The sequence below is a fragment of the Lachnospiraceae bacterium GAM79 genome, from assembly GCA_020735665.1.
GTDB lineage: Bacteria > Bacillota > Clostridia > Lachnospirales > Lachnospiraceae > Coprococcus.
Window position 1 is genome coordinate 2,898,951 of record CP085928.1, and the last position, 57,671, is coordinate 2,956,621.

At 40.3% G+C, this 57,671-nt stretch carries 54 protein-coding genes and 6 pseudogenes (2 of these 60 cut by a window edge); 53 read left to right on the forward strand and 7 right to left on the reverse strand.

Annotation, left to right across the window (positions count from 1 at the left end; genetic code table 11):
* The 7 genes and pseudogenes from LK416_12950 to LK416_12980 all read left to right on the forward strand — a co-directional run.
* A protein-coding gene (locus LK416_12950) for a TetR/AcrR family transcriptional regulator (GenBank protein UEA74547.1) crosses the window boundary here: on the forward strand, nt 1-590 show its 3' portion. Its footprint begins 16 nt before the window's first position; the window shows 590 of its 606 coding nt (coding positions 17-606); its start codon lies off the left edge, out of view; it ends in the stop codon at nt 588-590.
* 94 nt (nt 591-684) lie between these two features.
* Nucleotides 685-831 carry a hypothetical protein gene (locus LK416_12955; protein UEA74548.1) on the forward strand — a complete coding sequence of 49 codons (147 nt, stop codon included), beginning with the start codon at nt 685-687 and terminating at the stop codon, nt 829-831.
* A pseudogene (locus LK416_12960) lies at nt 812-898 on the forward strand (ABC transporter). The gene LK416_12955 and the pseudogene LK416_12960 overlap by 20 nt, the downstream one beginning before the upstream one ends.
* 208 nt (nt 899-1,106) lie before the next feature.
* On the forward strand, nt 1,107-2,165 hold the full coding sequence (locus LK416_12965; GenBank protein ID UEA75923.1) for an iron-containing alcohol dehydrogenase family protein: 1,059 nt from the start codon (nt 1,107-1,109) through the stop codon (nt 2,163-2,165).
* Nucleotides 2,166-2,202: 37 nt separating this feature from the next.
* Nucleotides 2,203-3,546: a butyryl-CoA:acetate CoA-transferase gene (locus LK416_12970; protein UEA74549.1), complete on the forward strand. Its 1,344-nt coding sequence runs from the start codon at nt 2,203-2,205 to the stop codon at nt 3,544-3,546.
* 148 nt (nt 3,547-3,694) lie between these two features.
* Nucleotides 3,695-5,809, forward strand: a complete 2,115-nt coding sequence (locus LK416_12975; GenBank protein ID UEA74550.1) for an STAS domain-containing protein — start codon at nt 3,695-3,697, stop codon at nt 5,807-5,809.
* Between the two features lie 72 nt (nt 5,810-5,881).
* The gene (locus LK416_12980; GenBank protein UEA74551.1) at nt 5,882-6,733 is read left to right on the forward strand and encodes a hypothetical protein; all 852 of its coding nucleotides are present in this window, start codon (nt 5,882-5,884) and stop codon (nt 6,731-6,733) included.
* Between the two features lie 223 nt (nt 6,734-6,956).
* On the opposite strand, the gene LK416_12985 is transcribed toward LK416_12980, so the two are convergent.
* Nucleotides 6,957-8,432, reverse strand: a complete 1,476-nt coding sequence (locus LK416_12985; GenBank protein ID UEA74552.1) for a hypothetical protein — start codon at nt 8,430-8,432, stop codon at nt 6,957-6,959.
* A gap of 667 nt (nt 8,433-9,099) precedes the next feature.
* Between LK416_12985 and LK416_12990 the strand changes: the two genes are divergently transcribed.
* The 12 genes from LK416_12990 (at nt 9,100) to LK416_13045 (ending at nt 21,510) form a co-directional block, all read left to right on the forward strand.
* Nucleotides 9,100-10,164 (forward strand): ATP-binding cassette domain-containing protein, encoded by a 1,065-nt coding sequence (locus LK416_12990; GenBank protein ID UEA74553.1) that lies wholly within the window; start codon nt 9,100-9,102, stop codon nt 10,162-10,164.
* On the forward strand, nt 10,145-10,807 hold the full coding sequence (locus LK416_12995; GenBank protein ID UEA74554.1) for an ABC transporter permease: 663 nt from the start codon (nt 10,145-10,147) through the stop codon (nt 10,805-10,807). The genes LK416_12990 and LK416_12995 overlap by 20 nt, the downstream gene beginning before the upstream one ends.
* A 139-nt stretch (nt 10,808-10,946) precedes the next feature.
* Nucleotides 10,947-11,789: a MetQ/NlpA family ABC transporter substrate-binding protein gene (locus LK416_13000; GenBank protein UEA74555.1), complete on the forward strand. Its 843-nt coding sequence runs from the start codon at nt 10,947-10,949 to the stop codon at nt 11,787-11,789.
* Between the two features lie 804 nt (nt 11,790-12,593).
* Nucleotides 12,594-13,256 carry a response regulator transcription factor gene (locus tag LK416_13005; GenBank protein UEA74556.1) on the forward strand — a complete coding sequence of 221 codons (663 nt, stop codon included), beginning with the start codon at nt 12,594-12,596 and terminating at the stop codon, nt 13,254-13,256.
* The gene (locus LK416_13010) at nt 13,253-14,272 is read left to right on the forward strand and encodes a sensor histidine kinase (protein ID UEA74557.1); all 1,020 of its coding nucleotides are present in this window, start codon (nt 13,253-13,255) and stop codon (nt 14,270-14,272) included. The genes LK416_13005 and LK416_13010 overlap by 4 nt, the downstream gene beginning before the upstream one ends.
* Before the next feature lie 490 nt (nt 14,273-14,762).
* Nucleotides 14,763-15,530, forward strand: coding sequence for an ABC transporter ATP-binding protein (locus tag LK416_13015; GenBank protein ID UEA74558.1), 768 nt, complete (start codon nt 14,763-14,765; stop codon nt 15,528-15,530).
* Entirely contained in the window at nt 15,517-17,583 is a 2,067-nt protein-coding gene (locus LK416_13020) for an ABC transporter permease (GenBank protein ID UEA74559.1), read from the forward strand. The genes LK416_13015 and LK416_13020 overlap by 14 nt, the downstream gene beginning before the upstream one ends.
* Nucleotides 17,584-17,664: 81 nt before the next feature.
* Nucleotides 17,665-18,735, forward strand: coding sequence for a tryptophan--tRNA ligase (gene trpS / locus LK416_13025; GenBank protein ID UEA74560.1), 1,071 nt, complete (start codon nt 17,665-17,667; stop codon nt 18,733-18,735).
* A gap of 240 nt (nt 18,736-18,975) precedes the next feature.
* Nucleotides 18,976-19,716 (forward strand): hypothetical protein, encoded by a 741-nt coding sequence (locus tag LK416_13030; protein UEA74561.1) that lies wholly within the window; start codon nt 18,976-18,978, stop codon nt 19,714-19,716.
* Nucleotides 19,717-19,875: 159 nt separating this feature from the next.
* Complete coding sequence (locus LK416_13035) at nt 19,876-20,490, forward strand: hypothetical protein (GenBank protein UEA74562.1); 615 nt, start codon at nt 19,876-19,878, stop codon at nt 20,488-20,490.
* A 29-nt stretch (nt 20,491-20,519) separates the two neighbouring features.
* Entirely contained in the window at nt 20,520-20,783 is a 264-nt protein-coding gene (locus LK416_13040) for a PAS domain-containing protein (protein UEA74563.1), read from the forward strand.
* Nucleotides 20,784-20,919: 136 nt separating this feature from the next.
* Nucleotides 20,920-21,510 (forward strand): zinc dependent phospholipase C family protein, encoded by a 591-nt coding sequence (locus LK416_13045; GenBank protein ID UEA74564.1) that lies wholly within the window; start codon nt 20,920-20,922, stop codon nt 21,508-21,510.
* A 91-nt stretch (nt 21,511-21,601) separates the two neighbouring features.
* Here LK416_13045 and LK416_13050 read toward each other — a convergent pair whose 3' ends face one another.
* Complete coding sequence (locus LK416_13050) at nt 21,602-22,183, reverse strand: chromate transporter (protein UEA74565.1); 582 nt, start codon at nt 22,181-22,183, stop codon at nt 21,602-21,604.
* Entirely contained in the window at nt 22,180-22,746 is a 567-nt protein-coding gene (locus tag LK416_13055; GenBank protein ID UEA74566.1) for a chromate transporter, read from the reverse strand. The genes LK416_13050 and LK416_13055 overlap by 4 nt, the downstream gene beginning before the upstream one ends.
* 179 nt (nt 22,747-22,925) lie before the next feature.
* Here LK416_13055 and trkA point away from each other — a divergent pair, with 179 nt between their 5' ends.
* Together trkA and LK416_13065 are read left to right on the forward strand one after the other, a co-directional pair.
* The gene (gene trkA / locus LK416_13060; protein UEA74567.1) at nt 22,926-24,335 is read left to right on the forward strand and encodes a Trk system potassium transporter TrkA; all 1,410 of its coding nucleotides are present in this window, start codon (nt 22,926-22,928) and stop codon (nt 24,333-24,335) included.
* 37 nt (nt 24,336-24,372) lie between these two features.
* Nucleotides 24,373-25,833, forward strand: coding sequence for a TrkH family potassium uptake protein (locus LK416_13065; GenBank protein UEA74568.1), 1,461 nt, complete (start codon nt 24,373-24,375; stop codon nt 25,831-25,833).
* Nucleotides 25,834-25,892: 59 nt separating this feature from the next.
* Here LK416_13065 and LK416_13070 read toward each other — a convergent pair whose 3' ends face one another.
* Nucleotides 25,893-27,149 carry a PucR family transcriptional regulator gene (locus LK416_13070; GenBank protein ID UEA74569.1) on the reverse strand — a complete coding sequence of 419 codons (1,257 nt, stop codon included), beginning with the start codon at nt 27,147-27,149 and terminating at the stop codon, nt 25,893-25,895.
* A gap of 418 nt (nt 27,150-27,567) precedes the next feature.
* On the opposite strand from LK416_13070, the gene gabT reads away from it, so the two are divergent.
* From gabT to LK416_13140, 14 genes and pseudogenes are all read left to right on the forward strand, one after another.
* A complete protein-coding gene (gabT, locus tag LK416_13075) occupies nt 27,568-28,926 on the forward strand; it encodes a 4-aminobutyrate--2-oxoglutarate transaminase (protein ID UEA74570.1) in 1,359 nt (452 codons plus the stop codon).
* 517 nt (nt 28,927-29,443) lie between these two features.
* Nucleotides 29,444-30,211 carry a YdcF family protein gene (locus LK416_13080; GenBank protein ID UEA74571.1) on the forward strand — a complete coding sequence of 256 codons (768 nt, stop codon included), beginning with the start codon at nt 29,444-29,446 and terminating at the stop codon, nt 30,209-30,211.
* Nucleotides 30,212-30,403: 192 nt separating this feature from the next.
* Entirely contained in the window at nt 30,404-31,159 is a 756-nt protein-coding gene (locus LK416_13085) for a response regulator transcription factor (GenBank protein ID UEA74572.1), read from the forward strand.
* Nucleotides 31,160-31,181: 22 nt separating this feature from the next.
* Nucleotides 31,182-32,759, forward strand: coding sequence for a HAMP domain-containing histidine kinase (locus tag LK416_13090; protein ID UEA74573.1), 1,578 nt, complete (start codon nt 31,182-31,184; stop codon nt 32,757-32,759).
* Between the two features lie 33 nt (nt 32,760-32,792).
* Entirely contained in the window at nt 32,793-34,352 is a 1,560-nt protein-coding gene (locus LK416_13095; GenBank protein UEA74574.1) for an AMP-binding protein, read from the forward strand.
* An 18-nt stretch (nt 34,353-34,370) separates the two neighbouring features.
* A complete protein-coding gene (locus LK416_13100; protein ID UEA74575.1) occupies nt 34,371-34,598 on the forward strand; it encodes an acyl carrier protein in 228 nt (75 codons plus the stop codon).
* 107 nt (nt 34,599-34,705) lie between these two features.
* On the forward strand, nt 34,706-36,199 hold the full coding sequence (locus LK416_13105) for an MBOAT family protein (protein ID UEA74576.1): 1,494 nt from the start codon (nt 34,706-34,708) through the stop codon (nt 36,197-36,199).
* 17 nt (nt 36,200-36,216) lie between these two features.
* On the forward strand, nt 36,217-37,377 hold the full coding sequence (locus LK416_13110; GenBank protein ID UEA74577.1) for an SGNH/GDSL hydrolase family protein: 1,161 nt from the start codon (nt 36,217-36,219) through the stop codon (nt 37,375-37,377).
* 320 nt (nt 37,378-37,697) lie between these two features.
* Nucleotides 37,698-38,684 (forward strand): 2-hydroxyacid dehydrogenase, encoded by a 987-nt coding sequence (locus LK416_13115; GenBank protein UEA74578.1) that lies wholly within the window; start codon nt 37,698-37,700, stop codon nt 38,682-38,684.
* 78 nt (nt 38,685-38,762) lie between these two features.
* Nucleotides 38,763-39,512, forward strand: coding sequence for a tRNA pseudouridine(38-40) synthase TruA (gene truA / locus LK416_13120; GenBank protein ID UEA74579.1), 750 nt, complete (start codon nt 38,763-38,765; stop codon nt 39,510-39,512).
* A gap of 19 nt (nt 39,513-39,531) precedes the next feature.
* Nucleotides 39,532-40,233, forward strand: coding sequence for an AzlC family ABC transporter permease (locus LK416_13125; protein UEA74580.1), 702 nt, complete (start codon nt 39,532-39,534; stop codon nt 40,231-40,233).
* Nucleotides 40,234-40,235: 2 nt separating this feature from the next.
* Nucleotides 40,236-40,544, forward strand: a complete 309-nt coding sequence (locus tag LK416_13130) for an AzlD domain-containing protein (protein UEA74581.1) — start codon at nt 40,236-40,238, stop codon at nt 40,542-40,544.
* Between the two features lie 156 nt (nt 40,545-40,700).
* On the forward strand, nt 40,701-41,288 hold the full coding sequence (locus LK416_13135; GenBank protein UEA74582.1) for a helix-turn-helix domain-containing protein: 588 nt from the start codon (nt 40,701-40,703) through the stop codon (nt 41,286-41,288).
* 234 nt (nt 41,289-41,522) lie between these two features.
* Nucleotides 41,523-41,705: pseudogene (locus LK416_13140) on the forward strand (DNA-binding protein).
* A 180-nt stretch (nt 41,706-41,885) separates the two neighbouring features.
* Here the strand turns inward: LK416_13140 and LK416_13145 are convergent.
* Nucleotides 41,886-43,118 carry an ATP-binding protein gene (locus LK416_13145; GenBank protein ID UEA74583.1) on the reverse strand — a complete coding sequence of 411 codons (1,233 nt, stop codon included), beginning with the start codon at nt 43,116-43,118 and terminating at the stop codon, nt 41,886-41,888.
* A 629-nt stretch (nt 43,119-43,747) separates the two neighbouring features.
* Between LK416_13145 and LK416_13150 the strand changes: the two genes are divergently transcribed.
* A complete protein-coding gene (locus tag LK416_13150) occupies nt 43,748-44,437 on the forward strand; it encodes a response regulator transcription factor (GenBank protein UEA74584.1) in 690 nt (229 codons plus the stop codon).
* A 590-nt stretch (nt 44,438-45,027) separates the two neighbouring features.
* Here the strand turns inward: LK416_13150 and LK416_13155 are convergent.
* Entirely contained in the window at nt 45,028-45,078 is a 51-nt protein-coding gene (locus tag LK416_13155) for a four-helix bundle copper-binding protein (protein ID UEA75924.1), read from the reverse strand.
* Here LK416_13155 and LK416_13160 point away from each other — a divergent pair.
* The 17 genes and pseudogenes from LK416_13160 (at nt 45,061) to LK416_13240 (ending at nt 56,730) form a co-directional block, all read left to right on the forward strand.
* Nucleotides 45,061-45,192: pseudogene (locus LK416_13160) on the forward strand (sensor histidine kinase). The gene LK416_13155 and the pseudogene LK416_13160 sit on opposite strands and share 18 nt — an antisense overlap.
* A 138-nt stretch (nt 45,193-45,330) precedes the next feature.
* Nucleotides 45,331-45,678 carry an ATP-binding protein gene (locus LK416_13165; GenBank protein UEA75925.1) on the forward strand — a complete coding sequence of 116 codons (348 nt, stop codon included), beginning with the start codon at nt 45,331-45,333 and terminating at the stop codon, nt 45,676-45,678.
* Nucleotides 45,679-45,814: 136 nt separating this feature from the next.
* Complete coding sequence (locus tag LK416_13170; protein UEA74585.1) at nt 45,815-46,489, forward strand: ABC transporter ATP-binding protein; 675 nt, start codon at nt 45,815-45,817, stop codon at nt 46,487-46,489.
* A pseudogene (locus tag LK416_13175) lies at nt 46,486-48,930 on the forward strand (ABC transporter permease). The gene LK416_13170 and the pseudogene LK416_13175 overlap by 4 nt, the downstream one beginning before the upstream one ends.
* A 73-nt stretch (nt 48,931-49,003) precedes the next feature.
* Nucleotides 49,004-49,180 (forward strand): annotated as a pseudogene (locus LK416_13180) (DNA-binding protein).
* Nucleotides 49,181-49,242: 62 nt separating this feature from the next.
* Nucleotides 49,243-49,623, forward strand: a complete 381-nt coding sequence (locus LK416_13185) for a VOC family protein (protein UEA74586.1) — start codon at nt 49,243-49,245, stop codon at nt 49,621-49,623.
* Nucleotides 49,624-49,843: 220 nt separating this feature from the next.
* Nucleotides 49,844-50,476, forward strand: coding sequence for a ThuA domain-containing protein (locus tag LK416_13190; protein UEA74587.1), 633 nt, complete (start codon nt 49,844-49,846; stop codon nt 50,474-50,476).
* A gap of 77 nt (nt 50,477-50,553) precedes the next feature.
* On the forward strand, nt 50,554-50,883 hold the full coding sequence (locus LK416_13195) for a hypothetical protein (GenBank protein ID UEA74588.1): 330 nt from the start codon (nt 50,554-50,556) through the stop codon (nt 50,881-50,883).
* Nucleotides 50,884-50,909: 26 nt separating this feature from the next.
* Nucleotides 50,910-51,353 (forward strand): GNAT family N-acetyltransferase, encoded by a 444-nt coding sequence (locus LK416_13200; GenBank protein ID UEA74589.1) that lies wholly within the window; start codon nt 50,910-50,912, stop codon nt 51,351-51,353.
* Between the two features lie 174 nt (nt 51,354-51,527).
* Nucleotides 51,528-51,851 (forward strand): hypothetical protein, encoded by a 324-nt coding sequence (locus LK416_13205; GenBank protein ID UEA74590.1) that lies wholly within the window; start codon nt 51,528-51,530, stop codon nt 51,849-51,851.
* Nucleotides 51,844-52,236 carry a hypothetical protein gene (locus tag LK416_13210; protein ID UEA74591.1) on the forward strand — a complete coding sequence of 131 codons (393 nt, stop codon included), beginning with the start codon at nt 51,844-51,846 and terminating at the stop codon, nt 52,234-52,236. Before LK416_13205 ends, LK416_13210 begins: the two co-directional genes overlap by 8 nt.
* Before the next feature lie 264 nt (nt 52,237-52,500).
* Nucleotides 52,501-52,842 carry a TipAS antibiotic-recognition domain-containing protein gene (locus LK416_13215; GenBank protein UEA75926.1) on the forward strand — a complete coding sequence of 114 codons (342 nt, stop codon included), beginning with the start codon at nt 52,501-52,503 and terminating at the stop codon, nt 52,840-52,842.
* 28 nt (nt 52,843-52,870) lie between these two features.
* Nucleotides 52,871-53,151: pseudogene (locus LK416_13220) on the forward strand (helix-turn-helix transcriptional regulator).
* A gap of 321 nt (nt 53,152-53,472) precedes the next feature.
* Nucleotides 53,473-53,709, forward strand: a complete 237-nt coding sequence (locus LK416_13225) for a DUF6061 family protein (GenBank protein ID UEA74592.1) — start codon at nt 53,473-53,475, stop codon at nt 53,707-53,709.
* A gap of 464 nt (nt 53,710-54,173) precedes the next feature.
* Nucleotides 54,174-54,848: a response regulator transcription factor gene (locus LK416_13230; GenBank protein ID UEA74593.1), complete on the forward strand. Its 675-nt coding sequence runs from the start codon at nt 54,174-54,176 to the stop codon at nt 54,846-54,848.
* Complete coding sequence (locus LK416_13235) at nt 54,836-56,158, forward strand: HAMP domain-containing histidine kinase (protein ID UEA74594.1); 1,323 nt, start codon at nt 54,836-54,838, stop codon at nt 56,156-56,158. Before LK416_13230 ends, LK416_13235 begins: the two co-directional genes overlap by 13 nt.
* A gap of 56 nt (nt 56,159-56,214) precedes the next feature.
* Entirely contained in the window at nt 56,215-56,730 is a 516-nt protein-coding gene (locus tag LK416_13240) for a hypothetical protein (GenBank protein ID UEA74595.1), read from the forward strand.
* A 377-nt stretch (nt 56,731-57,107) separates the two neighbouring features.
* Here LK416_13240 and LK416_13245 read toward each other — a convergent pair whose 3' ends face one another.
* Nucleotides 57,108-57,671: the 3' portion of a DUF6040 family protein gene (locus LK416_13245; GenBank protein ID UEA74596.1), read on the reverse strand. It continues 183 nt past the right edge of the window; only the last 564 of its 747 coding nucleotides appear in the window; its start codon lies off the right edge, out of view — the gene reads right to left on this strand; it ends in the stop codon at nt 57,108-57,110.

Consider the following 57,671-nt stretch of genomic DNA (forward strand, 5'->3'; position numbering starts at 1 on the left):
AAGGTGTAACGGAAAATTTACTTGTCAGTGCCAGAAAGGAATTCTTACAATATGGATTCCATGATGCCAGCCTGCGGAGAATATCGGCAGATAGTGGAGTCAGCACGAATTCAATCTATACAAGATTTGGCGACAAGAGTGGCTTATTTACAGCGATCGTAAAAGAAGCCGCAGATGAGTTAATGGCGATTTATTCTGACAGCATAAAAAAAGCAGGAGAAGCGACAGATATCAGCCAGGCGGAGGGTGCCGGAGATGAAGGAACGGATCTTGTACTGGAATATATTTACAGACATCAGGAAGAATTCAAACTGATCTTCTGCTGTTCGGCGGGAACAGAATATGAGACATATTTTGACAGGCTTGCGGCAAAGGAAGAATACTATTATAAACAGTTTGTGAAGCAGTTTTCGGATGGAGGACATCCGATAGATGATTTTTTTATCCATGTATATTGCAGGAACGGATGGCAGTATGTGTATGAACTCATCACACATGATAAGAGCTATGAAGAGGCAAAAGAATTTATGGCAAATGTCAGAGCATTTAACTATGCGGGCTGGCAGGCGGTGATCGGAATGAAGTTCTGATAATAGGGACTGCTGCATGAAATACAACATGCATCAGTCCTATAAAAATAAACATGGGTTAGTAAATGCTAACTTTAGTAACAGGAGGTTAACTATGAAAGAAAAGAAACAAAGTGCATTGTCCAGACTCATGGGCATAGCAGGAGGACATAAGTATTTTACCTGTGCGTCCTGTGTTCTTGCGATCCTTGCTGCTTGGATCGCATTGATACCATTTTATGATATTTATCATTGCACATAGAATGCGTACGGTAGATGGTGTTGATAAGATCGTTGTGTTGAAGGATGGCGTAGTTGCGGAGCAGGGGGATATATATATTTATTACGCAGAGCACTTTCATTTGTATTTCCACTGCTCTATGTTAGTGTTGGCCTGAATGGAATAAGTTGCAGTTTGGGTTAAAATAGGGTATGTTGAATATAGAATCGTGCAAAATATAGAGTAATGCAGAAATTTTGAATAAGAGAATGTATAATAAATTACAGGACTATAGGAGGTTGGCGATTATGGCGAAGATTGATACCAGGGAGATACAGATACCATCGATATTAAAGGTGGAGAAAGATCTGCTCAGACGGATCGGGGGTTATCTTGCAGATGAGGGAATCTACAAGGTTGTGATCCTGTTTGGCAATGGGTTGATCGATATGTTTGGACATACGGTGATGGAGGGTATGTCAGACAGCGGTGTTGAGGTACTCCAATATATGGAGATGGATACCGTTCGGATCGACGATCTGGTGCAGCTTGCATTTTCATTCCCGAATACAGCACAGGCAGTGCTTGGTATCGGAGGCGGTAAGGTGGTTGATGCGGCCAAATATTGTGGCTTCTTAAGAAAACTGCCATTCATCAGTGTGCCGACATCGGCATCCAGTGATGGATTTTCCAGTGCCAGCGCATCTCTGATCGTGGAGGGACGACGCAAATCCGTACCGGCAGGGATCGCATATGGAATCTTTGCAGATATCGATGTGATAAAGGGGGCACCGGAGGCATTTCTGTTTTCCGGTATCGGTGATATGGTATCGAAGATCACGGCACTTTATGACTGGAATTTTGAAGAAGCACATGGACATGGTTCGGTAAATGACTTTGCGATGATGATATCGAAGAAGGCGGTCAACAGCTTTGTGCGGACACCGTTTAAAGACATTCACGATGAACGGTTTATCAAAGAACTATTAGATTCTCTTGCCATGAGCGGTGTGGCAAATGAGATTGCAGGAGACAGTGCGCCGACCAGTGGAAGTGAGCATCTGATATCACATGCATTGGATCAGATGTTGGAACGTCCGCAGCTTCATGGTATTCAGGTCGGAGTTGCAACATATCTGATGAGTGTTGTTCAGGATCACAGATATGAGCGGATCAATACGGTATTTACAGATACCGGATTCTGGGATTATGTGAAGACAGTCGGCATGAAGCGGGAAGATTTCATCCGTGCGATCGAAAAAGCACCGGCTATAAAACCATTCCGGTATACTTATCTTCACGAAGAACAGTACCAAAAGAAAGCGATAGAAGTATTGCAGTCAGACACGAAGCTGTCGGAGGTTTTACAGGCATAATTTGTGTCAGGGACGGATAAGCGAAGGAGGGAACAGTATGACATACGAACATTTTTTAGAGGAATACAGACGAAAACTCCGCACACCGGAGGAAGCGGTTTCCGTTGTAAAAGATGGTGACTGGGTGGATTATACCTGTTCACTTGGAAAGCCGGAGATCCTGGATCGTGCATTGGCGAAACGTAGAGACGAGCTGTTTGATGTTAAGATCCGTGGTAATCTGATCTCAGGGCCGATCGCAGTTGCAGAATGTGATGAGAGTCAGGAGCATTTTACTTATCACAGCTGGCATTGTTCAGCATATGAGCGATCGTTATGTGATCGTGGACTCTGCTATTATATTCCGATGGTATTTCATAATAATGCAGCATATTATGAGTATTTTCTTAAGGTAAATGTAGTTATGCTCAGTGTGTCACCGATGGATCGGCATGGATATTTTAATTATTCGGTCAATACCGGAGTGGCAGCACCAATCGTGCGTGCGGCAGATATCGTGATCGTAGAGATCAATGAGAATCTTCCGAAGGTTCGCGGCGGTTATGATGAGTGTATCCATATTTCGGATATTGATTATATCGTGGAAGGAGAGCATGAACCGTATCCGGATATGCTGATGCCGGAGCCGACTGCAGTTGATCGTAAGATTGCGGAACTGATCATTCCTTATATCGTGGATGGAGCAACCCTGCAGATCGGTATTGGAAGTATGCCGAATGCACTGGGTGATATTATTGCGGAGTCTGATCTGAAGGATCTTGGTATGCATACGGAGCTTTGCAGTGATGCATATCTGAAAATGTATCTGGCGGGAAAGCTCACGAACAAATACAAGCAGATCGATCGCGGAAAAGGAGTATTTGGTTGTGCGGTCGGAAGCAAGAACCTATATGATTGGATTGATGATAATCCGGGAGTTGCGGCATATCCGTTAGAGTACGTGAATCGTCCTGGGGTGATCGGTGAGATTGATAACATGGTTTCCATCAATAGCTGTGTTGCTGTTGATCTGTATGGTCAGGTGGCAGCGGAGAGTGCAGGTGTCAGACAGATATCCGGAACCGGTGGACAGCTGGATTTCCTCGTTGGTGCATCTGCATCTAAGGGAGGTAAAGCATTTATCTGCATGAGTTCTGTGTACAAGGACAGTAAAGGGGTGGTTCATTCAAGAATTCATCCACAGTTTAATGGAGATATCGTTACTTCTCCAAGAAGTCAGGTTTATTTTCTGGCAACAGAATATGGGGTTGTGAATCTGGAAGGCCGTTCAACATGGGAGCGGGCAGAGGCTCTGGTATCGATCGCACACCCTGATTTCAGAGATGAATTGATCAGGGAAGCGGAAGCAAGAAAGATTTGGCGGAGATCCGGCCGGAGATAGACGGCGGATGGTGAAATTGATATATGTCATATATCAGATGGTTGATAACAGGGGGCTGAATAAAAGAAAGGCGAAGATAATGGTTGTGCATAGCTCCACTTTTCTTTTATAATGGCAGTATAATAATATACAGATATAAGAGGCAGAGATGAAGATAACATTAGCGGCTACATTACGTCATTATGATAAGAAAAATTTCATAAAGGATCTTCTTGCAGGTATTATTATCATGGCAGTATCCATTCCGATCTCCATGGGATATGCGCAGATTGCCGGACTTCCTGCGGTCTATGGACTGTATGGTTCGGTATTTCCGATCTTGATATTTGCTCTGTTCTCGACATCGCCTCAGTTTATTTTTGGAGTGGATGCAGCTCCGGCAGCCCTTATTGGGTCGGCATTGTTAAGCCTTCATATAGAGAGTGGATCAGAGGAGGCAATGGCGGTTGTTCCGGTACTGACCTTCTTTGTGGCATTGTGGCTTCTGGCGTTTTATATTATGAAAGCAGGGAAACTGGTCAACTATATATCGGCACCGGTTATGGGCGGATTCATTACCGGAATCTGTACGACTATTATACTAATGCAGGTACCGAAGCTGATGGGAGGATCGGCAGGAACCGGAGAGTTTTTTGAGCTGGCAGAACATATTATAAAGACAGCCAAAGATATCAACTGGCAGTCGGTGGTACTGGGACTTGCGGCTCTTGTGCTATTGCTGGTATGTAAGAAGCTGATCCCGAAATTTCCGATGGCGGTTCTTTTGATGATAGCCGGTGCAGGCATGACATACCTGCTTCCTATAGAGGACTGGGGTGTACAGACACTTGCATCTGTTGATACCGGACTCCCACGCTGGGCGGTTCCGGATTTTAGTGTGATATCGATCCGTGAGGCTGTAACGATCAGCCTGTCGGTAGCAGTCGTTATAATGGCAGAGACACTTCTGGCGGAGAATAATTTTGCGCAGAAGAATGGTTACCGGATCAATGATAACCAGGAGATTCTGGCATTTTCAATGGGGAATTTCCTTGCGGCATTTACCGGTTGTTGTCCGATCAATGGCTCGGTATCAAGAACGGCAATGGGAGAACAGTATCAGGCAAAGACACAGCTTACCGCTATCATAGCAGGTCTTTCCATGATCGTTGTTCTGGTCTGTGCAACCGGATTTATCGGTTATCTTCCGGTTCCTGTGCTTACAGCTATTGTAATATCAGCGTTGCTTGGAGCAACGGAATTTGATCTTGCGGCAAGACTCTTTAAAGTCAGCCGTACAGAATGCCTGATCTTTTTCGGGGCATTCTTTGGTGTGCTGTTACTTGGCACGATCAACGGTGTATTGATCGGCATTCTTCTTTCGTTTACAGAGATGATCATACGGACAGCCAAGCCTGCAAGATGTTTCCTTGGAATCCAGCCGGGGCACAAGCATTTCCGGGATCTGAAGGAGAGCAGCCAGATCCATGCAATCTCCGGTGTACTGATCTATCGGTTCAGCAGCAATCTGTTCTTTGCGAATATACAGATCCTCCAGAGAGATATTGAAGATCATATCACGCCTGAGACAAAGGCGGTTATCATAGATGCCAGTGGAATCGGCAGTATCGATATAACAGCGGCTGACAGGATCGCCATGTTATATCAGTCGTTAAAGGATAAGGGAATCCGTTTCTACATGACAGAGCATATCGCAGATGTGAATGAACAGCTGCGTAAGCTGGGACTTGGTTATCTGATTGAGGAAGGCTGTGTCAGACGAACAGTACATATTGCCTTAAAGGATATGGGAATTAAGCGACCATATCCATTAGAGGGTGATGTAGACAATCAGCCGAGAAGTGCGTCCAGAAAGCGTGCAGATAACAGGGTTCAGGAATTTGTCTGGGCGTTTGGAGCGGAGAGTGAAGATGAGATAGAGAAGCAGATCAGACTTCAGATCGAGCATTTGAAACAGACCGGAGATGTTGATGAGCTTTTGCATGGAAGCTGGTCACATATGGAAGCTATGGATGAGGATGAGTGGTTAGAGCATCTGGAAGAGCATCTGAAGGAGATCGTTCATATATCAGGTAAGGATGAGAAAACGATTGCCAGACGCTTCGAGGAGCATCGTAGAGAGATCCATGACCGTATTGCAAAGGAACATCCGGAGCTTGCGGAGAAGTTTAAAGAACGAAGACATTTGCTGGATGAGCATTTGAAAGAAAAACATCCTGAGGTTTATGAGTTGGTCGTAAAACTCCGGGAGAAAGATAATTAATAAAAATAACAAAATAATAATTCTGTCATATATTGTACTATACCTGAATATAAGAAAGGAAGAGAGCAATTTATGGCACAGTTTACCAATCAGGCACAGCTTCGCTATGGTAATTCCATAGCAAATTCCAATATAGCAGTCGGAGAACTGCTGGAGGTATTGTCAGCAAGCAAGACCGCAGTCAGAAAGACATATGGTCAGAATGATACCGTAACGTATATTATAACGATTGTAAATTCCGGTACGACTGCATTTAATGGTCTGACAGTTACAGATAATCTGGGCGCATACACATTTGGAACAGAAACACTGACTCCGCTCACTTATATGGCTGATAGTGTGAAATATTATGTAAATGGAGTGCTTCAGTCAACACCAGTTGTTGTTGCAGAACCATCACTTGCAATTTCAGGGCTGACAGTTCCTGCAGGGGGCAATATCACAGTTGCTTATGAGACAGAGGTGAATGCATTTGCACCGATGGATGCAGCAGGAACGATCACGAATACAGCAGTTGTATCCGGTGGTGGCATTACTCCGATCACGGTAACAGAGACGATCGGTACAGAGAGTACGCCGATCCTTACAATCACGAAGTCTGTAAGTCCGGTTCCTGTAACAGAAAACGGAACATTGACCTATACTTTCCTGATCCAGAATGCAGGAAGTGCACCGGCAGATATCGGAACCGATGCGGTGATAGTGGATACCTTTAATCCGCTTTTGTCAAACCTTGCAGTATCCTTTAATGGAACGGCATGGGCAGAGACAACAAACTATACCTATGATGAGACAACAGGAGTGTTTACAACGATTGCGGGTCAGATCACAGTCCCGGCTGCAACCTATACACAGAATCCGGCTACCGGTGTATGGACGGCGGATCCGGGTGTCAGTACTCTGGTTGTAAAAGGCACGATCTAGGGATTTTGAACATGACAGAATAGCGCAAAACAGAGAAATAAAATCCTGTAATGCTACTATGATAATATAGTAAGATCACAAAGACGGCGGCTTCTTTGACCTGTAAGAAGCCGCCGCCTGTCTATAAATTACCCCTCATATGAATAAAGTGAACATCAAATGATGTAACAATAAAAACAATTAAATATTACCATGCTGATGTACAAAAAACCAGAAGTGGCATTTATAAAGTTGAATCTGCCACTCGATTTTCATTTTCAGAAATCAGCTTTTGTATCTCATTTCTGACAAGGGTATTATCTAAAATATAATCTTCAAAATCTACCGAGTGAAAGGTATAGGTTAAAGCATGAATAATATCCGGATCAGATACACAGATAATAAAATCCAGTTCTTTATTTGGAACAAGCAGGGCATATTGATCTGGATATAAAAGAAATGCCCAGTTATCCGATACCGGAATTTTTTCGGTATCAAGGACAAAGAGGTTCCTGTCAAGCCGTGCCTCTAACTGTTCCAGAGCATTGATAATATCTGACGTGTTTGCTTCCACATAGAATCCGGATTCGGAAATCACATGATTTCTTGCAAATTCCCGGATGCCGTCCAGTGTGATGCCTTCACTGGCATTCATTTGCTGCATGAAATGAAAATGCTGTTTTAGGGTTTCCTTGAATTCTTCAGGAACATATTTCTCAACCAGATCATCGGTCACCATCAGGCAGGCACCGGGATGCTTCTGGATAAAGATCACTTCTTCTGCAGGAATGGATCTTGCCTGAAACTGTGGAAGCTCCTTCTGGCTGAAGCTGGACAGAAATGGTTTCGCATGGTCAAATACGGAAGCGAATTCTTCCCGCATTAATCCGATAAGGCTCGGATCGGTCAACAGACAACCTTTGTTGGCATCGGCATTTAGCAGGAGACTGGCATCATCCGTTATGATATAGAACGGGAAAAGTACACCGGAGTTCTTGCTGACTTTTTGTTCATTGGAATAATAGTAAATGTTATAGGTGATGTTGGGTTCTTTTGTAAGAATCGATTCTAACAGCGTGGCAAATCCGTCCAGTTTTTCAGTGATGTCATTCGGATTTTTTGTTTGAAAATGCAGTATCTGGGAAATTGTTGCATTTTGAAATTTCCCAGAAGTGATAAGTGATTGAATGCTGGAAAACAGTTTGATCCGTGATGACAGATCGAACGGAAGTGATACCTGTAAATGATTGTTTTCTTTTTTGCTGGCGTGTATTAAGAATTTAGTCAGACCACAGATGATCTCATCCGTGGAGTGATAAAGTATAGTTTCTGTGGCAGCCTGTGACTGATCTGTATCAATCGGATTGTCAGGTAGTTTATTTTGTAATTCCTGTGAGCGGGAAGGTGTCTGGTTGTTAGATGCATTGGTATCTATATATGGAGAACCGATCACCCTCAGACATTTCTCTGTGAATTTCAGGTAATGATAATTGGTCTCACCAAGCCGTTCCAGATAAAAGGCATCATATAAAGCCATCTCATCGGCAGCAGATATATCAAGCTGGCGGATAATACTTGTAATCTGATCTTTTGTGGGAATACGTTTGCCGCTCAAGATCTGATAGAAGCTTGAACGGTCGATCCCGGTTTCATTGATCAGAGAATTTTTCGTTACGGATTGTGAATCGATGATTGAATTTAATAATGAATGAAATGACATGCAGTTATACCGGCAATAACTTTAGATTAGTAAAACATGGAAGTAAATATGTAATGTTAAACCAATCTTCCTCCTAACAATAGTATTTACATCTGTATAGTTTAACTGAAAACGTAATATGTGTCAACATCATTGCGTGCAACAAGAGAAGACAAGTGTAGTTTTCTACTGATTCAACAAGAGCTGGGAGTATAAATCATACTGCATATTTGTTGGCTATAAGAAAAACTTATAGCCAGTCAAATATATATCCTATAACTTAAATAGGATATAATGGTTGACAACCGGAAAAACGGACGCTATAATCATGAAACATGAAAGGAACAAAATAGATAAAACATATCAACATAGTATGAAAAGTTCCTGAGAATAAATCACAGAGAATTTACAAGGAGGATAAGCATATGGGCTCAGAAAAAATCATGACAACTGCAAAGAACAATATGTGTTGCTGCCGGATGATGCGTGATTGTATGGCGTTTATTTCATATGCTTTGAACACCTGATTTGTTAGATATATAGTATTGTTTATCATATAACAAAGGGCAGTTGTCATAAGCATATGATGACTGCCTTTTGTTATGCGGCAGGATGGTATCTATTACATGGATAAAGTAGAAGACTGTCTGATTTATAATAGGAAAAGAACTTGAAAGGGGAGAACAATATGGCAATTATTCAGATCGAGCATGTGTCGAAGACGTTTCAGACCAAAGACGGAACGATCGATGCTTTAAAGGATGTATCACTGAATATTGAAGCTGGCGACATTTATGGAATCATCGGAATGTCCGGTGCAGGAAAAAGTACCCTGGTACGATGTATCAATCATATAGAAGTACCGACATCGGGAACGGTCGTGGTACAGGATAAGGAGCTTGGTGGTCTGTCAGATAAAGAGCTTCGTAAACAGAGAGAACATATCGGTATGATCTTCCAGCATTTTAATCTGCTGATGCAGAAATCGGTTCTTGATAATGTATGTTTTCCACTGTTCATTCAGGGAAAATCAAAGGCAGAGGCGAGAAAAAAGGCATATGAGCTGTTAGAGATCGTTGGTTTGCGGGATCGTGCAAAAGCATATCCTTCACAGTTGTCCGGTGGACAGAAGCAGAGAGTTGCGATTGCAAGAGCACTTGCATCCGATCCGCAGATCCTGCTTTGTGATGAGGCAACCAGTGCACTTGATCCACAGACGACATCATCGATTCTGGAATTGTTAAAGGACATTAACCAGAGATTTGGAATCACGATCGTTGTTATCACTCACCAGATGGCGGTTGTCCGAGAAATCTGTAATCAGGTAGCGATCATGAAGGATGGTCAGGTCGTTGAGCATGGTAGAACGATTGATATCTTTAATCATCCAAAGTCCGAAGTAGCCAGAGAGCTGTTACAGAAGGATGAAGGAAATGCTACAGAGCCGAAGACGTTAAAAACGGCTGACCGCATAAAGAATGGAACCAGAATCCGAATTGTATACACGGAGAATTCAGCATTTGAACCGGTAATTGCAAATATGATCCTGACATTTAAGGAGCCGGTCAATATCTTAAAAGCAGCGACAAAGAATGTCGGAGGAGTGGCGAAGGGTGAAATGATACTTGAGCTTCCGAAGGGTTCGACAAATGTTGCAGCGATGGAAAAGTACCTGAAAGAACGGGGATTGGAGCTTGAAGAATTAAGTGACAATGTGAATGGAGGTGAGGAACATGTGGACGGAACAAATTAGAGAAATGATCTTAAATGGTATCTTAGAGACACTTTATATGACAGTTGTTTCTACATTGTTTGGATATGTATTCGGACTTCCGATGGGCGTGCTCCTCTGTATCAGCGATAAAGACGGACTGAAACCGCATCCGGTTTTGTATAAAATTCTTGATTTTATCGCAAATATCGTTCGAAGCGTACCATTCCTGATCCTGTTGATCTTATTGATCCCATTTACCAGATTTCTTCTTGGTAAGAGTTACGGATCGACAGCAACGATCGTACCGCTTACGGTAGCAGCTATTCCGTTTATCGCAAGAATGGTAGAGTCATCCTTGAAGGAAGTTGACAACGGAGTTGTTGAGGCTGCCCGTGCGATGGGTGCGGGAACGATGAGGATCATCCTTCGTGTGCTCCTTGTAGAAGCAAGAACATCGCTGATCACCGGAGCAACGATCGCGATCGGAACCATCCTTGGTTATTCTGCGATGGCAGGTGCAGTTGGAGGTGGTGGACTTGGTGATATCGCAGTCCGCTATGGATATTACAGATACCAGACAGATATCATGATCGTGACAGTTATCTTACTGATCGTGATCGTTCAGATCTTCCAGTCAGTCGGAATGCTGATCGCAAACCGATTAGACCGGAGAAAATCATAATCAGATAAACCCTGACCATGACAGCCGGATCAGTGCCGGAGCGTTATTGGCGGTTTACAAACAGATGTCAGGAAAGTGCACACCGGGCATCCAATATATAAAAATGAAAAGAAAAAATAAAGAAAGAGAGGAATCTTCCATGAAAAAGACATTTAAGAAATTATTAGCACTTACATTAACAGGCGTATTAGTAGCAGGAGCCCTTTCAGGCTGCGGCAAGAAAGAAGATAAAGACAGCAAAACAGATTCAAAGACAATTACGATTGCAGCATCTGCAACACCACATGCTGAGATTCTCGAGTATGCAAAGACAGCATTAAAGGAAAAAGGATATGATCTTCAGGTTACAGTATTTGATGATTATGTAAAGCCAAATGAGGTTGTAGAAAGCGGCGAGTTCGATGCAAACTACTTCCAGCATGTTCCATACCTTGAGAGCTTCAATGAAGAAAAAGGTACACACCTTGTAGTTGCCGGCAAGATCCACTATGAGCCATTCGGTATCTATCCGGGTACAAAGAAAAGTTTAGACGAGATCGCTGACGGTGATTCTATTGCAGTTCCGAATGATACAACAAATGAAGCAAGAGCCCTTCTGTTATTACAGGACAACGGAATCATCAAGTTAAAGGATGGCGCAGGTATCAATGCAACTGTTAATGATATCGAAGAAAACCCACACAATGTAGAAATCGTTGAACTTGAGGCAGCACAGGTTGCCAGAGTTGTAAACGAGACAGCGTATGTCGTTTTAAATGGTAACTATGCACTTGCAGCAGGCTTCTCAGTAGGAAAAGATGCTCTTGCATATGAGCAGAATGATTCAGAAGCAGCTAAGACCTATGTAAACGTTATCGCTGTTAAGGAAGGCAACGAAAACAACGAAGCAATCAAGGCACTCGTTGACGTATTAAAGTCTGACGACGTAAAGAACTACATCAAAGAAACTTACGATGGAGCAGTTCTTCCTTACGAGGAATAATATTTAGCAACAATCCAAACTATAAAAAGCCATTAGAGCAATAAGAGAAAAATTCATGTATTTTTTATTCAGCTTGCGCACTGATTTGTCAGCAGTCGCCCTAACTCACCCTGACGGGTTCAGACAAGGGCTTGGTGCTGACAGTTAGCGCAAGCTTCATTACAAAAATACTATGAACATTTTTCTTCTTATTTGCCTAATGGCTTTTTTTAGCTTGGATTGTTGCGTTGCATTTTTATCTCCTCGTAAGGAAGAGTTGCAGCCCTAACTCACCCTGACGGGTTCAGACAAGGGCTTGGTGCTGACAGTTAGCACAAACTTTATCGCGAATCCTTCATGAATGTTTTTTCACCATATCTGTTTCAGGGCTTTTTATTGCGAGATGATATTCGCTATCTTTCTTTACGATGGGCTTATACTTTGTTATGCAATATAAAATTTCCCGACTACTGTATTGATAAGACATTCACGGAGTTTTCGTAATTCTGCTTGCGCTAACTGTCAGCATCAAGCCCTTGTTTGAACCCGTCAGGGTGAGTTAGGGCGACTGCTGACAAATCAGTGCGCGAGCTGAATAGAAAACGGAGTGAGTCTTTCAATTACAGTAGTCGGGAGAATTTTATATGTTTAATAGAGATTATCCCTCGTAAAGAAAGATAGCGCATAGAAGTGGTGGCAGAAAGCCCTGAAACAAATATGGTGAAAAGTTTTTGGGGTATGCTATAATGATGCCGACAGGCAACTGGGTAGTGTGGCTGCCTGTTGGGTAAATATAGGCGATAAAAGGAGCCGGTAGAGAGCGTTATGAAAAAGATTTTTATTGTGGAAGATGATAAGAGCATATGCATGGAGCTTGTTGAGATTTTGGAGAACGAAGGCTATGCAGCATCCTATCTGACTGATTTTGAACATTCAAAAGAAGAGATTCTGGCAGCAGGTGCAGATCTTATTTTGATGGATATTAATATTCCGGGCATAAATGGCAGAAATCTGTTAAAGGAGATCCGGAAGGAATCGGATATCCCGGTTATCATGGTAACTAGTCGTACATCAGAGATGGACGAGGTTCTGTCGATGAGCTATGGGGCAGATGATTATATCACGAAGCCGTATAATCCGACGATCCTGTTGCTGCGGATCGCAGCAGTGCTGAAACGGATGGAGGGAAGCCAGAATGCAGCATCCTATCGTGGAGCAGAGGTGAATTTCAGCAAAGGGACAATCCGGCTTGGTGAGAAAGAACAGGTTCTGACGAAGAATGAGATGATCATTTTCCAACGGTTGTTAAGCAGTAAGGACAAGATCGTATCCAGAGATGAGATCATGACAGATCTCTGGGATAATGAAGAATATGTAAATGATAATGCACTTACGGTTAATATCAGCAGGCTTCGGACAAAGCTTGCGGAGCTTGGACTGCCGGATGCGATCGAGACAAGAAAGAAACAGGGGTATCGTCTGATATGAGAATTTGGGAATATATAAAAGATAAAGCGGGTATTCTGATCGGTTATCTGTTATTTATAGCGATTATGTTAATTGCTTTTCGTGCGATGCGGACACCAGGGGAGTTGACGGTGATCTTTCTTGTGCTGACAGTTTTGCTTCTGGTAACTGTCATATTAACAGACTATATAAAACGCAGACATTTCTATAATTCCCTTTATGCACATATGGAGCGGTTGGATCAGAAATATCTGGTCATGGATACGTTAGAGGAGCCGGGTTTCTATGAGGGAAAGCTGGTCTATGAGGCGTTATATGAGATCAACAAATCCATGACAGAGCATGTGAAGGAGTACCGGCAGAGTGTGGATGATTTCAAGGATTTTATCGAGATATGGGTGCATGAGATCAAACTGCCGATCGCAAGTCTGGTATTGATGTGCCACAATAATCAGGATAAGATACCGAAGAAATACGAAGATCAGGTGAACCGTCTGGATGCATATGCCGATCAGGTGCTGTATTATGTCCGGGCAGAGCATGCGAGCAAAGATTATCGGTTTGATTCAGTGCGAATCAAGTCGGTTGTGAATAAAGTGGCGTTGAAGAATAAAGATATGTTGCTGGAGAGTGACATTTGTCTGGATGTGCATGACGTTGATGTCAGCGTTACGACAGATGCCAAATGGCTGGAATTCATGATAAACCAGATCATGAGCAACAGCATCAAATATATAAAGCCGGATGAGGATCGGCAGATCCGGATCTGGACGACAAAAGCAGGCGACGATATCACACTCCATATCAGAGATAATGGAATCGGAATTTCCGAAGCAGACCTTCCTCGCGTTTGCGAAAAATCGTTCACCGGTGAGAACGGACGTCGTTTTGCCAAGTCAACAGGTATGGGCTTATATATCGTAAAAGGTCTGTGCGACCAGCTAGGACACCATCTTACCATCACTTCCAAAGAAAATATCGGAACAGACGTCGCTGTAACCTTTGGCGGAAACGACTATTATCTGGTGGATGAATAAAACTATACTTTACCATGTGCCCCTTATCTGACAGACAGATAAAGAATGCCCAATATCTTAACCTTACAAAACTGTAACCTTCTGTAACATAAGAAAAACGACCCTCTCCCTTGAAAACGATATACTCACACTTGTAAACAGGAGATGTGGTGTTGACAGGATCAACAGCTCTTAACTCAGTTATTAATAGAAAATGGTGTGTGGGTAAATCGTTTTAGTATTTCGTGGATGTTTTTATGGGGCTGTTGTTCTGACAGTGAGCAATACCTAAAATCCATAGAGCAGCCGACTGAGTGTTCTGCTATCCTGTGCCATGTCGTCGGAGCAATGGTTTTATTGCGACAGAGACATGTGCAGATAGGATGGCAGAACATGAGGAAAGGCAAACGTGATTTTACGGGATGCTCACTGGTGGAACAATGGTCACAAAAAACATGTAAGTGTTACCTGAACGATTTAGTCACACACCGGATAGCAAGGAGAGATAAAAGTGGAAACAATTTTAAAGATTGAGAATATCGAAAAGTATTACGGCAACAAATCTAACATTACAAAAGCCATTGATAACATTTCATTTAGTGTAGAAAAAGGTGAGTACGTTGCGATCATGGGAGCATCCGGAAGTGGAAAGACGACACTGCTTAACTGCATTTCCACCATAGACCGTGTCAGCAGCGGTCATATCTATGTAGGAAGAGATGATATCACAAAGCTTCGCGGCAACCAGTTGAACCGCTTCCGCCGGGAAGAACTGGGATTTATCTTTCAGGATTTCAATCTGTTAGATACACTGACAGCATATGAGAACATTGCACTGGCGTTATCGATACAGAACACTCCTGCAAAGAAGATTGATGAAAAGATAAAGAAGATCGCAAAGGAGCTTGCGATCGAAGAAGTCCTGAATAAATATCCATATCAGATGTCCGGTGGTCAGAAACAGAGAGTGGCATCTGCGAGAGCGATCATTACGAACCCGAAGCTGATCCTTGCCGATGAACCGACCGGAGCACTGGATTCCAAATCCGCAAAGCTGTTGCTTGAAAGTCTGAAACATCTGAATGAAGAACTGTCAGCTACGATTCTGATGGTAACACATGATTCCTTTACCGCAAGTTATGCCGGTCGCATCCTGTTCATCAAGGACGGTAAAGTATTCCATGAACTTCGCCGTGGAGCAGACAGCCGAAAAGAATTCTTCAACAAGATCATAGATGTCGTAACTTTGCTTGGAGGTGACTTAAATGACGCTATTTAAGTTATCCCTTAGTAATATGAAGAAAAGCCTGAAGGACTATGCAATCTATTTCTTCACTTTAGTTCTTGGCGTAGCAATCTTCTATATTTTTAATGCGATCGAGACACAGACGGCGATGATGAGGATCTCCAAAGATACCAGAGAAATTGTAGAGCTGATGGCAAATATCATTTCCGGTGTCAGCGTATTCATTGCATTTGTGCTTGGTTTCCTGATAATATATGCCAGCCGATTCCTGATGAAACGGCGTAACAAAGAATTTGGATTGTATCTGCTGCTTGGAATGGGCAAATGGAAGGTATCAAAGATGCTGTTTATCGAGACACTGATCATCGGTCTGGTTTCACTTGGTGTTGGGCTTCTTTCCGGTGTCGGAATTTCCCAGCTTACCAGTCTGTTAGTTGCAAATATGTTTGAAGCGGATATGTCTTCTTATAATTTTGTATTTTCAAGTTCCGCATTTGTAAAGACCTGTTTCTATTTTGCTATCATCTATGTGGTTGTGATTCTGTTTAATACGATCGCGATCGGACGCTGCAAATTGATCGACCTGTTCCAGAGTGGCAGAAGATCAGAGACTGTTAAGATGAAAAATCCGTGGATATCGGTATTCGTATTTCTCCTTTCCGTAGCAGGACTTGGATATGCATATTACCAGATCAATTCAAATACAACAGAGCTCTATATGAAAGATATCTATTTCTGTATCGGGCTTGGATGTGTCTGCACATTTTTGTTTTTCTGGTCGATTTCCGGTATGTTGTTCCGGTTAGTTTCTTCCATGAAACGTGTTTATTATAAAGGGCTGAATTCATTTGTCATCCGTCAGATGAGCAGTCGTGTAAATACAAATGTACTGTCAATCTCGATCATTTGTATTATGTTATTTGTTACGATCTGCGTGCTGACTTCGGCGCTTACGATCCGAAATGGTTTGAATGAGGGGTTAAGAAGGTATGCTACCGTTGATGTAAATATTACCAGACAGGTAAGAAGCTCCGATTATGATGTTGAAGCCGGTAAGGGTGCGGATGAGGATGCTTATTATGATCCGACATGGGATAAACGCGATATTTGCGATATATATAAGGAACATGGAATTGATTTGCGGTCTATGTTTTCAGCCTATGAAGATGTGTATATATACTCATTGCCGGATTTCACATACGGGGATACGTTCAGTGAGCAGGCGAAGGGTGAGTTCCTTGGTGACCAGCCGGTGTATGGTATGATGGATGTTATGGAAAATGTCATGACAGTGTCCGATTATAATCGTGTGGCAAAGCTGTGTGGTTTTGAAACTGTGTCGATCAAAGATGATGAATACGGAGTTGTGGCAAATTACAAGCAGATGGTGAAATACAGAGATATGTCATTGCAGGCTGGTACGATGATTCAGGTAAATGGTTATGAACTGAAGCCGGGAATGAGCAAATGTCAGGCTGGTGATGTCCAGATCTCTACGCAGGCGATTAATACTGGTATCATTATTGTGCCGGATGGGGTGCTTACAGGAGTAACTCCAATCTCTGAAAGCTTGCTTGCAATCTATAATACGACCGATACGGATAAGATCATGGCGAGAAATGAACATATCAATCTGGATGATGACCCGGATGTCAGGCTGAGTCTGAATACGAAAGAAAATGTAAAAGCTGCCAGTATCGGACTTGGCGCGATCGCATCCTTTATCGGCTTATATATTGGAATGATCTTCCTGATCTCCGGTGCAGCGATCCTTGCATTAAAGGAATTGTCAGAAAGCACCGATAATGTGGAACGATATAAGATGCTTCGAAAGTTGGGTGTGGATCAGAAGATGATCAATCATGCGTTATTTGCACAGATGGGTCTGTTCTTCCTGTTTCCGCTTGCACTTGCAGTCATTCATTCAATATTTGGATTGAAATTCAGCAGACAGATCCTTTCACTGATGGGAACCGATGACATGGGAGCAGCCATGCTTATGACCGTTGTTGTTCTGGTTGTGATCTATGGCGGATATTTCCTGATCACCTATTTCAGTGGCAGAAAGATCATCAGTGAACAGTAGGGTTTCCTTGACGATGACAGTATCTCGCGGTATAATTGGGGGCAGGATTATCGAACGAAGAAATGAAGGAGACTTTTTAAGATGAGTAGAATTATTTTAACCGGTGACCGCCCTACAGGACGACTTCACGTTGGACATTATGTTGGTTCCCTTTCTGAGCGTGTAAAGCTTCAGAATTCAGGAAACTATGACGAGATATATATAATGATTGCAGATGCACAGGCACTTACAGATAATGCCGAGCATCCGGAGAAGGTAAGACAGAACATTATCCAGGTTGCACTTGATTATCTGGCATGTGGGATCGATCCTGAGAAATCAACGATCTTCATTCAGTCCATGGTTCCGGAACTGACAGAATTATCTTTCTATTATATGAATCTCGTTACAGTATCTCGTGTACAGAGAAATCCTACTGTAAAATCCGAGATCAAGATGCGTAATTTTGAAGCAAGTATTCCGGTTGGATTCTTCTGCTATCCGATCAGTCAGGCAGCAGATATCACGGCTTTCCGTGCAACAGAAGTGCCGGTTGGTGAAGATCAGCTTCCTATGCTGGAACAGTGCAAGGAGATCGTTCACAAATTCAATTCCGTATATGGCGAAACTCTGACAGATCCTGAGATCGTATTACCGTCTAACAAAGCGTGTCTCAGACTTCCGGGTATTGATGGAAAAGCAAAGATGAGCAAATCTCTTGGCAACTGCATCTATCTTTCCGATGAAGCAGATGAAGTAAAGAAGAAGGTTATGTCCATGTATACAGATCCAAATCATATCCGTGTGGAGGATCCGGGACAGATCGAGGGAAATTCCGTATTTACATATCTGGATGCATTCTGTCGTCCGGAGCATTTTGAACAGTTCCTGCCGGATTATAAGAATCTGGATGAACTGAAGGAGCATTACAGCCGTGGTGGTCTTGGTGATGTTAAGGTGAAGAAGTTCCTGAACAATGTATTACAGGCAGAGCTTACACCGATCCGTGAACGTCGTAAGATGTGGGAGAGCCGTATTCCGGATGTTCTTGACATCTTAAAGGCAGGAAGCGAGGCTGCACAGAAGAAAGCAGCAGCAACTCTTCATGATGTACGTTCTGCTATGAAGATCAATTACTTTGATGCAGACGGGCTAGAGAATGATTATAAATAAAATTGACAGACATAAGAGGACGGTCGTGAAAACGGCCGTCCTTTTGTCGTACAGCAAAAAGTTGGAAAAGTTGCAAAAATGGAGCATAATAAGGTTGGAAAAGTTGCAAAAATAAGGCATAATAAGGTTGGAAAAGTTGCAAAAAATGTTCCTGGATCGGATGAAGTTAGAGCGAACGATATATAAATTAGATCTGACAGGTTTACAGGGGTAAAATAAATATATGGGGAGACACCGGATATGAAAAAGACGATTTTATTATTAGGGGCAGTTGGAGTGCTTATGATGACAGGGTGTGCCGATGAAGGTATCACGACAGATTATGGAGAATGGGTAGCTACATCCGAATACAGTATGGATGGAACAACTGAGAATTACCGGACAATAGAAGTAGATGCGACAGCGGAGAAGACAGAAGCAGCATCAGAAAAAGAAGCGGGGGAAAGTTCAGATCATATGAATACACAGAAAAAAGACAGCACAACAGAAAAGACAGATGGGACAGAGGAAACGAGATATTCGTGCGAAAATTATACATTTTATAGAGTAAATGATGATGTGGACCTGGCAGGCAGTTATTTGTTGTTAAATGTGTATGAGGACGAAGCACTTGCAGAATATCATGGCCTGTTCATTGGTCAGATCGTTACATTATTTGGCGATAAGGAGACAACCGAGAATAATGAGGAGTTACTGGACTATACGATCGCGGCAGAAGATAAGGATGGTAAGGTGATCTATCTGACTTTATATTATGGGGCGTCAGGACCGGCGATCGGTGGCTTTGATGGTGACGAATATATGGCGGCTGCAGAAGAGCTGGAGAAGCTTGTCAGAACGACAGAGCCGATTGACTATGAGTGCACCAGTGTCTATGAGGATCTTGGTATGACAATCCGAATGGGAACCAGAAATGGACGAGGTTTTTATGAAACCGAGATGCCGGAAGGTATGGAAGACTTTTATAATGATATGTATTAATGAAAGACAATCGGATAAAAAGAAAACTGTATGAAACACATACAATAAGGTATAATGAATACAGACAGATTAACCCATATGCAAGACAGCGGTTTTATATATGATAAAGATCTGACAATGTGCCAGGATGTTACGCCAAATACATCTGAGGGGCGAAGCATGATGTATGCAATAACCTGGAATAATTCCGGAACAAAGATGATCCAGGTAGGAATAGAACCGAAGCGCCTGATTGATGAGATGAATCAGAATCAGAATCAGATATCGGTAGTTATTTCCAATATGCCGATGTATACAGGCATCAATATATTTGTTGCGGATAGTGGAGATGGCAAAATCCTTGGAAGTACAAAAGCAGCAATGGTTGGTAAAACGCTGAATGATGTCGGTATATCCCGTGATAAGGTTACTGAACAGGCAGATGTCCCTGCAATATGCTACAGGAACATAGATGGTATTGTGAGCCGGTGCGCTTTCGACCGGACAGATGACTATATCGTTGTGGTTACCTGCAATTTACTTTCGAATATAAAGACAGATGTTATCATAATGGTGATTATGATCGTGTATTTCATAATTGCTGCGAAAGGCAGTGGGAGAATTTTGAGGAACTTGCAGAGCAGGCGGATGAGAGAATGTATGTCTGTAAGGCAGAATACTACAGTAAAAAGGGAGAAGACCAGAGAAAATTGCAGGCGGCACATAATGCACTTACAAAGCTATATACTAAAGTACTTATCATTAATCTTATACAGAATTCATATCAGATTGTAAGTATTGACAGAGAAAGCTTAAAGAACAGTGTGTTTTCGGCAAAGCTTTCAGACTGGTTTGAGACATTTGCAAATTCAGATGAATTGCATCCGGATGACAGACAGGCATTTTTGCAGAAGACTGCACTTCAAAATCTAAAAAAGAATATCAATGGCACCGGAAAGTCATACAGCATCATATACAGGAGAAAATATGGCGAAGAGTATAAGGATACAATGATGGAGATCCTGGCTGCGGAAGACTATACGGATGATAGTCAGGTATGTTACCTCTGTGTAAGATGTCTTGGTTAGTGTAAAAATTGTTAGAAAATTTTTCTAATTTCAAGAAAATTCTGTGAAATGGCTTGTATTTCATACTTCCTGCGGTAAAATATAGATAGGAACAACGGAAAAGTTGTGCCGAGTTAAAAGTGGGAAGGAGACTGATATGAAAAAAAGAAGTCATTTATTTGTAACCAGAGAAATCATAGAACAGGTTCCACAGAACAAAAGGAAGTGGTTATTGTTAGGCAGTATTCTGCCGGATATATTGGTTCATACCTATATTAAGAAGCATACCTGGAAAAGTTCATTTGATAATACAGTGAACCGGATACAGAAGCTGGAAGAAAAGGGGAAGAACAGCAGATATTCTTTCCTGAAACTCGGATATGTACTTCATTATGTGGAGGATTTCTTCACATATGCGCATAACTCCATTTTTGAAGGCGGATTTTCTGAACATGTTGCATATGAAAGTGGATTTCAGAAGTTTTTATTTGGACATGGACATGTAGAACAGGAAGAAACGAGCCGGATCGGGGAAATGGTTCATTCCGTGGAGGAAGCGGTCGAGTATCTGAAGAAAAAACATGCACTGTATATGACGGAGGCCGGAGATAATGAAACGGATGCACGCTATATTCGGAATGCATCAAAAACCATCGGTACGTTTCTGGTACGGGCATTTGCCATGAACAGTTTGGCAGCAGAGGAGTATGTTCCGGCATACGCACTTGCTCCATCCTATCGAAAATAAAAGGCAGAGCAATCTGATATAAAAGGATAATTATGACTGCCAATGAAAAATATGAAGTCACCTGATACTTTGCATTGTATCAGGTGACTTTTTATCTGATGTGTTCGGCAATCACGGATACCACGATTCCCAGAACCGCGGAAAGCAGGATCAGAGAGATCGCTGACAGCTTCTGCTTCCATTTGCGCCGGATGAAGAAATAGATTCCTGCAAGCAGGCACAGAATAATGATAGCAGGGATATTCACATCATATTCGGATAAGCTGACATACCCGGTAGACTTTAACAGCATGTTGATTCCGGTTGCAAGGATCAGGGCCAGGATAACCGGTTTGATGCCATACAGAAAGCCCTGCACGTAGGTATTTTTCGTCAGATTTTTTATAACTGCGGCAATTAATAATATAATGAAAAAGGACGGCGTGATGACACCGAGAGTAGCGACGATACCGCCCGGAAGTCCTGCCTGCGTCGATCCGACATAGGTCGCCATGTTGACTGCGATCGGACCCGGTGTAGATTCACAGACACCGATAAAATTGTAAAAGGCATCTTCACTCATCCAGTTATGGCGGATGACAGCATCCTGGATCAGCGGTATCATGCCGAAGCCGCCTCCGAAGCTGAACAGTCCTACTTTAAAGAATTCAATAAACAATGTCAGATATATCATTTATCTGCATCCTCCTTTCGGATCCTTTTAAAAGAGGTACAGAAAATTCCGATGATGCCGCCTGCGAGGATCAGAAGAATTGCATTAACGGATTTGGAAAGCAGTTCTCCGATCACCATGATTATAAAAGTAACTACAAATACAAGAACCGGTATTTTTTTTCGGTCGAGTGTTTTCATCATGCTGATTCCGGTTGTAAGGATCAGAAAAGCAACGGCACATTTAATGCCAACGAAGGCATATGCTACATATTTATTTGCAATGAAAGCATCAAAAAACAGAGAAATGACAAATATAATAATAACGGATGGGATACAGACACCGAGGGTGGCTGCCAGACTTCCGCGGAAGCCTCTTTGTTTATAACCAACAAAAGTAGCGAGGTTGATCGCCAACGGCCCGGGTGTTGATTCAGCGATCGCAATCACTTCGATCAGTTCGTCTTCCGTGAGCCAGTTTCGTTTTGCAACTACTTCTTCCCGGATCTGTGCGATCATCGCATAACCGCCTCCAAATGTAAATAATCCGATTTTGAAAAAATTAATAAATAAAGAAAATAACATATCAAATCCTCCAGACAGGAGTATAGCACAGAATCAAACTAAACTTTAGATAAAATTTTCAAATATCACTGTACATATAGAAAAAAGATGTTACAATCAAGATTGACGCTATAATAAAGTGAGCGTTTTATGCACAAAAAGTATGTATAATATATAGCCGAAGTCGGTGGAGGTAAGTGATGTTTAAGCAACGAGGCGCGAAGAAAACGGGTCTTAATATATTGATCATAGGATGCGGTAAGGTCGGAACGGCACTGACCAGACAGTTATGCAAGGAAGGGCATGATATAACAGTCATTGATAAAAATGCGGATAAGGTTGAGATGAACGTCAATCAGTATGACGTTATGGGAATCTGCGGAAATGGTGCAAGCTACAGCGTGCTGATGGAAGCCGGTGTGGAGAATGCCGATCTTGTGATCGCGGTAACAAATTCTGACGAGCTGAACCTGCTTTGCTGTACGATCGCAAAACAGGGACGTGACTGCGCAACGGTAGCGCGTGTCAGAAATCCGGACTACAGCAAGGAGATAAAATATCTGAAAAAGAGTCTGGGACTTACCATGGTCATCAATCCGGAGCTTGAAACAGCAACGGAGGTTGCGCGTGTACTTTATATGCCGACAGCTCTGGAGATCAATTCCTTTGCACATGGTCAGGCAGAGATGACGAAGATCAAGATTCCGGAGCATAATATGTTAGACGGACTGTCTGTGGCACATCTTGGTCAGCAGCTTATGGATCGAGCGAAGAATATCAATATTCTGATTTGTGCGGTTGAAAGAGATGGAGAAGTCTATATTCCATCCGGTCATTTTAAACTGCATGCAGGAGATGTTCTTTCGTTTGTAGGATCCCGTCCGATGAGCCGTGCATTTCTTGATTTTATCGGATTCAAGACAAATCGTGTCAGTGATGCGATGATCGTCGGCGGTGGTGACGTTGCATATTATCTTGCAAGTCAGTTGATCAATATGGGAATCAATGTAAAGATCATTGAGAAAGAGAAGGATCGTTGTGAGCGACTCAGTATTCTGCTTCCAAAAGCAGTTATTATCAATGCAGACGGAACCGATCAGGACGTATTAAAGGAAGAAGGCTTAAGCAATGCAGAATCCTTTGTTGCTTTAACCGGGATTGACGAGGAAAATATCCTCCTGACACTGCATGCCAGACATGTTTCGGATGCAAAGACCATCACGAAGATCAATCGTAGTAATTTCAAGGAAATAATTAATAATCTGAACCTCGGAAGTGTATTTTATCCGAGTTTTATTACAGCGGAGACTATTACTGCTTATGTTCGTGCAAAATCAAATACACGTTCCATGAACAGCAGTGTGCAGACGTTATATCATATGTTTGATTTCCGGGTAGAGGCGATCGAGTTCCGTGTGGATGAAGTATCCGAGGTAACGGGTAAGCCACTGATGGATCTGAAGTTAAAGAAGGATGTGCTGATCGCGTTTATCAATCGAAACGGTACGATCATTACACCATCCGGTCATGATACGATCGAAGTCGGGGATACCGCTATGGTAGTAACGACCCATACAGGATTTAATGATATCAGGGATATTCTGGTATAAGTAACGAGTATTTTTGTAAAAGGGAAAATAGGAAGCTATGAATCGGTCAATGATTTTATACGTAGTCGGACATGTGGTCATGCTGGAGGGGGTTATGCTTCTTCTGCCATGTCTGGTTTCGTTGATTTATCAGGAAAGTGAAGGAATTGATTATCTGGTGATGGCAGTTATCTGTATGCTGCTTGGAGCCATCATTGTAAAACATAAACCTAAAGTAAATGTATTCTATCTGAAAGAGGGTTGTATCGCTACAGCATTGAGTTGGATAGCACTGAGTATATTTGGTGCACTTCCAATGTGCATATCAGGAGATATCCCATCTTTCACAGATGCGTTATTTGAGACGATCTCCGGTTTTACAACCACAGGAGCCAGTATCTTAAACGATGTGGAAGTACTATCACGGACGACGTTGTTCTGGCGAAGCTTTACACACTGGATCGGTGGCATGGGTGTGCTGGTGTTTCTGCTTGCGGTATTGCCGCTTAGTGGCGGATCAAATATCAATCTGATGAAAGCAGAGAGCCCGGGACCTTCTGTTGGTAAGCTTGTACCGAAGATCAAGTATACGGCGCGAATATTATATGTTATCTACATTGTATTAACGGCTATAGAGATCATCTTGTTAATAGCCGGGAAAATGCCGGTATTCCATGCATTCTGTACCGGATTCGGAACAGCGGGTACAGGTGGATTCGGAACAAAGAATGATAGCTTTGCCAGCTTTTCGCCATATCTGCAGTGGGTGGTAACGATCTTTATGATCTTATTCGGCGTGAATTTTAATGCATACTATCTGGTTTTATTTGGCAATATCAAAAAGGCATTGAAGATGGAGGAGGTGCGAACCTATTTCCTCATTATTGTGGCAGCGATCGTAGTTCTTGTATTGAATCTGATTCATACAATGGATGGATTCTGGACAGTACTCCGTCATGCATCGTTCCAGGTCGCTTCGATCATAACAACAACCGGATTCTCCAGTGTGGATTTTGACCTGTGGAACCAGACATGTAGGACGATACTGGTTATTCTGATGTTCATTGGTGCATGTGCAGGCAGTACCGGTGGTGGTATCAAGGTATCCCGATTTATCATCGTGGTAAAAAGTGTGATAAAAGAGTTGAATTCCTATCTGCATCCAAAGAGTATCAAGAAGATCAAAATGGACGGCAAGCCGATAGAGCATGAAGTGGTACGTGCGGTAAATGTATATTTTATAACATTTATCATCCTGTTTACAACATCCGTACTGCTGATCTCCTTTGAGGGAAAAGATATGACATCAAACTTTACTGCGGTTGCGGCAACGATCAATAACATCGGACCGGGACTGGAGCTGGTAGGACCAACGAAGAATTTTAATGTATATGGTACATTTTCCAAATATGTGTTGATGTTCGATATGCTTGCCGGAAGACTGGAGCTGTTCCCATTGCTCTTGTTGTTCTATCCGCCGGCATGGAAAGAATTACTGGCGGTCAGACGCAGAAAATAACAGGCCAATTAATGACTGGATATATGCTGTACATGATATTAAAATGTGCTGTAGCAGGTTCAGGAAAACAAATCCAGATAACTGCGTACCTGAAATGCGGTCATCAGTTCAAAACGAGTGGACGGATCATCTAAGGCAAGATGTAAGTCCTCTCTTAATATACGAACACGATAATTGACGGTGTTCCTGTGACAGAACAGGGCACCGGCGATTTTTTGTATACTGCCATCACAGAGCAGATACTGATAGAGCGTTTCCAGATAATTCGTATGGTGCTGCTCATCGTATGTAATGATGGATCCCAGAGTATCGTTTACATATTCTCTAAGAACATCCATATCACTTACAGATAAAAGAAGCTTATAGAATCCCATATCATCGAAGAAGAACAGGCTACTGTTCTTTTTTTGTGCCATCAGGGCGGCGCACTGTCCCTGTAAAAATGCCTGACTTAATCCGGTCAGGTCTTTGGTTGGCGCACTGATTCCGATATACATGGAAGTTGTTCCGGCAGATTCTCCCATATGATACAGAAGCCGGCTAAGCTCCTGTTCGAGCCGTTCATTTGACCGCGCGGGGCAGATCAGCAGAGTATAGTTGGTGCCGTTGACAAATGTATATGGCAGATTATAGATTCTGACCAGACGTGTCAACAGATTCTGAAGAAAACTTCCGGCGGTGTTGGCATAAGCGGGTGGGGTGGAGAAACGATCGGAGTGTGGGATAGAGGTATTTGTCAGTGCAATGGATGGTTCCACGGATGCTGTAGCTCTCAGATCTGATATATATACGAGATGGTATTGTGCATCTCCCTGAAAACCATGTTCATATAAGACAGGCAGGCTGATCTCCATCAGGGCTTTGTCATTTGGGTGAAGGATCACGCGCGAAAGTGCAGTTGAGATAGCCTGACTGGTCTGTGTATCGTCAAATATCCGATTGTAATAATCGTGCGTAATATCGAAGATCCGTGTCTCCCATGGCATAAGAAAGAGCGGGTAATGCTTCCGGTCGCACAGCATACGGATACGGTCGGAGATATCGGAACGGTTCAGGTGCCCCCCAATATTGATAATAAGGCCGCAGGTTTTATGTTCGATCAGCCCTTTGATGAAGTTATATAACCAGTATTCATTTCCACACAGGACGCCGGTCGTAATGATCAGTTCACCGCCGTGCAGGAATTCCAGTGTGCCGGGATCTTCTGATATATAGACCCAGTTCATGAGGTTATCCAGCCCTTCTTCTCCTGCGATCAGATCCAGTCCATAGGTGCTTTTTGTCTCTTTATATAAATCTCTTAATAATATTGCCATGTTTAAGATTCCTTTCTTGGCAGCGTTTGATAATTATTATTCGTCTATGGATAAGAAGTCAGTTTGACCCAAATGTGATATGTGTGTATTGAGTCGGTTGCAGCTTGTTGCTTTGAGGCAGTTTGTGTATGTCTGCCCGAAATATGCTTAATTATATAAGGCGTTTGCCGACTGCTACTTAATATATTAAACCATTGATTTGTGCTACTTATTACAATAACCCAACAATATCATAGAAAATATGTGTCTGTCAAACATATACTTGTGCTAACAGCACAAAGCGGGGCGGAAGTTTTGTGCTGGCGGGATATGGTGATCGGTTTTTATGAATGGCATACTGTAGAAAATTTACAAGAGCAAATAAATGAACGGCACAGATATAAAGGCCGTCCGTATAAGAAGATGGAGGATGATACATATGTTAAGAACAGATTTACCGGAAATAATAACAGAGACTTTACCCGGTCCTAAGGCACAGGCAATTATAGACAGAAGAGCGCAGGCAGTTCCAAATGCGATCCGTTGTGGATATCCGGTTGTTATAGAACGAGGTGAAGGCGCCATGATCGAGGATGTCGATGGCAACAAGTTCTTGGATTGGATCGGTGGTGTCGGTGTATTGAATATCGGATTTTCCCAGCCGGAAGTCGTTGAAGCAGTAAAAGCACAGGCAGATAAATATTTTCACGGCATGTTCAATGTTGTAACACATGAAGGCTATGTAGCACTTGCAGAGAAGTTATCCGGCATTGCACCTGTAAAGGGCGACAGCAAGAAAGCATTCTTTGCAAATAGTGGAGCAGAAGCAGACGAGAATGCCGTTAAGGTAGCAAAGGCATATACAAAACGTCCGAATATCATCGTATTCTCCGGTGCATTCCATGGAAGAACACATTTTACAATGGCAATGACATCCAAGAAAGCATATGCAAAGGATATGGGACCGTTAGCAGCCGGCGTGTTCCGTGCACAGTTCCCATATTATTATAGAAATCCGGAAGGAATGCCTGAGGATAAGGCAGTTGATTACTATATCAAATCTATCTACGATGTATTTGAACAGTGTGCAGCAGCAGACACGATCGCAGCGATCGTTGTTGAGCCGCTTCAGGGCGAAGGTGGTTTCATTCCTGCTCCGATCGAATGGGTAAAAGCAGTTCGTAAGATCTGTGATGAAAATGGTATCCTGCTGATCGCAGATGAGGTACAGAGCGGTTTCTGCAGAACCGGTCGTATGTTTGCTTCTGTTTACTGGCAGGAGGCAGGTGTAGAGCCTGATATCATCGCAACAGCAAAATCCATTGCAGCAGGTGTTCCATTGTCGGCAATTATTGCAAGAACTGAGGTTATGGATGCAGTTCCGGCAGGAACGATCGGTGGAACCTATTGTGGAAATCCACTGGCATGTGCCGCATCCTTAAAGACGATCGAGATTATGGAGAGAGATCATCTGGCAGAGCGTTCCTGTGAGATCGGTAAAAAAGTGACAGAGCGTTATCTGGAAATGCAGAAGAAATATCCGGTTATCGGTGATGTCAGAGGACTTGGCGGTATGATCGGTATCGAATTCGTAAAAGATCAGGAAACAAAAGAACCGGATGCAGCATTTACATCTGACCTGATCCAGACTTGTGCGAAGAAAGGTCTGTTAGTAGAAGGCGCAGGAACTTACAACAATGTAATCCGTTTCCTTGCACCGCTTGTCATGACAGATGAGCAGCTTGCAGCCGGTCTTGATATTTTTGAAGCATCCATCAAAGAATGTCTGAACCACTAAAGAAATCTTAACATAAACAAAACAACAATCCTTATATATATGAATCGCACAAACAACCGCTGTGGCGAGACAATCCCTAGGGTCAATCCCTAGACGCTGTCTTACCATAGCGGTTATTTTTATATTCCCCTCTGGTTCCTAGCGGTATGGATATTCATGATGTTGTGAGGCAAATTATTATCTGGTATCCCCTCTGACTGGCAATTGGTATGGTTATCCATGACATTGTGAGTATTTCGTCGTGAGATGCACATTGGCAGCGAATGCGGGCGCATGTCTGAGTCCGTAGGACGAGTTTGCGCAGGAGCATGAGCGAATCAGCCATGTGCATCGAACAGAAAACGGAACAAGTCATGATAACCATACCAATTGCCAGTCGGAGGGACTGCCTTTAAACAAATCTTAACGCCTCTGCAATAGAGATGATGGCATTTTGATGCATTTGGATGCTATAAACATGGAGTAAACTCTGGAAAAAGGAGAATTATGTAAAAAGACGGGAGGTATGTAGGGAAAATTGAAGAAATTGTGGCTTAGAATAGTATTATTCATAGCAGGATTTGCAGGAGTATTCATATTTCTGTATCCATTTGTTACGAAGGGGATTAAAAACATAGGAAATCTTACGGGAGTTGTTCTTGGTATCTGCCTGATCTTATATGCGGCATGGTTCCACAGGGTGAATTGCCGGGTGAAAAAATGGCTGACCCGGACTACCGGAAAAGTAATATGCGGGATCGTTTTGCTGATTGTATTAGTTGCAGTTGGATTTGCGGCAGCAGGAACGATATGCATGGTACGGGCATCGAAGACAGCACCGAAGGATGAAACTGTCATGATCGTGCTTGGCTGTGGTGTAAATGGCGACCGACCAAGCCTGATGTTGACGGAACGCTTAGATGCAGCGTATGATTATCTGAATACACATGAAGAGGTTGTGGGTATTCTGTCCGGAGGACAGGGAAAAGGTGAGAATATCAGTGAAGCGGAGTGCATGTACCGGTATCTGACAGAAAAGGGAATTGCAAAAGAACGTTTATATAAGGAAGAACGGTCAACTTCGACCAGAGAGAATCTTCTGTACTCAAAGAAGATCATGGAAGAGGAACATCTGGATTTCCGGGTCATTATTGTAACAAATGAATTTCATGAATACCGGGCATCTGTTATTGCAGAACATACAGGTATAACACCATCGGCGGTGTGCGGGAAAACAGCGTGGTGGTTACTGCCAACTTATTATCTGAGGGAGCTTTACGGAATCGTCTTTGAATGGATTTTTTAGATAGCTTAAACAAAAAACTTAAGAATCTTAAAAATTTGGATACAAAATGGATGTAATTTTTTGATATAACCTGACTTAACAAATCTTAACAACACCTGACGCATACTTGAATTATAGATGCAAATGCTATAATGTGTGGATGGTTATTGAAAATTAAAATCAGGACATATTGGAAAAAGAGAGGATATGGTTATGATTTTAGACAATGACAAAAGAATAGATGAAAAGATAAAAGGTGCTATGCAGCCTGAAAATGCAGAGAAGATACTGATCGTTGATGATGAAAAGGATATAAGAAAGCTGGTTGGAATCTATCTGAAGAGACAGGGATATCAGATCCTGGAAGCCGAAAACGGAAAACAGGCGATTGATCTGGTGAGAGAGAATTCCGATATCGATCTGATCATTATGGATATTATGATGCCTGAAATGTCAGGAACTGAGAGTTGCTCTGCCATTCGAGAATTTTCATCTGTTCCTGTGCTGTTTTTAACAGCCAAGACGCAGGAGCCGGATAAGAATGAGGCATATGATACAGGTGGAGATGATTTCTTAAGCAAGCCATTTGAACAGAGTGAACTGGTTCGAAAGGTGAAAGCACTTATCCGTCGGTATAATATATATAAAGGAAGAGAGGATAACAATGACGGTATTCTCCGAGTCGGAGCAATATCGATCGATCCGTATAAACGTGTTGTGACGAAAGACAATGAAGTTATCCATCTGACGGATAAAGAATTTGCATTGCTGTTTTTCCTTGTGAAGAATCGTGGAAGATCCTGGAATCTGGATGAATTATATGAGAACATCTGGCAGGAAAAATATCTTCCGTCCTCATCAAATACGGTTATGGTACATGTATTAAGACTTCGGCAGAAGATCGAGGATAATCCGGCACAACCGGAAATCATCAGAACCATATATGGAAAGGGCTATCAGGTGGATTAACAGCCGGTAGAAAGTATGCGGTATGAAGGACAGAGCAGAACAGAAAAGATTTGAAAAAGATGCAGAAAAAAGGCTTACATTAAATACAAAGCTGATTCTTGTAATAGCAGGAAGCCTGTTGCTTGCGGTCGTATTGTTCTTTATCTGGCTGAAGACAACCGTATATGTGATTGATAAGAAATATCTGAACGAGGCAACTGTAGCACGGAGAACGGAAGAAAAGATTGACCGTTTCTCTGATTATGTCAGTAAGAATAAAGTTAAATCCACAGATATGAATGCTATTCTCAGTTGGCAGCGGGAAGAGGGAAGTGTATATCTTCTGGTTTACCAGAATGAGAATGTAATATATGATTCAACAAAGCAAAAAAGACGAACCATGGTGGAACGTTTTTTTAATAAAATATCCAATGGGAATCAGAAAGGCAGAAAGCTTGCAGAGTCTGAAGAAGACAAAAGGCAGATGCTGAATAACATCAAAAGCAAACATTTGCTTGAGATTTATCGGAAGAAAGCAGAGTCAAAAAAACAGGAAGAACGATCAGATCGGAGTATCTTCGATGATACGTCCTCTACGGAGACGGATTATACAGAGACGATTCCGTCCAATGCTTCGGATGTGGAAGACTTTGCATCCCAGTATGGCAGTTATGCATTCTATTCGGTTCGTTTTGAAGATGGATTATATGATGTCTGCATCGTAGATTATTCTGAGAAAAAGGTCTATTACATATGGGTGACGATAGGCTTTTTGGTATGTTCATTTATATTTATGTTGTTGGTTATGCTCTATAACGGCCGGGTAGTAAGGCGTGTAAAGAGATTGACACATGAGGTGTCAAAGATCAAGAAAACAGATATCAATGCGACGATTACGAAGTCGGGACATGACGAGATCCTGACACTTGCTGAGAATATAGACAGCATGAGAAATTCGATCATTGATCAGATGAGTAAGGAAAAAGAAGCATGGCAGGCGAACCGGGATCTGGTCACAGCGATGGCGCATGATATCCGGACACCGCTTACGGTGTTAAGCGGATATCTGGATCTGCTTGAGACAGGGGAATTTGAATCTGACGAAGAGTACAAACAGTATGTTGATATATGCGTTGCCAAAGCAGGACAGTTGAAAGATCTGTCAGACAAGCTGTTCCGATATTTCTTCGTTTATTCCGGGCATACCGATGAACTGAAAATGGAAGTTTATCATGCAAAGGAGTTTTTCCAGCAGATGATCGGAGAATATATGTGCCTGCTTGAAGAAAAGGGAATCACTTTCCGGATCACAACAGAGGACAATTCACCGCTGATAAAGATCGATGCCCCATATCTGAAACGATTGTTTGATAATATATTTATAAATATAAGAAAATATTCTGATTACAGCAAGCCGGTAGATATCACATATCACACAACCGAATCGAAGGTAGAGCTGGTGATCAGTAATTATATAAATAAAAACAGAAATGAAGCTGAAAGTACCAGAATTGGACTCAAAACCTGTGAGAAGATCGCACAGGAAATGGAAATAGAGTTTTCAGCAAATGAGAAAAAAGACAGATATACAGTCAGGCTGATATTTGTAATTGTAAAGTAAAGGAGGTCCAGAGATACTCTGGAACAGATGTCTATGAAGAATGTACTGGAATTTATTGAAAGATCAGCAGAAAAGTATCCGGATAAGTTGTCTGTAGCCGATATAAACGGCGGTTTGACTTATAAGGAACTGGAACAGACAGCAAAACAGATTGGTGCATGGTTGTATCAGGGACTTGGCGGATGTAAGAACCGTCCGGTTGTCGTACTTCTTGATAAGGAACCGAAGAGCGTTGCGGCTTTTATGGGAGTTGTGTACAGTGGGAACTTTTATGTGGTTATAGATGCAGAAATGCCGGTAGACAGAGTGAATAAGATCTTAAAGGCATTGCAGCCGGAAGCTGCTGTAACAGACAGCAAGCATCTGGATAAGGCTGCAGAGTTACAGGTTGAGACAGAGGATGGTCAGGGATATGGACTTAAACTCTTTAATGTGGATGAGATGGATCAGACCATAGATCAGAGCTGCCTTGCAGATGTCAGAGCACATATGATCGATACAGATCCGGTATATGCATTATTTACCTCAGGTTCAACAGGTGTTCCGAAGGGGGCTGTTATATCACATGCGAATATCCTTTCCTATATTACATGGTATACGGAAGCATTTGATATTAACGAGACGACAATATTTGGTAATCAGACGCCGTTTTATTTCAGTATGTCAGTCTCGGATTTATATAGCACATTGAAAAATGGTGCAACATTGTATATAATACCAAAAGCTTATTTCTCGTTCCCAATCAAGCTTATGGAGTTTCTGAATGAGAAAAAGGTCAATACGATCTACTGGGTTCCGTCGGCACTTTCGATCATTGCAAACTATAAGATGTTCCGGTATGCTGAGCTTCCGGAGTTGAAAAAAGTATTATTTGCCGGTGAGGTTATGCCGACCAGGCCATTAAATTACTGGATCGAGAATCTGCCGGATGCCATGTATGCCAATCTGTTTGGCCCGACAGAGACGACGGATATCTGTACTTATTATGTGGTAAACAGAAAGTTCCGTGATGATGAGCCGCTTCCAATGGGAAATGCATGTAACAACTGTGATGTATTTGTACTTGGTGAAGATGGCAAGGTGGTTTCACCGGAGATCAATCCTGAGACAGGCTTCAGTGCAGAAGGAGAATTATATGCCAGAGGTTCATTTGTCGCTCTTGGATATTATGGAAATGCAGAAAAGACAAAGGAAGCATTTGTTCAGAATCCGTTGAATCCGAATTATCCGGAGCTGATCTATAAGACCGGAGATCTTGTCAAATATAATAAATATGGAGAACTGGTCTATATCTCAAGAAAAGATTATCAGATCAAGCATATGGGCTATCGTATCGAGCTTGGTGAGATCGAGGCGGCTGCCGGTGCGATCGAGGGTATCAGAAGTTACGCATGTATCTATGATGATGCAGAAGACAAGATCGTATTTATATATGAAGGAAAGAAACTGGATGACGCATTCCTGCTTGGAGAGTTCAAGAAGAAGGTTCCGCATTATATGGAACCGAACCAGTTTGTAAGAGTGAAAAGTATGCCACATAATCAAAATGGAAAGATTGATCGTAAGTGGCTGAAAAATAATTATAAATTATAAAAAAGTGAGGACAAAGAAATGGAAGAATTATTAGAGATTTTAAATGAAGTAAAGCCCGGAGTTGATTTTGCAAATGATACAGATCTGGTTGGTCATGGTATACTGGATTCTATTACAATGGTAACACTGGTGCTTGAGCTTAACGATGCATTTGACATCGAGATCACACCTGTAGATATCGTACCTGAGAACTTCAAAACAGTTCAGACGATCTATGATATGATCCAGAGATTAAGTGACGACTAGGGAGTAAAATAATGTCATATACATCGATAGCTTATTTAGGATTTATATTGATGGGATCATTCTTTTTCTATTCCGTTGTGCCGTTAAAGCATAAATGGAAGGTCCTGTTGATATTCAGTTACCTGTTTTATTTCATTAATTCAGGTAAATATGTTGTGTTTATATTGTTTTCATCGTTATCCATCTATTTCGGCGGACGACTGCTGAATAAGATCGATGATGGCTTCAGTATGGCAAAGAAGGTACTGCCAAAAGAAAATAAGAAGGAATATAAAGCGATCATCGGATGGCAGAAGAAATGTGTGTGCGTTTCAATCGTTCTGTTGAACCTTGGTATTCTTGTATATCTGAAATATTCAGTATTCTTTGGACAGGTTTTCTGTGATATATTAAGTCTGCTCCGTATTAATAAGACGAATCCAATGCAGAATATGATGCTGCCGCTTGGTATCTCGTTCTATACATTGTCGGCGATCAGTTATATCGTTGATGTTTACAGAGGAAAATACAGAGCATCCGATAATTTCTGGAAGGTGAATCTGTTCCTGATTTTCTTCCCACATATCGTGGAAGGTCCAATCGGGCGATTTGACCTGCTGGGTGATCAGGTTTATGAAGGTCACGAGTTCAACTATAATAATATGACTCAGGGCTTGCAGCTTGTTTTATGGGGTCTGTTTAAGAAGATCGTTATAGCAGATCGCGCAAATATGTATGTAAACCAGATCTTCAATTTCCATGATCAGTATGATGGCTTATATGTAGTTGTCGGAATGCTGTTATATACCTTGCAGTTATATGCAGAATTCTCCGGCTGTATGGATATCGTAAGAGGTAGTGCTCAGATGTTTGGTATTCAGATGTCTGAGAACTTTGCAAGACCATTTATGTCAAAGACAGTCAGTGAATTCTGGAGAAGATGGCATATGACACTTGGTGCATGGTTTAAAGATTATGTATTCTATTCCATCTCATTGTCCAAGGCATTTATGAAGCTCAGTAAGAAGACAAGAGAGAAGTTCAATGCATTTTTTGCAACTCTGATCCCGACCTCTATCGCGATGCTCGCGGTGTGGTTCGGAACCGGTATCTGGCATGGAGCCAGCTGGAAGTATGTTATGTACGGTATTTACTACTGTCTCATTATGATACTTGGACTTCTGACAGAACCGTTATTTAAGAAGCTGTATGAGAAGATGCATGTGAACCGGGAGGGCAAGATTTATAAGGCACTTCAGGTAGTAAGAACATTTATTTTCGTAAATATCGGTATGCTGATGTTCCGTGCGGATGACCTTAAGATCTTTGGACAGATGCTCGTATCGATGTTCCATAATTTCACATTTTCAGTGCTTACAAGCGGAGATCTGTTTGAAGTAAAGCTTGATGTCTATGATTTCCTGTTACTTGCATTTGGTGCACTGGTATTACTGCTGGTAGGTTTATATCAGGAGAAGGGACATCATATCCGTGAGGAGATAGCAACAAAGAATATCGTTCTTCGTTGGGTATTATATTATGGACTGATCTTTTCTGTGATCATTCTGGGCGCATATGGAAGCGGTTATGAAGTAGCCGGATTCATATATGCACAATTTTAGGATAGATGGTGAGAGACATGAAAAAAGAAAGAGTAAAAAACATTATAAAAGTTATCGTGTTTATGCTGATCTTCTGTGGCTTTATGGCACTCGGCTCCGTCATGCTTTATCCGAAAACGAGTGATCCGGAAGGCGGCTTATCAAATCCAAATGCCAGGGGCTTCTATGGAGAACCAAAGAATTCCATCGATCTGGTCGTTATGGGAAACAGTAATGCCTACAGTGCATATTCACCGATGCTGATGTGGAAGAAATATGGTATTCCTTCCTATGTTGTTGCGGAAGGCGCACAGAATATTGCCGAGACCGTTAATATATTAGAGGAGCTTCTGACATGTCAGAAGCCGAAGCTGATCATTTTGGATGTTGACCTTTTATGGCAGGGTAAGACACAGGTATCCAGAGTAGAAGGAAATGTGAAATCTCTGATCTACAAATATATTCCGATCATGAAGTATCATGACAGATGGAAAGGCTTTGTGCTGGGTGATAGTTTTAAAGCAAAGAACTACACATATCGTTCTTCAAGCAGAGGACAGTACTTAAGTAAAACGGTTGTACCATATACGGGTGAAGACATGATGGTAAAGACTGCCGATGTCGAATCGGTACCGAAGTCATCCAGGTTCTTCCTTAAGATGTTCCTTGATCTCTGTGAAGAAAATGATATCGATGTGATGTTTGTCGAGATGCCGACAGCTAATTCATGGAATTATAAGAAGCACAATGGCATGACAAAGTATGCCAAGGAGCTTGGCATTCCATTTGTTGATCTGAATACCACAGAGGGTAAGAATGCGATCAACTGGAAGAAGGATACCAGAGATGGCGGAAGACATCTGAACTGTTATGGAGCTAAGAAGGTAACAAGAGAGATCGGTAAGTATATTTCAGAGAACTATACATTTACGAATAAGAAGAAAGATCCGGAGTATAAGGGCTGGAATAAGTCTTATAAGGAATATAAGCAGTTTATGAAGACAGATAAGAAGTCTTCCGATAAGAAACACAAGAAGTCGAAGAAAGCTGACAGCAAACAGTCAGATACATCTGATGCAAAAAAGCAGAAAACAGAAAAAACAACGACTGAGAACAAGTCGGAGACAACGACAGAAAGTACAGCTACGGAAGAAGTAACAGAAAGTGCAAGTACGGAAGCAACCACAACTCAGCAGTAAGAGATTGTAAAGTATATAAGGGAGATCATGGAGACACAGATATGGATTTGCAGATCTGGAAGCGCCATGATCTCTCTTTTTATGAATCGGATACTTTATAGGCCTACATAAACATGGAATAAATTTTAAGGTAAGAAAATAGTATTTGTTATTTATTTTTGTGTAAACAACAGCTTCTTGTGATAAAATGGCAATGAAATGTAAATAATAGTTGCAGAAATATAGAATTATACAGGCATACCGAAAACAAGCGAAGTTATAGCAGTATACGATGCTTTTACAGATGCCTGGTGGCAGGATATGATAGGAGGATATGGAATATGAAGATTTTATTTTATGATACGAAGAAATATGACAGAGATTCATTTGAAAAGATATTACCGGAATATTCAGATCTGGAGGTAGAGTTCTTAGAAGCAGATCTTTCACCGAGAACAGCAGCTCTTGCAAAAGGATATGATGCGATCTGTGCATTTGTAAGTTCTGATGTCAGTGAAAAAGTAGTTGAGTGTCTGGCTGCAAATGGTGTAAAATTAGTGTTAATGCGCTGTGCCGGATTCAATAATGTGGATCTGGATGCAGCAAACCGTTGTGGTATCACGGTGCTCCGTGTTCCGGGTTATTCACCGGAGGCGGTTGCAGAGCATGCGATGGCACTGGCACTTGCGGTTACCAGAAGAATCCATAAGAGCTATATCAAGGTTCGTGAGAATAATTTCAGTTTGGTAGGTCTTACGGGTATGAACTTCTATGACAAGACCGCGGGTATCATCGGAACCGGTAAGATCGGAGCGGCTATGTGCCGGATCTGTCATGGATTTGGCATGAAGGTTCTGGCATATGATATGTACCGGAATCCATCCCTGGATTTTGTAGAGTATGTGGATCTGGATACGCTGTTATCGACCAGTGATTTGATCTCCCTTCACTGTCCGCTGACAGATGATTCGTACCATATGATCTGCACAGAGACGATCAATAAGATGAAGGATAATGTGATCCTTGTAAATACATCGAGAGGCGCACTGATCAAGACGGAGGATCTGATCACGGGAAATCGAAATAAGAAATTCTTTGGTATCGGTCTGGATGTGTATGAGGAAGAAACAAATAATGTATTTGAGAATCGTGAGGATGATATTCTGGAATCCTCGATCACGGCAAGACTGCTGTCGTTCCCGAATGTCATCGTAACCTCCCATCAGGGCTTTCTGACGGAAGAAGCACTGGAAGCGATCAGCCGTACCACACTGGACAATGCGAGAGATTATGAGAATGGCACGATCAAGGATATAAATGCCGTGTAGAAATATATGCAAGATAAAAGAAGTGCGGAAGACAATCGTCATAGAGAAAATGAAAGCTATGTAGAAAAGGAAATGATTATGCAGAATTACAGATTTCTGATCGCCTATGATGGGACGAGATATCATGGGTGGGAACATAAAAAAGACGTTGTGACCATACAAGGAAAGATCGAATCAGTGCTTTCCCTGATGGCAGGCGAAGAAGTACGGATCAACGGAGCGGGAAGAACCGATGCAGGTGTGCATGCAAGGGCAATGGTCGCAAGCGGCCCGGTTCCGACAGATAAGACACCAGAGGAGATCCGGGATTATATGAATCATTATCTGCCGGATGATATCTGCATTTTGGAGGTTACTCCGGCAGCAGAACGCTTTCATGCAAGATTTAATGCAAAGGGCAAGCATTACCGTTACACGATCTATCGTGGCAGGCTGAAGCCGGTATTTGACCGGAAATATGTCTGGACTCTGGATGAGGGTGAGACGATCGACTGTGAACGGATGCGAAAGGCAGCAGCTTATCTGGTCGGCGAACATGATTTCAAGAGCTTCTGTGGCAATAAGCAGATGAAGAAATCGACGGTTCGGAAGTTATTTGCGATCGATATTAAGGAAGATGGCGATTATGTGATCCTTGATTTTTATGGAGCCGGATTCTTACAGAATATGGTTCGTATCCTGACCGGTACTCTGGTAGAGGTCGGGGCAGGCAGAATGGAACCGGCGTACATGGAAGAGGTGCTTACAGGCCGGTGCAGACAGCTCGCAGGGCCGACCGCACCACCACAGGGCTTGTGCCTGATGCAGGTTGATTATGAAAAAAAGTAATATGGAGTAAGTAGTACAAATGAATGAATTTAAAAATGGGCTGAAGGATGGAATTCCGATTGCCCTGGGGTATTTTGCAGTTAGTTTTAGTTTTGGTATTCTTGCGATCAAAGGCGGACTCAGTGTCTTTCAGGCAGTTCTTACCAGCGTTACAAATGTTACAAGTGCCGGTCAGTTTGCCGGACTTCAGATCATCATTGCCGGGGGAACGATCCTTGAGGTGATCCTCACCCAGCTTATCATCAATCTGAGATATGGTCTGATGAGTCTTTCACTTACGCAGAAGTTAGCTGACGATGTAGGCATCTGGAAGCGTCTGATCATCGCATTTGCAAATACAGATGAGATCTTTGCAGTTGCAATGGGATATTTCAAAGAAGTGACCTTTCCGTATATGTTAGGACTTCAGATCCTTCCGATCCTTGGATGGGGCGGTGGTACATTTGCCGGAGCAGTAGCCAGCGGGCTGCTTCCAAAGTCTGTGTGCAGCGCACTCAGTCTTGCACTTTATGGCATGTTCGTGGCGATCGTTGTTCCGGTTGCCAAGAAGTCAAAATCTGTGTTATTTGTGGTATGCGTGGCAGCTTTGTTCAGTATCCTTTTATATTATGTTCCGATATTCCACTTTATCTCGACCGGAATATCGATCGTTATATGTACAGTAGCGGCAGCAGCAATTGGTGCGATCGTTGCGCCGGTTAAGAAAAAAGGAGAAGAATAGAGATGAGTGTATATACATATATTATCGCAATGGCGGTTGTCACATATCTGATCCGTGCAGTGCCATTGGTGTTATTCAGAAAAAAGATAGAGAATCGGTTTTTAAGTTCGTTTTTATACTATGTGCCATATGCCTGCCTAACGGCACTTACCCTTCCGGCGATTTTCTACAGTACGGAAAGTGTTATCAGTGCGATCGCAGGATTTGTCGTAGCGGTTATCTTTGGTATCCGTGAAAAAGGGCTGGTAGTTGTAGCGGCTGCCGCCTGTGTGACAGTGTTTGTAGTGGAGAGAATATTGGCGTTTTTATAGGGGGTTGTGAATCTGAAAAGTAAGGACAAAGAACTTGCTATATCGCCGACCTGGAATGTAAAAGACTTTTGACACGCTAAAAACCTTGATGTCAATGTCCTTTGATAGCGAAAATATGACTTTTTGATTAGTATGAGTATACTAGGAGGTGAAGAGATGGAACTCGGAAAACAAATAAAAAAACATCGTCAGGAAGTACAATTATCCCAAGAGAAGTTAGCCGATCGAGTTTATGTTTCAAGACAAACAATCTCAAATTGGGAAAATGATAAAAGCTATCCAGATGTGAATAGTTTGGTATTACTGAGTGAAATCTTTCAAATTTCTCTTGATAATCTAATCAAAGGAGATATTGAAGTTATGAAAGATGTAATTCAAAAAGAAGAAATTGTAAAAATGAACCGCTATGGAAAAATCTACACTATAATGCTGATTGTCACTGTAGTTTCGGCAGTTCCGCTATTTATGTGGCTTGGCGTTTGGGCATTCATCCCTTGGGGAATCATTTGGGCACTCTCTATGTACTTTGCCTTTCAGGTTGAAAAGGTAAAAAAAGATAATGATGTTCAAACCTATAAAGAAATTGTTGCATTTTCTGAGGGGAAACTATTGGATGATATACAAAAGCAGAGAGAAATAGGTAAACGCCCATATCAGAAGATTTTTTTAGTTATAGGTAGTGCACTGATAACATTTGTTGTTTGTGTATTAATCGGATTTCTGATGCATATTTTTATGAACTAATAGTGGTAGACCGTAAACTTCCGGTTTAGAGAGAACGTAGAAATGATTCGATTTTGTCCAAAGGATGAGATACAAAATACAATATACGAATAAATAAAGATGATTGGTTTTATGATAAGACTGGTCGTCTTTATTTTTTCGGAGTTTGATATGCAACTATAGGGAATTAAAACTTAGTGAAAAAGTGCAGTAAGTTTTAAGTTGTAGGAGTATGCTCCATGTATGACTGTTGAAGATGGAGAATATTATGCGCATCTTCATATGAGTGTCGGAAATGAGAAAGGTGAAGCGTTTGGAGGGCATCTGAACAGAGCTGTCGTGAGTGCAACCTGTGAGATGGTAATTACGGTCATTGATGGAAAAGTTGACAGAGTTTATGATGAAGAAACAGGGCTTAATGTATTTAAGTTTGATTAGATGCGTTGAACTATTTATCGCGTTAGTGAGACGCAGCAAAGAGAAGAAAAGCAAATAAATTCCGGGTTATAAAACATAAGGATTTTTGTTACCTAATACAATTTTCTGCTCTACAATCTCCGTCATAATAAAAATGTCTCCATCATTTCAAAAGAGAATGACGGAGATATTTTGCTCTGCTTATTCTTGTAGTAACCAATCGGCTATATCGTGAATTTCAATTCCTTCATAGCTATATTGAGGATGTTTGGTTCTGGCAATAATCATTTTCGGATAAGCATCTCGAATCTGAAGCAGAGGAGAGCATTCTCTCTCAAATGTTTCCTGCATGGAAATGTTGTCGCTGACCTGAATATAAAACTTCTCGCTACCTTTCTGAGCAACAAAGTCGATTTCCTTTTGATAGAGCTTGCCAACATAAACATCATATCCACGGCGAAGAAGCTCGATGCAAACGATGTTTTCATATACTCTGCCATAATCTATATTTCTGCTTCCGAGTATTGCATATCGAATACCGCTGTCACACAAATAGAACTTTTCAGAGCTTTCAAGGTATTTCTTACCTCGGATATCGTATCTCTTAATATCATAAAATACAAAAGCATTGCACAAATATTTAATGTACTTGCCGATGGTTACATGATTGGTTGGAGTCTCATTTGCTGTTAGTAGCTGACTGACCTTATTAGGAGAAGTCAGGTTGCTGATATTATCCATAAGGAATTCGCTCAGATGTTGTAAAACTAAAGTGTCAGGGAGAGCATATTTCTGTACCAAATCCCTTGTAACAATAGTTTCGTAGACCTCTTTGATATAGTTTGTTCTGTCTTTTTCGGTTCTATAAGCATAGGAACCTGCTAAACCGCCCTTGATAGCGTACTCATCGAAGAGCTTATCTTTGTCATTAATATCATCATAAAATTGGCAATATTCCTGGAAACTGAAAGGAAACACATGAATTTCGATATAGCGTCCGGTAAACAGCGTTGCCAGATCTGCACTCAACAGGAAAGCATTAGAGCCTGTTACATAGATGTCGTATTTTCCCTTAGAGTACAGGCTATTGATTGCCAGCTCAAACTTGGGACACATCTGAACCTCGTCTACAAACAGGTAGTTCGTTTTATCTTTCTGATAATGTTCTTCCACATAGGCGTGTAAGGCATGGTATTCCCTGATTTCTTCATATGCTAAATCCATGAAGTCAATGAAGATAATATTGATGTTTTCAAAGTTGCTCTTCAGATACGTAATATACGCCTGCATTAGTTTGGACTTACCAGATCGACGAATACCAGTGATGATCTTGATGTCAGGAGTGCCATTCAGTTCAATGATTCTATCGAGATATTTTGCTCTCGTGATTGTCTTCATATAGTCACCCACTTTCAAAAATTGAATTTTTTTCATTTCTCGAAACCGCCTCGTTGTACTTAGTATACTGTCTGCTAATAGTATATGCAAGATGTCACTTTCAAAAACACAAATTTTTTTATTTTTTGAAAGTGGAAACTATGTAAAAGCAACCCGAAGACTGTCCCAGGCATGAACAACTCATTTTTGATGTTAAATTATCAAATTTTCAAGGAATCTTCAGCATCCACCCACATCTGCATAGTTCCATCAAGATATAGAGTAACATATATCCGGCAGATGTATAAATGTCAATGCTGTTGTGGTACATGTTGTATTCTGCGTAAATGGTATTCATGTTGTGTCACCTTTAAATTAATAAAAATATAGAAGCATTTCAATCAGTTCACCATGTCGTTTTTATTTTGTGTTATACTGTTTTTATAGGATTTTCTTTCCCTTGTATTTTCCCTTATCAGAGTTCGTAAATCAGTATGGGAAGATATAACATAAGGGAAAGCTCACCTGCGATAAACTTAGTATTTTCAAAGGCTTGAGAGATATTTGATAATAAAATATAACAGTTAAAATTGTTTCGTGGAAAATATCCAATACTGTGATGTTATAAAAACAATATCTACTCTGATATTAAATATATATAGTTAATAAAGAGAGGTGCATATGCTATGCCAGGTATACTCGTGGTTGAAGATGATGAAAATTTAAATCGTGGAATTGCATTCTCATTGAAAAAATCCGGATATGAGGTTTTTTCGGCAGAATCAGTGAAAAAAGCGAAAAGAATTGCAAGTGATAATAATGTGGATGTTATCATTTGTGATGTGAATCTTCCGGATGGGAATGGACTGGAATTTGTAAGGTGGATGAGATGCAATTATAATACATACATTATTTGTCTTACAGCACTGGATCAGGAGATGGATCAGGTTATGGGATATGAAGCAGGGGCAGATGATTATATTACAAAGCCGTTTAGTCTTTCGGTACTTCTTTTGAAAATAGAAGCACATTTCCGTCGAAGACAGGAGAAAACGGAAGCCGGAAAGATGATTTCGGGAGATATCGTATTTATCGCAGGAGAAATGAAAGTCCTGATAAAGAATCGTGAAATCAGTCTGACAAAAACGGAGTTGAAAATGCTGACTTTTTTTCTTCAGAATCCGAAAAAGATTCTTTCAAAAACACAAATATTGGAAAATGTGTTTGATCTGGAAGGGGATTTTGTGGATGAAAATACAATCGCTGTCAATATCAGAAGACTCCGTGAGAAAATCGAAGACAATCCGGCTGCATCGGTCTATATAAAGAATATCAGAGGTCTTGGGTATATATGGAATCAGGAGGTAAGGCAGTGACAAAGAGATATCGCAAGAAGATTACAGTAGTGCTCTCCTTGGTATTGTCTGTCATAATATTGTTTGCAATATTAAATTGCGTTACCACGTATGTGTTTTATGAAGATTATAAATATAAAATGAATCTTATGACAGACATTGCTGCAAAGGAAGAATTTTCCGGGCTGGATGCTGTTTCGGAATTGCTTAAGGATAAAGATATTGAAACCAATGAACGGGGAAGGCAATTATTGGAGCAATATGGATACTGGGGAAATAAAGGGAGTGCATTTTATTTGCAATTCCGGCATCAGGTTATGGTGACCGGTGCTGTAAGCACTGTGATATGCGTGCTTCTTTTGACTTTTTTACTTTATTGGAAGAAAAAAGAAGATGCGTGTCATCAGAAAATTTTAGACCAGTTGGAAGAAATTCTGATCAGATTCCGTGAAAATAAATTTGATGATTTACTGAAAACGGAAAATTATGTAGAACTGGAAAAATTGAATGACCAGCTTGAAGCAATCGGACATCATATTCAGTTGATAAAGGAAGAAGCAAGGGCAGAAAAGGAGAACACGAAAGAAATGGTTTCTGATATTTCTCACCAGTTAAAGACACCGGTTGCAGCTTTGGATACATGTTTTAGTGTGCTGATGCAGAATGACTTAAGTGCTACAGAACAGGAGGAGTTTCGTATCCGTTGTCGGAGTGCTCTGGATGGACTGGAGACATTATTGCAATCGCTTCTTGAAATATCCAAGATGGAAACTGGACTGATTCAGATTAATAAGAAAAAACTTCCGCTTATGGATACTGTCATATCTGCTGTGAACCGCACTTATCCTAAAGCGGATGAGAAAGAAATTGAATTCGTTTTTGACTATGAGAAAGAGCTGGAAACATGCACGATTATGCAGGATAAAAGGTGGCTTGGTGAAGCTGTGATCAACGTTCTGGATAATGCGGTCAAGTACAGTCCGGGTGGTTCAAAAATATTTATCCGGTTACAAAAAAGAAACGATCTTGTAAGAATGGAAATTGAGGATCAGGGAATTGGTATTCCGCAGAATGAGTATCATAAAATTTTTCAACGATTTTACAGAGGAAGTTCCAAGGAGGTTATGGAAAAGAGTGGTACAGGAATCGGACTTTTTCTATCGAGAGAAATTATCGAAAAACACGCAGGTACGATTACGGTAACCTCCGGCAAAAAGAAAAAAGGAAGCACGTTTGTGATTCAATTACCATATGTTGGTTAAATTTTAAGTGAGCAGAACCCTTACAATTCTGTAAGAGTTCTGCTCGTTTTTTGAAAGTGAAATGAAAGATTGTCCTGATACAATTAGGATGTAGGTTGAAAAGGTACGCTTTACAGAATTGAAAAGGAGGCAACACATGAGTGTGATATTAGAAACCAAGCAGCTTTGTAAGTTTTATGGCGCAGGTGAGAATCAGGTCAAGGCGGTCAATCAGGTGGACATTCAGATTGAGCAGGGGGAATTTGTCGCAATTGTTGGAAAGTCAGGTTCCGGTAAAAGTACATTACTTCATATGCTAGGAGGGCTTGATACCCCGACAAAAGGCAGTGTTACTTTAGCAGGGAAAGATCTATACAGGATGAATGAAGATGCCCTTGCTGTTTTCCGCAGAAGAAAAATCGGATTTGTTTTTCAGGCATTTAATCTGGTTTCATCTGTTAATGTCTGGGAAAATATTGTACTGCCACTGGGGCTGGATGGAAGAAAAGTGGATGAAGCGTATGTAAATGATATCATTGCAACTTTGGGAATTGAAAAGAGGATTTACAATCTGCCAAATCAGTTATCCGGAGGACAGCAACAGAGAGTAGCAATTGCAAGAGCACTGGTGAATCGTCCGGAAATTATATTTGCAGATGAGCCGACAGGAAATCTTGATTCCAAGACCAGTGATGAGGTAATCGCCCTGCTTAAGATGACAGCAAAAAAATATGGACAAACAATTGTAATGATTACCCATGATGACGAAATTGCACAGGTCGCTGACCGTATTCTGGTGATTGAGGACGGACAGGTGGTGGATTTTAGATGAAGACAATAAGCAGGATTGCATATAGCAATGACAAAAAGAACAAGACAAGAAGTATACTGATTATGATGTCCATATGTCTGACTACGATGCTGCTTGTGATTATCAGTACTGTGGGAAATGGAATGATCCGTTTACAGAAAAGTCAGGCGGCAGGCTCATATGGAAGCAATTATGGTTTGTTTGTCGCAGCAGATGCCTTGCAGTTAAAGGACGTACGCCGCCGTGCAGAAATAGATGCAATAGGAATTATGTGTACAGAAGGCATAATTAAAGGCAACGAAAACGGTGGTTTTGTCTGCATGGATGAGACTGCAAGAAAAATGCTTCCCTATAATAAGGAATATGAGTTAAAGGAAGGAAAGTATCCGGGGGGAACGCAGGAAATTGCCGCAGGAAGAGCATTTTTTAGTGAAATGGGATATGATGATGTAAAGGTCGGAGATACGGTTACACTGGATTACCGTGCAGGGATGCGGTCAGAATATAAGCCGGAAGAATTTGTTGTCAGCGGAATCCTATATGACCGGGATGAGTATACCATCGAGGCATCTTATGTTGCTTTCGGGTCACAGGAGTTTTATGATGAGCACGTCGCAGAGAATGACAGACAGTATAATATTTATTTTACTTTAAATGATTCTGCAAATGTATCTATGAATAATATTGATTCGGTTATAAGGCAGATTGCAGCAGCTTGTGGGATCGAAGAAAAAAACGTTATTGTCAATGATCTCTATTTGCAATGGGTCTTGCAGCCGAGTTATGAAACGATTGCGGTATGCGGGGTTTTGATTCTTGCAATTGTACTTTTCTCTGTTGTGGTCATTTATAATATTTTTCAGGTCGGTATTGCCAACAAGATACAGGAGTATGGAAAAATCAAGGCTCTGGGAGCGACAAAAAAGCAGATGAAACAACTGATCTTCAGAGAGGGCATTTTTTTGACATTTTTTTCAATACCGGTTGGATTGCTTTTTGGCTTTCTGATTGCAAAATGCGGTTTTAACTGGCTGGTAGAACAGGGGAACCTTGTATCAACCGGAACTGGTTCTATGGGTGTTCAAAATCAGCAGGTGCCTCTGTTTTCCCTGCCTGTTATGCTTCTCTGTATTTTCGTATCATTTCTTACCGTTGCTTTGGCACTGCGTAAACCAATGAAAATTGTTTCACGGATTTCACCTATCGAAGCAACACGGTATTTAGAAAATGCAGAAACACAAAAAAAAGGAAAACGAAATGGCAGAAAAAATGTCACCGTGTTTTCTATGGCAATGGCAAATGTAACGGGTAATCCCAAAAGAACTATTGGTACTATCCTCACAATGGGTTTTTCTTGCGTATTGTTTGTGATTATCTCTAATTATGTGGGGAATATTGACACGGAGCATGAAGCACGTCTTTCCGTTAATTATGGACAATTTGAACTGCAGCTTGACTATTCTGCTGAGTATGATGAAAGATATCCGGAGAATAATCTGGATACGATTCTGACGGATGATCCATTGAATGATTCGCTGATTGAAGAAATCAAAAGCATTCCGGGAGTAACAGATGTCATGACGAGAGAGATTGTCTCTGTAAATCTGAACGGAACAAGATTTCCGGCTACTATTGTGAGTAAAAAGGATTTTGATTTTATGCGCCAAGAAGGGGATATTGGCTCTATGGACTATGATCAGGCGGTAAAGAATGGTGATATTTTCTTTGGTTGGTTGGCGTGGATGGAACAAGATGGATATGCTCCGGGTGAATCCATTGCATTTGACTTTGAGAATGGAAGTGGAACCTATACCTAGCAGGGAAAGATTGCAGGATCTTTTGTAAGTGCGGACACTTATCTTGTCATTCCGAAAGGTGTATATCGTTCCATGAATCCGAGAGGAACAGCCTATGGCTATCTGTGGGTGGACTGTGATAAAAAAGATGTGGCATCTGTAGAACAAAGTCTGAATACTTTGATTTCTAATACTTCGCATATAAAAATGGATACTTATCATGCGCAGTTACAATCTGCCGAATTTGCAAGCAGCATGATGAAGCTTGGCTGTTATCTGTTTATGGCTATTGTAGGACTCATCGGGTTTATGAATATGGCGAATACCATGATCATGAATATTACGACAAAAAAGCAGGAATATGGTGTATTACAGGCTGTGGGCATGACAAATAAACAATTAAATTTATGCCTGCAGTTACAGGGACTGATTTTTACGGTTGGCACCATATGCGTAGCTTTGATCATTGGTCTGCCGCTCGGCTATGCACTTTTTTCCTATGCAAAACATATGGGAATATTTGGAATAAATATCTATCATGTTCCAATCGTACCAATTTTTATTATGATTTTTTTGGTCGGTCTGTTGCAGATTGTACTTTCCTGCGTTTTAAGCAGTAATCTGAAAAAGGAAACGCTGGTTGAAAGAATAAGGTATCAGGGATAGCAAGTAACCAAGCTGTCACTCGGGCAATGAGTGACAGCTTGGTTTGCAAGTATACGTCAAAAGATTCTATGGAGAATATTATGCGCATCTTCATATGAGTGTCGGAAATGAGAAAGGTGAAGTGTTTGGAGGGCATCTGAACAGAGCTGTCGTGAGTGCAACCTGTGAAATGGTAATTACGGTCATTGATGGAAAAGTTGACAGAGTTTATGATGAAGAAATAGGGCTTAATGTATTTAAGTTTGATTAGATGCGTTCTTATGATATTATATTTCATGTATTCAAACAAAGTAGGAAAGAGGTAAATACACCATGAATTTGAAAAAAGTTCATCATATTGCCATTATTGGGAGCAACTATGAGCAATCAAAGCATTTTTATGTGGATCTATTAGGTTTTTCTATTATTCGAGAAAATTACAGACCAGAACGTGATGATTACAAAATTGATCTTCAACTCGATGAGATGGAATTAGAACTTTTTATCATTAAAAATTGTCCGAAGCGCCCCAGTTATCCAGAAGCTTACGGTCTCCGGCATCTTGCCTTTGCTGTAGACTCGGTCGATAATACCGTAAGGGAATTGAATAAAAGGGGCATCATAACTGAGCCGATTAGACTTGATATTTACACAGGTAAAAGAATGACATTCTTTTATGACCCTGACAATCTACCATTGGAAATTCACGAATAAAGTATTGCAGTTAAAAGATGTGCCCTGTTTTGGACTGTGATTTTATAACTTCAAGTTTGCAGAACTGACCCAAAAGAGCTCGAAGGAGCTCTTTTTGCTTTTTTATAATAGTATCATTATGGTATAATAGAGACAATAAAATCGGAATTTAACGCACATCTAAAAAACGAGAATTCACAAAAACGTAGCCATAAAATGGTGATGAAAGGACGTATAACTTATGAGTAAAAAAGTATTTGTTTTGGTACACGATTACTGGCATCACGATGATTCCATCAAGCCTATGATGAACTATCTGTTTAACGCAGATTATGAAGTAACATTCACAAAGAATCCAAATGATTATTTCAAGGGGCAGTTTGATTTGTTTTTGTCTTTCAAAGATCCTATTGAAAATGATCAGATTCCTACTCCAATCTGGTGTGATGAAAAATGGACGGAGAAATTTCTGAATGATATTCAGAATGGTATGGGAACGATTATGCTTCACGCATCACTTACTGATTACACAGAAAATCACGCAATCCTCACAAATGTTGTAAGAAGTAACTTTATCACTCATCCCGAACAATGTCCGCTTACTGTAAAACCGATAGCAGAACATCCGATTATTGAAGGCATTGGCAAATTCACATTCCCTGATTTTGACGAACATTATGTAATGAAAATGATTCCGAATGCTGATACAACGATTCTTGCAGAAACCGTTTCAAAGAACGGCGTTCAGCCTGCTGTATGGATTCACACCTATGGCAAGGGAAAAATCTGCTGTATCGTTCCTGCACACACTACCCAAAATCTGACCTGTGAACCATTTGTCAAACTTGTAAAGAATGCTATTGATTGGGTTTAATAGCATTAATAGAGCGTCAAATTCCAGTTTGGAGAATTGAGAAAATCGGAATTTTATGAAATGTTAAGAGAAAGCTAATGAGAATGATGGTAGAAAAAAAGAAATCAATAGCATTAATTATTATTTTACTTACAATTGTTGTTATTTTTATTTGTGGTCGATATTATTTTGCACACAATAAAAGTTATAAAAATGAGGCAATTGAAAAAGGAGATTATATATATCTTAATGGAGTAAGATATTCTCAAACATCGAAACTGGAAAATTATAAAATATCAAATGTGGTAATTTGTACATCTGACAGTGGGAGAAAATTATATGAGATAGAAGAATATCCTGATTATGAATATATCGCGGGATATTATGCATGGGACGGCGTAATATATAAAAAAGATGAAACAGATTGATAACTTCCCGTTTATGAGGATAAAAGATGAAAATTATAGAAATCACAGAAAGTAAAAAACAATATCTTGAGTTGCTCTTATTGGCAGATGAGCAGGAAAATATGATAGATCGCTATCTTAATAAAGGCAGAATGTATGTGTTAGATGATAATGGGATTAAATGCGAGTGCGTCGTTACCAATGAAGGAAATGGAGTGCTTGAAATAAAAAATATTGCGACTGCTCCGGAATATCAAGGGAAAGGATATGCAAAAGCCCTGATTGATTTTATTGTTGAGAAATACGGAGAACAATATGCTATTCTGCAAGTAGGAACAGGAGATAGCCCACTTACAATACCATTTTATGAAAAATGTGGTTTTGTCCGTTCGCGTATCATTCCCCATTTTTTTACAGAAAATTACGATCATCCAATATACGAAGATGGAATACAATTGGTGGATATGGTATATTTGCAAAGAAAGCTATAAAGAAACATGTTCTAATAATCCGTTGACATTTTAAAATTGCCGTGGGTATACATATGCACATACCTATATTGAGTACATAGAAACAACCTATGGTTGGAATGCTGTTTTGAACATTATACAGAGCGGGGATTATGAAGCGGTCTTTAGAAAATCGAAACGGGATATATACGCTGAATGGGTAGCGTGCGTGATATAAGAAATGCTTCGGTGCATAGTAATTGTTTAATCAATAAGTTGTTTGAAGAATTACCAGCTACACAACAACCAGATGCGGAGATAACGGAATATGTGAAACGGATAAAAAATATTCCTTCATCGACTAGAGCTAAGAATTTGAAATATAGAGTCGTATATGATTTTGTAACATTGTTATTTGTGTATAATGAAATTGTGCCGGAAGGGGTGGCGAAAAGACAAAGACATAAAGAAATACAAGAATCCAAGGCAGCACGAGATGCATTTGCTGAATTTGTATTAGAGAGGAGAAAAAGTGAATAAAAAGGCTTATGTAAGTATTATTATTGTTTTAATAGTTTTGGTATTGATTACTGGCTCATATACTGCAATTCATTATTTTTTTAATTATTCAACAAAAGAATGGTTTAGAGAGAGTATTAATGCCGGAGATTACGTGATTGTTGGTGAAGAAATAGGTGATACAATATTTGATGGTGACACTCAGGTTGAAATCTCTATTTTTGACCACATTAATAAGGTCCATATGATCTCCTTTAAAACAAGAATTAGCAATCAAGGGGAGAAGCTGTCAGCTAAAAATTATGATATTGAATGTACTGACGAATATATAAAAATTGAACTGATTAATTTTGATGGTACAAAAAAAGTGGCATATCGCTTTTTCTTTGAAGATTTCAAGTATTAATATTTTTTATATAAAACACAAATGCTAGGTGGATCAGAGAAGGATGCTTGAAAAAAGCATGTCGGATTTCGATGATCCACCTTGTTTTATTAGTAAAAAAGATTTACCTATACTTATGGTAAACGTCAAATCATCCAACCAAGGTTCAGAATTAAAGTAATCATGCCGATATATAATGAAAATCAGTAAATTGTAAACGGAGCATCAATAATTCAGAAGGAGAAAGGATGGGTATAGGAGCAGATGGGGTAATGATGTTTCGGTATAAGACAAACCTCTGAGTATAAGGAGTTTGAAGAGAAAACAAAGAACTGGACGAAAGACGATGAAGCTACTGTTGCAAATGAGTTTATGCAATTATTTGTTGAATTCGGACAAATGAAAGAAATGGACCCAGAAGATGAACAGGTGCAGTTGCAGGTAAGGAAACTTCAGGATTACATTACAGATCATTTTTATACATGTTCTGATAAGATTTTATGCGGTCTTGGAAGAATGTATGCCGGTGGAGGAGAACTTACGGAAAATATTGATGATGTTGGAGGAGTTGGCACAGCAGAGTTTGCAAGTAAAGCTATTGATATATTTTATATGAGCGGAAGGTAAATTCAAGTTTGTAACGAAGGTATTTGCGATGAAAGGAATTAAGATTGAGTTATTGGGGATTGCAATAATACCTTTAGGAATTGCTGTGACAACAAATAATTTTTGGGGATAGATGGTATTTCACAAAAGGTTTTGACAGATAGTTTAAGACAAATGATGAGTGATGGGCTGGCATATCGCCACGATTACCATGAGCAGCCACCGAGAGTTGAATACGGCTTAACGGAACTCGGAACAAAAATGCTTCCAATTGTTAATTCACTTGCTGACTTTGGTAACTACTATAAATCAATTATTGAACAGAATTAAGGACGTTAGTATTTGAAAAGCTTGAACAATTCCAGTTGATATTTCACTTATTTTAGGAAATTTAATAACTGTTATATTTGATTATCAAATTCCTCACAAACCCTTGAAAATACTAAGTTTGTAGCAAGTGAACTTTCCCTTACTCTTTCCCTTGTATTATATTCTCTCATTGGTTTTCATGAACCTTAATATGGGAAAAATTAAGGGAAAGAAAAATTCGTACATAGTATAACATATAACAATAACGACATGGTGAACTGAATGAAATGTTTTCGATATTTAACTCTGTAAATGATTATTAAAAAATGGAGATAAGATACAATGAGAACAATTTATGCAGAATACAACATAAACCACGATAGTATTGATGTTTACACAAGTGCCGGATATATGCTTCGCATTAATTGTTGGGAAGCTGAAAAAAATTTAAAAACCACATATGGATCAGAATGTGCGCTTACTTCATTGGCTGTGGATGAGCCTTTGGAATATGCAAGATTATATCTTGATGGCAATTTACAGATGTGGGTGGATGCAGAAGATTCACTTGAATTATAGGCAATTTAAACAAAAGTTTATATCTGATTTTCGATTATCCATATGAACACTTTACTTTCAAGCATTTTGAGAAATATAGAAAAACGCTAATTTTACCACTAATAAATGAGCCTTGATATGACACTAAAAACAATATGGGAGATAGCACAATATCTGTGTATCTCCCGTTTTTCATTTTTGTAATATAATTACTTCACTCTAATTTTTATATTTTCTTATTTTTCAATAATCATAGGACTTATTTCTAAATCTGCCATAGACTGCTTTGTTTGGTATGGCTTTCGGGATATGATTACACACATCATAGTGTGGATAGTAATAGAGCATAAAACATGTAGAGTAAGGTTGCTACAACTCATATTGCCATATATAATAACTAATGACATCGAAAATTAAAGAAATTGATTAGAAATAGATTTTTGTTTGATAATCTTAAATCAGATATTCACAATGGAGGCATATTTATGGCGCAGAGTATTTTAATTGTAGACGATGAAAAAGAAATTGTATCAATGCTGTATTGCTATTTCAGCAAACTTGGATATACGGTATATACTGCAACAGCAGGAAATGCTGCATTAAAAGAAGTAGAAAAAAAACCTGACATTATTTTGTTAGATGTCAATATGCCAGATATAGATGGATTTACTGTTTGCGAAAGGATACGGGATTATGTTTCATGCCCTATAATTTTTTTAACAGCACGCATTGAAGATAGTGATAAAATAAAAGGATTTTCTATTGGCGCAGACGACTATGTAATAAAACCATTTTCTGTTGATGAATTAGAAGCTCGCATTGCAGCACATCTTCGCAGAGAAAAAAGACACAATATATCTTCAAAGGTGCAATTTGATGAAGATATGGTTATAGATTATTCCTCACGTATTGTGTTTTATCATAATAAGGATATGGCTTTTACCAAAAAGGAATTTGATATAATATCTTTCCTTTCGCAAAACAAAGGAATTGTTTTTGACCGGGAAACTATTTATGAAAAAGTTTGGGGATTAGACGGCATTGGTGATAATACAGTTGTTACAGAACATATCAGACGTATTAGGGCAAAATTTTTATCTTTAGGCGATAGACCTTACATTGAAACTGTTTGGGGGTGCGGATATAGATGGAAAAATTAAAGAGAAGCAGATTGTTCAATCGGTTAAATAGCATGAGTATTAGAATGACCTTTGTTCTTTATGCTTTGTTTTCGTTGTTGATTGGAATAATTATTTGTATACTTTTAATTTCAATGGTTGACAGATACAGAATAAATTTAAACTATAAGTATGAAAATCTGTCAACGAGGTATGATATACCGGAAAATGGCTCATTTACCGCCACTTATAGTAATGACCAAACAAAATACACAATATTTGACACGAAAGGAAACGAGATATGCAAGTTCAATGTTGATTATCAAAAAGAACGCCCAGTACACGAATATGTCTATCCGAACCATGTTTCATATATCGAAGTTTTACCTAATTTTACAAACCGGGATAGGCTTATTGACAGTGCTTTAGGTTCATTAAATATTGCAATTATTCCTATCGTATTATCTATTAGTATGATATGTTGTGTAACATTTTTTTATAAAAAAAAATTATCGAAACCTATTAAGCTATTAACTAATGCGTATCATAAAATTGAAGCAAATGACTTAGATTTTACGTTATCATATCCATTAAATGATGAAATGGGGAAACTTTGTCATGCCTTTGAAAAAATGAAAGACTGTTTGTCGAAAAATAATGAAACTATGTTTCGACAATTTGCTGAACAGCGCCGTCTAAATGCTGCTTTTTCGCATGACTTACGCACTCCTTTGACTTTACTAAAGGGTCATGCTACTATGCTGCTTTCCTTTATTCCCAAAGGCTTAGTATCACAACAAGAAATATTAGATGAAATATCAGTAATGTCAAAAAATATTTCACGTCTTGAAAAATATGTAAATGCTATGACGAACTTATACAGGTTAGAGGATATTGATATTCCACGACAACAGATTACATTTCATTCACTTATTGATAATTTTAATAACACAGCAGAAGCACTTTGTTATGACAAACATTTTTCAATTACTACAAGCGGTAATAATATAACCTTGTTTATCAATTTAGATACAGTCATGCAGATTTATGAAAACTTACTCTCTAATAGTATTAGATACGCAAAAAGTGATATTGCTATTAGCGTAGTAATAGAGAATGATAATTTAGTTATATCTGTTTCAGACGATGGTTGCGGGTTTAAAAATATTGATATTGAAAAGGCGACATTACCATTTTATAAATCATCGAAAGATATAGCTACTGAACATTTGGGGTTAGGGCTGAATATTAGTAAGATTTTAAGTGAAAGACATGGCGGAAATATCCAAATTGCTAATAATAAAGCAGGGGGAGCATGTGTTACAGTGAAAATAAATTGCAATGAAAGTTGATTGAAAATAGACATTTTATTGCTATTATAAATTTAAAAGAAAGGAGATAAGGACAAATGAAAAAAATAATATGTATGTTTCTAACCTTATTGTTATTGGTGTGTATTGTTGGGTGTAGTCAAGCAAAGGACAGTGATAATCATGTAGTACAAGATTATTCCGAAGAATATGAGGTTTCTCCTTATGGAAGTGAAGAAGCGCTTGACACTTTGGGCGATTTGAAGATTTCAATGAGTACAGAAAAGGATTTAGACTTAAAGCACCTTTCATTTCTAATAGAAAATACTTCTGATAAAGAATACCAATATTCACCAGATTATTTTGAAATAGAAGCTGAACAATCCGGCACTTGGTATCAACTTAAACAGCTTGATGACCCCTCAAAGAGCAATGAAAAGGATTGCTTTATTAAGCCTAACGAACGATTAACATTAGAAATTGATGTTAAAAGTTTTTATGGAGAATTGCCTGCTGGACACTATCGTTTGATTAAACAATTTGCGTTCTTTGAAAGTGAAAGAGATTGGGATTACGATACATATAATTTATCTTGCGAATTTACGATAAGGTAAAAATTCTCTACTTCATAAGCATGAAAAAAAACCGCTTATGAAGTAGAAAGTTCTCATGCCATTTTAACGGCGGTTTTGAAATAACAATCAAAACCGCCGTTTTCTTTTGTAAAAATGAGAATACGGAGGGTGTGTTAAAGTCGCCCTTTTTCAAGGATACGGTGGTATCAAGGAGGTATTGCCATGTCCTTTTTTATGTACCATGTGGAGCATATTTATGTCTAGGAAGAAATACAGTAAAGCATTCAAACTAAGGCTTTTAAAAAAGCATAATGAAACAGGCATATCCTACTAGAAATTGGAAAAGGATAATATAATAGCAGGGGACGATGTGTGTTTTTATCCCCTGCTTTTATACGTTTTTTATCATATTTTGATCAATATAGCTTGGTATTTAACTGATTTTTCAAATAACATCTAAGTCCAACATATACTCCTTGCGAAAGTACAAAAAGCAATAGAAGATTTACTGACAGTGTTTTTTTGATGGATTCTCCAAAATAAATGATGACAGCAGCACTTGTCAGTATCATCAGTAGAGTAATAAAATCCCAACAGTTTTTCTTATATAATTCTATAACCTTTATTTCTATCAGTATCACCAGTATCCCTGTTCCTGCTACGCATATTCCGACAACCAATATCAGCAATAACCAATATATGATTTCGGCTATAAACGCATTTGGAATTTTGGTACTAATCTGTGCCGCAGAATGTCCGGCAGCAATCGTCCATCCGATAAAAGTTTGTATGAATGACGCTGCATCATGGAAGAATGATTTACAATCGGAAAGGAACACATCTGACTGTACTGCCTGAAAAAGAGTGGTTGTCAGCGAATACCATGCAAGAAGGAACAAGGTTGTTTGGAATATTACCGTTTTTGCTTTATACTGTCCTGCAAGTCGCTCTTTTTGTGTTTCGTATTTCGCTTTTTCATT

Coding starts and splice junctions, on each gene's coding strand:
- LK416_13145 (UEA74583.1), bottom strand. CDS start 43,118: ATGAAAAAAATTCAATTTTTGAAAGTGGGTGACTATATGAAGACAATC.
- LK416_13205 (UEA74590.1), top strand. CDS start 51,528: ATGGGTAGCGTGCGTGATATAAGAAATGCTTCGGTGCATAGTAATTGT.
- LK416_13200 (UEA74589.1), top strand. CDS start 50,910: ATGAAAATTATAGAAATCACAGAAAGTAAAAAACAATATCTTGAGTTG.
- LK416_13065 (UEA74568.1), top strand. CDS start 24,373: ATGAATCGGTCAATGATTTTATACGTAGTCGGACATGTGGTCATGCTG.
- LK416_13070 (UEA74569.1), bottom strand. CDS start 27,149: ATGGCAATATTATTAAGAGATTTATATAAAGAGACAAAAAGCACCTAT.
- LK416_13035 (UEA74562.1), top strand. CDS start 19,876: ATGATGTATGCAATAACCTGGAATAATTCCGGAACAAAGATGATCCAG.
- LK416_12975 (UEA74550.1), top strand. CDS start 3,695: ATGAAGATAACATTAGCGGCTACATTACGTCATTATGATAAGAAAAAT.
- trkA (UEA74567.1), top strand. CDS start 22,926: ATGTTTAAGCAACGAGGCGCGAAGAAAACGGGTCTTAATATATTGATC.
- LK416_13240 (UEA74595.1), top strand. CDS start 56,215: ATGAAAAAAATAATATGTATGTTTCTAACCTTATTGTTATTGGTGTGT.
- LK416_13225 (UEA74592.1), top strand. CDS start 53,473: ATGAGAACAATTTATGCAGAATACAACATAAACCACGATAGTATTGAT.
- LK416_13185 (UEA74586.1), top strand. CDS start 49,243: ATGAATTTGAAAAAAGTTCATCATATTGCCATTATTGGGAGCAACTAT.
- LK416_13190 (UEA74587.1), top strand. CDS start 49,844: ATGAGTAAAAAAGTATTTGTTTTGGTACACGATTACTGGCATCACGAT.
- truA (UEA74579.1), top strand. CDS start 38,763: ATGCAGAATTACAGATTTCTGATCGCCTATGATGGGACGAGATATCAT.
- LK416_13010 (UEA74557.1), top strand. CDS start 13,253: ATGAGAATTTGGGAATATATAAAAGATAAAGCGGGTATTCTGATCGGT.
- LK416_13090 (UEA74573.1), top strand. CDS start 31,182: ATGAAGGACAGAGCAGAACAGAAAAGATTTGAAAAAGATGCAGAAAAA.
- LK416_13005 (UEA74556.1), top strand. CDS start 12,594: ATGAAAAAGATTTTTATTGTGGAAGATGATAAGAGCATATGCATGGAG.
- LK416_13085 (UEA74572.1), top strand. CDS start 30,404: ATGATTTTAGACAATGACAAAAGAATAGATGAAAAGATAAAAGGTGCT.
- LK416_12980 (UEA74551.1), top strand. CDS start 5,882: ATGGCACAGTTTACCAATCAGGCACAGCTTCGCTATGGTAATTCCATA.
- LK416_13030 (UEA74561.1), top strand. CDS start 18,976: ATGAAAAAGACGATTTTATTATTAGGGGCAGTTGGAGTGCTTATGATG.
- gabT (UEA74570.1), top strand. CDS start 27,568: ATGTTAAGAACAGATTTACCGGAAATAATAACAGAGACTTTACCCGGT.
- LK416_13045 (UEA74564.1), top strand. CDS start 20,920: ATGAAAAAAAGAAGTCATTTATTTGTAACCAGAGAAATCATAGAACAG.
- LK416_13235 (UEA74594.1), top strand. CDS start 54,836: ATGGAAAAATTAAAGAGAAGCAGATTGTTCAATCGGTTAAATAGCATG.
- LK416_13000 (UEA74555.1), top strand. CDS start 10,947: ATGAAAAAGACATTTAAGAAATTATTAGCACTTACATTAACAGGCGTA.
- LK416_13095 (UEA74574.1), top strand. CDS start 32,793: ATGAAGAATGTACTGGAATTTATTGAAAGATCAGCAGAAAAGTATCCG.
- LK416_13150 (UEA74584.1), top strand. CDS start 43,748: ATGCCAGGTATACTCGTGGTTGAAGATGATGAAAATTTAAATCGTGGA.
- LK416_13125 (UEA74580.1), top strand. CDS start 39,532: ATGAATGAATTTAAAAATGGGCTGAAGGATGGAATTCCGATTGCCCTG.
- LK416_13020 (UEA74559.1), top strand. CDS start 15,517: ATGACGCTATTTAAGTTATCCCTTAGTAATATGAAGAAAAGCCTGAAG.
- LK416_13170 (UEA74585.1), top strand. CDS start 45,815: ATGAGTGTGATATTAGAAACCAAGCAGCTTTGTAAGTTTTATGGCGCA.
- LK416_13230 (UEA74593.1), top strand. CDS start 54,174: ATGGCGCAGAGTATTTTAATTGTAGACGATGAAAAAGAAATTGTATCA.
- LK416_13165 (UEA75925.1), top strand. CDS start 45,331: ATGCAGGATAAAAGGTGGCTTGGTGAAGCTGTGATCAACGTTCTGGAT.
- LK416_13055 (UEA74566.1), bottom strand. CDS start 22,746: ATGTTATTTTCTTTATTTATTAATTTTTTCAAAATCGGATTATTTACA.
- LK416_13130 (UEA74581.1), top strand. CDS start 40,236: ATGAGTGTATATACATATATTATCGCAATGGCGGTTGTCACATATCTG.
- LK416_13100 (UEA74575.1), top strand. CDS start 34,371: ATGGAAGAATTATTAGAGATTTTAAATGAAGTAAAGCCCGGAGTTGAT.
- LK416_13050 (UEA74565.1), bottom strand. CDS start 22,183: ATGATATATCTGACATTGTTTATTGAATTCTTTAAAGTAGGACTGTTC.
- trpS (UEA74560.1), top strand. CDS start 17,665: ATGAGTAGAATTATTTTAACCGGTGACCGCCCTACAGGACGACTTCAC.
- LK416_12985 (UEA74552.1), bottom strand. CDS start 8,432: ATGTCATTTCATTCATTATTAAATTCAATCATCGATTCACAATCCGTA.
- LK416_12990 (UEA74553.1), top strand. CDS start 9,100: ATGGCAATTATTCAGATCGAGCATGTGTCGAAGACGTTTCAGACCAAA.
- LK416_13135 (UEA74582.1), top strand. CDS start 40,701: ATGGAACTCGGAAAACAAATAAAAAAACATCGTCAGGAAGTACAATTA.
- LK416_12955 (UEA74548.1), top strand. CDS start 685: ATGAAAGAAAAGAAACAAAGTGCATTGTCCAGACTCATGGGCATAGCA.
- LK416_13110 (UEA74577.1), top strand. CDS start 36,217: ATGAAAAAAGAAAGAGTAAAAAACATTATAAAAGTTATCGTGTTTATG.
- LK416_12970 (UEA74549.1), top strand. CDS start 2,203: ATGACATACGAACATTTTTTAGAGGAATACAGACGAAAACTCCGCACA.
- LK416_13195 (UEA74588.1), top strand. CDS start 50,554: ATGAGAATGATGGTAGAAAAAAAGAAATCAATAGCATTAATTATTATT.
- LK416_12995 (UEA74554.1), top strand. CDS start 10,145: ATGTGGACGGAACAAATTAGAGAAATGATCTTAAATGGTATCTTAGAG.
- LK416_13115 (UEA74578.1), top strand. CDS start 37,698: ATGAAGATTTTATTTTATGATACGAAGAAATATGACAGAGATTCATTT.